50 protein-coding genes are annotated in these 48,034 nt (G+C 61.2%); 24 read left to right on the forward strand and 26 right to left on the reverse strand.

Annotation, left to right across the window (positions count from 1 at the left end):
- Positions 1 to 73 precede the first annotated feature (73 nt).
- The 3 genes from FP026_RS24195 (at position 74) to copM (ending at position 1,491) form a co-directional block, all read left to right on the forward strand.
- The gene (locus tag FP026_RS24195; protein ID WP_149637118.1) at positions 74 to 601 is read left to right on the forward strand and encodes a 2'-5' RNA ligase family protein; all 528 of its coding nucleotides are present in this window, start codon (positions 74 to 76) and stop codon (positions 599 to 601) included.
- A 69-nt stretch (positions 602 to 670) separates the two neighbouring features.
- Positions 671 to 1,048 carry a hypothetical protein gene (locus tag FP026_RS24200; protein WP_149637119.1) on the forward strand — a complete coding sequence of 126 codons (378 nt, stop codon included), beginning with the start codon at positions 671 to 673 and terminating at the stop codon, positions 1,046 to 1,048.
- A gap of 74 nt (positions 1,049 to 1,122) precedes the next feature.
- Positions 1,123 to 1,491: a CopM family metallochaperone gene (gene copM / locus FP026_RS24205; RefSeq protein WP_149637120.1), complete on the forward strand. Its 369-nt coding sequence runs from the start codon at positions 1,123 to 1,125 to the stop codon at positions 1,489 to 1,491.
- A 49-nt stretch (positions 1,492 to 1,540) separates the two neighbouring features.
- Here the strand turns inward: copM and FP026_RS24210 are convergent, their stop codons facing one another.
- On the reverse strand, positions 1,541 to 2,425 hold the full coding sequence (locus tag FP026_RS24210) for a LysR family transcriptional regulator (protein ID WP_246665420.1): 885 nt from the start codon (positions 2,423 to 2,425) through the stop codon (positions 1,541 to 1,543).
- 84 nt (positions 2,426 to 2,509) lie between these two features.
- Between FP026_RS24210 and FP026_RS24215 the strand changes: the two genes are divergently transcribed.
- On the forward strand, positions 2,510 to 2,806 hold the full coding sequence (locus tag FP026_RS24215; RefSeq protein ID WP_149637122.1) for a YciI family protein: 297 nt from the start codon (positions 2,510 to 2,512) through the stop codon (positions 2,804 to 2,806).
- Positions 2,807 to 2,826: 20 nt separating this feature from the next.
- Here FP026_RS24215 and FP026_RS24220 read toward each other — a convergent pair whose 3' ends face one another.
- Complete coding sequence (locus FP026_RS24220) at positions 2,827 to 3,729, reverse strand: LysR family transcriptional regulator (protein ID WP_149637123.1); 903 nt, start codon at positions 3,727 to 3,729, stop codon at positions 2,827 to 2,829.
- A gap of 111 nt (positions 3,730 to 3,840) precedes the next feature.
- Between FP026_RS24220 and FP026_RS24225 the strand changes: the two genes are divergently transcribed.
- A complete protein-coding gene (locus tag FP026_RS24225) occupies positions 3,841 to 4,866 on the forward strand; it encodes a zinc-dependent alcohol dehydrogenase family protein (protein ID WP_149637124.1) in 1,026 nt (341 codons plus the stop codon).
- A 48-nt stretch (positions 4,867 to 4,914) separates the two neighbouring features.
- Here the strand turns inward: FP026_RS24225 and FP026_RS24230 are convergent, their stop codons facing one another.
- Positions 4,915 to 5,967, reverse strand: coding sequence for an aldo/keto reductase (locus FP026_RS24230; RefSeq protein ID WP_149637125.1), 1,053 nt, complete (start codon positions 5,965 to 5,967; stop codon positions 4,915 to 4,917).
- A 304-nt stretch (positions 5,968 to 6,271) separates the two neighbouring features.
- On the opposite strand from FP026_RS24230, the gene FP026_RS24235 reads away from it, so the two are divergent.
- Positions 6,272 to 6,976: an HAD family hydrolase gene (locus FP026_RS24235; RefSeq protein ID WP_149637126.1), complete on the forward strand. Its 705-nt coding sequence runs from the start codon at positions 6,272 to 6,274 to the stop codon at positions 6,974 to 6,976.
- A gap of 63 nt (positions 6,977 to 7,039) precedes the next feature.
- On the opposite strand, the gene FP026_RS24240 is transcribed toward FP026_RS24235, so the two are convergent.
- Both FP026_RS24240 and FP026_RS24245 read right to left on the reverse strand, forming a co-directional pair.
- Positions 7,040 to 7,579 carry a hypothetical protein gene (locus FP026_RS24240; protein ID WP_246665421.1) on the reverse strand — a complete coding sequence of 180 codons (540 nt, stop codon included), beginning with the start codon at positions 7,577 to 7,579 and terminating at the stop codon, positions 7,040 to 7,042.
- On the reverse strand, positions 7,558 to 8,187 hold the full coding sequence (locus FP026_RS24245) for a DNA-3-methyladenine glycosylase I (protein ID WP_149637127.1): 630 nt from the start codon (positions 8,185 to 8,187) through the stop codon (positions 7,558 to 7,560). The genes FP026_RS24240 and FP026_RS24245 overlap by 22 nt, the downstream gene beginning before the upstream one ends.
- Positions 8,188 to 8,486: 299 nt before the next feature.
- Between FP026_RS24245 and FP026_RS24250 the strand changes: the two genes are divergently transcribed.
- The 4 genes from FP026_RS24250 to FP026_RS24265 all read left to right on the forward strand — a co-directional run bounded on the left by FP026_RS24250 (position 8,487) and on the right by FP026_RS24265 (position 11,602).
- Positions 8,487 to 9,269, forward strand: coding sequence for a L,D-transpeptidase (locus FP026_RS24250; protein WP_149637128.1), 783 nt, complete (start codon positions 8,487 to 8,489; stop codon positions 9,267 to 9,269).
- A gap of 218 nt (positions 9,270 to 9,487) precedes the next feature.
- A complete protein-coding gene (locus FP026_RS24255; RefSeq protein ID WP_149637129.1) occupies positions 9,488 to 10,189 on the forward strand; it encodes a L,D-transpeptidase in 702 nt (233 codons plus the stop codon).
- Positions 10,190 to 10,504: 315 nt separating this feature from the next.
- Positions 10,505 to 11,176: an outer membrane protein gene (locus tag FP026_RS24260; protein ID WP_149637130.1), complete on the forward strand. Its 672-nt coding sequence runs from the start codon at positions 10,505 to 10,507 to the stop codon at positions 11,174 to 11,176.
- 78 nt (positions 11,177 to 11,254) lie between these two features.
- Positions 11,255 to 11,602: a DUF6881 domain-containing protein gene (locus FP026_RS24265; RefSeq protein WP_149637131.1), complete on the forward strand. Its 348-nt coding sequence runs from the start codon at positions 11,255 to 11,257 to the stop codon at positions 11,600 to 11,602.
- On the opposite strand, the gene glcF is transcribed toward FP026_RS24265, so the two are convergent.
- From glcF to FP026_RS24280, 3 genes are all read right to left on the reverse strand, one after another.
- Complete coding sequence (gene glcF / locus FP026_RS24270; RefSeq protein WP_149637132.1) at positions 11,599 to 12,918, reverse strand: glycolate oxidase subunit GlcF; 1,320 nt, start codon at positions 12,916 to 12,918, stop codon at positions 11,599 to 11,601. The genes FP026_RS24265 and glcF overlap by 4 nt on opposite strands.
- Positions 12,919 to 13,133: 215 nt before the next feature.
- The gene (locus FP026_RS24275; protein ID WP_149637133.1) at positions 13,134 to 14,333 is read right to left on the reverse strand and encodes an FAD-binding protein; all 1,200 of its coding nucleotides are present in this window, start codon (positions 14,331 to 14,333) and stop codon (positions 13,134 to 13,136) included.
- The gene (locus tag FP026_RS24280; RefSeq protein ID WP_149637134.1) at positions 14,330 to 15,769 is read right to left on the reverse strand and encodes an FAD-binding oxidoreductase; all 1,440 of its coding nucleotides are present in this window, start codon (positions 15,767 to 15,769) and stop codon (positions 14,330 to 14,332) included. The genes FP026_RS24275 and FP026_RS24280 overlap by 4 nt, the downstream gene beginning before the upstream one ends.
- A gap of 235 nt (positions 15,770 to 16,004) precedes the next feature.
- On the opposite strand from FP026_RS24280, the gene FP026_RS24285 reads away from it, so the two are divergent.
- Together FP026_RS24285 and FP026_RS24290 are read left to right on the forward strand one after the other, a co-directional pair.
- The gene (locus FP026_RS24285; RefSeq protein WP_149637135.1) at positions 16,005 to 16,901 is read left to right on the forward strand and encodes a LysR family transcriptional regulator; all 897 of its coding nucleotides are present in this window, start codon (positions 16,005 to 16,007) and stop codon (positions 16,899 to 16,901) included.
- A 22-nt stretch (positions 16,902 to 16,923) separates the two neighbouring features.
- Positions 16,924 to 17,487: an O-acetyl-ADP-ribose deacetylase gene (locus tag FP026_RS24290; RefSeq protein ID WP_149637136.1), complete on the forward strand. Its 564-nt coding sequence runs from the start codon at positions 16,924 to 16,926 to the stop codon at positions 17,485 to 17,487.
- Between the two features lie 105 nt (positions 17,488 to 17,592).
- On the opposite strand, the gene FP026_RS24295 is transcribed toward FP026_RS24290, so the two are convergent.
- Together FP026_RS24295 and FP026_RS24300 are read right to left on the reverse strand one after the other, a co-directional pair.
- Entirely contained in the window at positions 17,593 to 18,756 is a 1,164-nt protein-coding gene (locus FP026_RS24295; RefSeq protein WP_149637137.1) for an adenosylhomocysteinase, read from the reverse strand.
- A gap of 126 nt (positions 18,757 to 18,882) precedes the next feature.
- The gene (locus tag FP026_RS24300; RefSeq protein ID WP_149637138.1) at positions 18,883 to 19,788 is read right to left on the reverse strand and encodes a LysR substrate-binding domain-containing protein; all 906 of its coding nucleotides are present in this window, start codon (positions 19,786 to 19,788) and stop codon (positions 18,883 to 18,885) included.
- Positions 19,789 to 20,091: 303 nt separating this feature from the next.
- Between FP026_RS24300 and FP026_RS24305 the strand changes: the two genes are divergently transcribed.
- The 3 genes from FP026_RS24305 (at position 20,092) to FP026_RS24315 (ending at position 22,991) form a co-directional block, all read left to right on the forward strand.
- Positions 20,092 to 20,550 carry an NUDIX hydrolase gene (locus tag FP026_RS24305; RefSeq protein WP_149637139.1) on the forward strand — a complete coding sequence of 153 codons (459 nt, stop codon included), beginning with the start codon at positions 20,092 to 20,094 and terminating at the stop codon, positions 20,548 to 20,550.
- Positions 20,551 to 20,646: 96 nt separating this feature from the next.
- Positions 20,647 to 22,182: an inorganic phosphate transporter gene (locus FP026_RS24310; RefSeq protein WP_149637140.1), complete on the forward strand. Its 1,536-nt coding sequence runs from the start codon at positions 20,647 to 20,649 to the stop codon at positions 22,180 to 22,182.
- Positions 22,183 to 22,253: 71 nt separating this feature from the next.
- A complete protein-coding gene (locus FP026_RS24315) occupies positions 22,254 to 22,991 on the forward strand; it encodes a 16S rRNA (uracil(1498)-N(3))-methyltransferase (protein ID WP_149637141.1) in 738 nt (245 codons plus the stop codon).
- Between the two features lie 106 nt (positions 22,992 to 23,097).
- Here the strand turns inward: FP026_RS24315 and FP026_RS24320 are convergent, their stop codons facing one another.
- Positions 23,098 to 23,712, reverse strand: a complete 615-nt coding sequence (locus tag FP026_RS24320) for a LysE family translocator (protein ID WP_149637142.1) — start codon at positions 23,710 to 23,712, stop codon at positions 23,098 to 23,100.
- A gap of 243 nt (positions 23,713 to 23,955) precedes the next feature.
- On the opposite strand from FP026_RS24320, the gene FP026_RS24325 reads away from it, so the two are divergent.
- From FP026_RS24325 to FP026_RS24335, 3 genes are all read left to right on the forward strand, one after another.
- Positions 23,956 to 25,329 carry a glutamate--cysteine ligase gene (locus tag FP026_RS24325; protein ID WP_149637143.1) on the forward strand — a complete coding sequence of 458 codons (1,374 nt, stop codon included), beginning with the start codon at positions 23,956 to 23,958 and terminating at the stop codon, positions 25,327 to 25,329.
- 136 nt (positions 25,330 to 25,465) lie between these two features.
- Complete coding sequence (locus FP026_RS24330; RefSeq protein WP_149637144.1) at positions 25,466 to 26,335, forward strand: DUF937 domain-containing protein; 870 nt, start codon at positions 25,466 to 25,468, stop codon at positions 26,333 to 26,335.
- Between the two features lie 124 nt (positions 26,336 to 26,459).
- Complete coding sequence (locus FP026_RS24335; RefSeq protein ID WP_149637145.1) at positions 26,460 to 27,338, forward strand: aldo/keto reductase family oxidoreductase; 879 nt, start codon at positions 26,460 to 26,462, stop codon at positions 27,336 to 27,338.
- Positions 27,339 to 27,347: 9 nt separating this feature from the next.
- Here FP026_RS24335 and FP026_RS24340 read toward each other — a convergent pair whose 3' ends face one another.
- From FP026_RS24340 to FP026_RS24350, 3 genes are all read right to left on the reverse strand, one after another.
- The gene (locus FP026_RS24340) at positions 27,348 to 28,946 is read right to left on the reverse strand and encodes an ABC-F family ATP-binding cassette domain-containing protein (RefSeq protein ID WP_149637146.1); all 1,599 of its coding nucleotides are present in this window, start codon (positions 28,944 to 28,946) and stop codon (positions 27,348 to 27,350) included.
- A 150-nt stretch (positions 28,947 to 29,096) separates the two neighbouring features.
- Positions 29,097 to 29,675: a dienelactone hydrolase family protein gene (locus tag FP026_RS24345; RefSeq protein WP_149637147.1), complete on the reverse strand. Its 579-nt coding sequence runs from the start codon at positions 29,673 to 29,675 to the stop codon at positions 29,097 to 29,099.
- A 190-nt stretch (positions 29,676 to 29,865) separates the two neighbouring features.
- Positions 29,866 to 30,165: a DUF1127 domain-containing protein gene (locus FP026_RS24350; protein WP_149637148.1), complete on the reverse strand. Its 300-nt coding sequence runs from the start codon at positions 30,163 to 30,165 to the stop codon at positions 29,866 to 29,868.
- A 200-nt stretch (positions 30,166 to 30,365) separates the two neighbouring features.
- Here FP026_RS24350 and FP026_RS24355 point away from each other — a divergent pair, with 200 nt between their 5' ends.
- The gene (locus FP026_RS24355; protein ID WP_112344372.1) at positions 30,366 to 31,319 is read left to right on the forward strand and encodes a LysR substrate-binding domain-containing protein; all 954 of its coding nucleotides are present in this window, start codon (positions 30,366 to 30,368) and stop codon (positions 31,317 to 31,319) included.
- A gap of 34 nt (positions 31,320 to 31,353) precedes the next feature.
- Here FP026_RS24355 and FP026_RS24360 read toward each other — a convergent pair whose 3' ends face one another.
- From FP026_RS24360 to guaB, 5 genes are all read right to left on the reverse strand, one after another.
- A complete protein-coding gene (locus FP026_RS24360; RefSeq protein WP_149637149.1) occupies positions 31,354 to 31,986 on the reverse strand; it encodes a TetR/AcrR family transcriptional regulator in 633 nt (210 codons plus the stop codon).
- 206 nt (positions 31,987 to 32,192) lie between these two features.
- On the reverse strand, positions 32,193 to 33,074 hold the full coding sequence (locus tag FP026_RS24365) for a dienelactone hydrolase family protein (protein WP_149637150.1): 882 nt from the start codon (positions 33,072 to 33,074) through the stop codon (positions 32,193 to 32,195).
- A 145-nt stretch (positions 33,075 to 33,219) separates the two neighbouring features.
- Positions 33,220 to 33,642, reverse strand: coding sequence for an MAPEG family protein (locus FP026_RS24370; protein ID WP_149637151.1), 423 nt, complete (start codon positions 33,640 to 33,642; stop codon positions 33,220 to 33,222).
- Positions 33,643 to 33,685: 43 nt separating this feature from the next.
- Positions 33,686 to 34,276, reverse strand: coding sequence for a hypothetical protein (locus FP026_RS24375; protein ID WP_149637152.1), 591 nt, complete (start codon positions 34,274 to 34,276; stop codon positions 33,686 to 33,688).
- Between the two features lie 3 nt (positions 34,277 to 34,279).
- Positions 34,280 to 35,764, reverse strand: coding sequence for an IMP dehydrogenase (guaB, locus tag FP026_RS24380; RefSeq protein ID WP_149637153.1), 1,485 nt, complete (start codon positions 35,762 to 35,764; stop codon positions 34,280 to 34,282).
- Positions 35,765 to 36,143: 379 nt separating this feature from the next.
- Between guaB and plsY the strand changes: the two genes are divergently transcribed.
- On the forward strand, positions 36,144 to 36,815 hold the full coding sequence (gene plsY, locus FP026_RS24385) for a glycerol-3-phosphate 1-O-acyltransferase PlsY (RefSeq protein WP_149637154.1): 672 nt from the start codon (positions 36,144 to 36,146) through the stop codon (positions 36,813 to 36,815).
- Positions 36,816 to 36,868: 53 nt separating this feature from the next.
- Here plsY and FP026_RS24390 read toward each other — a convergent pair whose 3' ends face one another.
- Positions 36,869 to 37,741 (reverse strand): MBL fold metallo-hydrolase, encoded by an 873-nt coding sequence (locus tag FP026_RS24390; protein WP_188112665.1) that lies wholly within the window; start codon positions 37,739 to 37,741, stop codon positions 36,869 to 36,871.
- 346 nt (positions 37,742 to 38,087) lie between these two features.
- Between FP026_RS24390 and FP026_RS24395 the strand changes: the two genes are divergently transcribed.
- The gene (locus tag FP026_RS24395; protein ID WP_149637156.1) at positions 38,088 to 39,518 is read left to right on the forward strand and encodes an MFS transporter; all 1,431 of its coding nucleotides are present in this window, start codon (positions 38,088 to 38,090) and stop codon (positions 39,516 to 39,518) included.
- A gap of 80 nt (positions 39,519 to 39,598) precedes the next feature.
- On the opposite strand, the gene FP026_RS24400 is transcribed toward FP026_RS24395, so the two are convergent.
- From FP026_RS24400 to FP026_RS24420, 5 genes are all read right to left on the reverse strand, one after another.
- Positions 39,599 to 40,336, reverse strand: coding sequence for an RlmE family RNA methyltransferase (locus FP026_RS24400; protein WP_149637157.1), 738 nt, complete (start codon positions 40,334 to 40,336; stop codon positions 39,599 to 39,601).
- On the reverse strand, positions 40,333 to 41,913 hold the full coding sequence (locus FP026_RS24405; RefSeq protein ID WP_149637158.1) for a Ppx/GppA phosphatase family protein: 1,581 nt from the start codon (positions 41,911 to 41,913) through the stop codon (positions 40,333 to 40,335). The genes FP026_RS24400 and FP026_RS24405 overlap by 4 nt, the downstream gene beginning before the upstream one ends.
- A gap of 146 nt (positions 41,914 to 42,059) precedes the next feature.
- Positions 42,060 to 42,863, reverse strand: a complete 804-nt coding sequence (locus FP026_RS24410; protein WP_188112666.1) for an anti-sigma factor family protein — start codon at positions 42,861 to 42,863, stop codon at positions 42,060 to 42,062.
- On the reverse strand, positions 42,856 to 43,500 hold the full coding sequence (locus FP026_RS24415; protein WP_149637187.1) for an RNA polymerase sigma factor: 645 nt from the start codon (positions 43,498 to 43,500) through the stop codon (positions 42,856 to 42,858). Before FP026_RS24415 ends, FP026_RS24410 begins: the two co-directional genes overlap by 8 nt.
- A gap of 61 nt (positions 43,501 to 43,561) precedes the next feature.
- A complete protein-coding gene (locus FP026_RS24420) occupies positions 43,562 to 44,104 on the reverse strand; it encodes a tetratricopeptide repeat protein (protein WP_149637159.1) in 543 nt (180 codons plus the stop codon).
- Positions 44,105 to 44,301: 197 nt separating this feature from the next.
- On the opposite strand from FP026_RS24420, the gene FP026_RS24425 reads away from it, so the two are divergent.
- The 3 genes from FP026_RS24425 (at position 44,302) to FP026_RS24435 (ending at position 47,228) form a co-directional block, all read left to right on the forward strand.
- The gene (locus tag FP026_RS24425) at positions 44,302 to 45,354 is read left to right on the forward strand and encodes a type III polyketide synthase (RefSeq protein WP_149637160.1); all 1,053 of its coding nucleotides are present in this window, start codon (positions 44,302 to 44,304) and stop codon (positions 45,352 to 45,354) included.
- The gene (locus FP026_RS24430) at positions 45,354 to 45,851 is read left to right on the forward strand and encodes an isoprenylcysteine carboxyl methyltransferase family protein (protein WP_149637161.1); all 498 of its coding nucleotides are present in this window, start codon (positions 45,354 to 45,356) and stop codon (positions 45,849 to 45,851) included. Before FP026_RS24425 ends, FP026_RS24430 begins: the two co-directional genes overlap by 1 nt.
- A gap of 129 nt (positions 45,852 to 45,980) precedes the next feature.
- Positions 45,981 to 47,228: an NAD(P)/FAD-dependent oxidoreductase gene (locus tag FP026_RS24435; RefSeq protein WP_149637162.1), complete on the forward strand. Its 1,248-nt coding sequence runs from the start codon at positions 45,981 to 45,983 to the stop codon at positions 47,226 to 47,228.
- A 171-nt stretch (positions 47,229 to 47,399) separates the two neighbouring features.
- Here FP026_RS24435 and FP026_RS24440 read toward each other — a convergent pair whose 3' ends face one another.
- Entirely contained in the window at positions 47,400 to 47,927 is a 528-nt protein-coding gene (locus FP026_RS24440; RefSeq protein ID WP_149637163.1) for a gluconokinase, read from the reverse strand.
- Between the last annotated feature and the right edge of the window lie 107 nt (positions 47,928 to 48,034).

A 48,034-nucleotide genomic window follows, 5' to 3' on the forward strand; every position in this document is an offset into this window, starting at 1 on the left:
GGATGCGGCAAGGATTGTTATATGTTAGCGGCGGACAAAACCGAGAAAAGCCAGAGAAGGCAGCATAGAGACCATGCCACACGCAATCGTTTTGAAATGTACCGATGATAGCGCCTCTCCAGTGCTGAATCTCTGGCGGGAGGCGAGCCGGTTCGAAAGTTCTCCATCGATGCAGGCACTGGACTATCCGCCGCATCTGACATTTGCTGTTTATGAGGACATTGCCCTTTCCTCGCTTGTCGCCGCCGCTCAAAAGGCCTTCGCAAACTTACCGCCGCTATCGGTCGAGTTTTCAGGGATTGGCCATTTTCCAAACGAGATGCTGGTGCTCTGGGCACGTCCGGCGGACGATCGGATTCTGAGGCGGATACACCGCGCTATTCACGACGAGATCGATCCTGCCCTTTGTCATGAGCATTCCCGCCCGGATCGCTGGCAGCCGCATTGCACCATCGCGATGAAGATCTCCGCAAGCGCGGCGGAACAGGCACTGACATGGGCGGCGGCAAAGGAAGCTCGGTTCACACTCAGCTTCGATGCTGTGGATTGTCTGAGCTTTCCTCCAATCGAAATCCTGGGAGAAGTCAAATTGCTGCCTTGATCGCCTTCCAGTGTTCCGGCAATGCAATTTGCGCTTGCCTTCGCGGGTAGCGCAGCTAGGTTCTTCTTCATGCGTTTCTTTGCCATCCTGACAATGGTGATTGCCTGGCTGTTCTACGGTGCTATGCCGGCGCTGGCGAATTGTCCTATCTGCGATTCCGGAACTGCAATGCCCGTTGCATCGGCCATGAGCATGCATGAAGGCATGGCCGATATGCCTGGCATGGCCGGCCACGGTGATATGGCGCAGCATCAGGAAAAGAAGCCGGAGAATCCTTGCGCCGGTGGCATGGCGCATGTCGCGTCCTGTGCCGCCTGTCTTGCCCTGACGCCGGCTCTCGCTTTCGAAAGTGGCAAGAACGCATTCTCGTATCCGGCTCCTTCATCCGGCCAACGTCTTGTCGATTCGCGTCCGCAGCCGACGCCGCCCCCTCCCCGTTTCGCCTGACGATCATCTGCATTCACTCCACGAGCGGCTTTCCGCTCAAATCCAGATACCGTCCAGAAACGGAGAGAATACCTATGTCTACTTCAAAATCGCTGATCCTCGCCGGCGTATTCGCCTTTGCCCTCGCTCTTCCTGCCTTTGCCGACGACATGAAGGGCATGGATATGAGCAAGCCCATGGGCGACCAGAGCGCCTCCAGCAAGGCGTTCAACGACGCGATGGGCAAGATGCACAAGAACATGATGATCAATTACAGCGGCGACGCCGACGCGGATTTCGTCCGCGGCATGATCCCGCATCATCAGGGTGCGATCGACATGGCAAAGATCGAGCTGAAATACGGAAAAGACCCGGAACTGCGCAAACTGGCGCAGGGCGTCATCACCGCGCAGGAAGCCGAGATCAAGGAAATGAAAGCCTGGCTGAAGAAGCACGGCAACTAATTCGCCCGATAGCGGGAGGCGGCATTCGTGCCGTCTCTCTCTCTCTCTCTCACCGCTCCGGATGCGGATTGCGAAAGACTCTATCCAGCCAACCAGAAACGGTGCGGATGCGAACGAGCTGGCGAAGCTCGGTATGGATGAGCAGCCACATCTCGCGCGCCGGCGGATTTCTATCGCCGCTATCTACGCGGCAAAGACCTCCCGCATTCTCAGTCAGGATTTTCGGCAGAAGCGCGCGCCCCAATCCTGCAGCCGCGGCCTGCAACAGAGCTTCGGCATCATTGACCGCAAGCTGGCTGACGCGCCCTGATTTCTCCGCCTGCGCCGCGATCCAACGAGCATGCGGCAGATGCATCATTGCGTCTTCGTAGACAATCCAGGGCAGATCCTCTGTATGATCTTCCCGCCCCGCAGCGACGTAGACGGCGTAATCCAGTGTCGCGATCCGCCTTGCGACGACCCTGCCATTTGCCATATCTGCCGGCCTTGCGAGGCGCAGTGCCATATCTGCCTCGCGCCGGGTGAGGTTGAAGTTCCTGGAATCGCCGATGAGCTCCAAGTGCAAGCCGGAATGCTGGGCCAACAGGCCAGCTAGGGAGGGGATGAGCAACCGGCTGATGAAGGATGGCGCTGCCGTGAGGCGCACCTTGCCGAACGCCATGGAATCGGCCGCATCCAATGCGCCAGATAGCGCCATGATCTCGGCCTCGATGGCCTCGGCCTTCGTCACTGCGATCTCGCCCGTCGGCGTCGGAGACAGAATACCGCCTGCATCGCGTGAAAACAGCGTCGTGCCGAGGTGTTTCTCCAGAACGCGCAGGCGGCGGCCGACCGTCGTCGCGTCCGTGCCAAGCGCCCGGCCAGCAGCGGCAAAGGATCCACCCCGCGCGAGCGCTAGAACGTGGCGCAGGTCATTCCAATCGATATCGTGCAATTTTGCAGCTCCCGACGGCAAACTTACAGCGTGCGTCAGTATTATTGCAGCCATAGACTGGAAATATCCAGCAAGGAGATGACGATGACACTTTTCGCAGTTCTGTTCGAAGACGATCAAAAAAACGCCGCCGCGATCCGTAAGGAGTATCTGCCGCGCCACTTCGCCTTCCTGGAGGCGAATGCCGCTTCCATAAGGACGGCCGGACCGCTCAGCCGAGAGGGTGACGCTTTTGCCGGCGGCCTGTGGCTTGTCGAAGCGGAGACCGCCGATGCTGTCGACCATCTGGTGAAGGAAGATCCATTCTGGGCGGCGGGCCTGCGCAAATCCGTGCAGGTCTTCAGGTGGAACCAGGTATTTGCAGAAGGCGCCCTCCTCTAGTCGGAAGCACCGTCACGCGCTCAGCCCATGATTTCAGGCAGGCGTGCGGCCAGCAGATCGATGACCACACGCATCTTCAGGGACAGCTGCGGAACCTGCGGCCAGACCGCATAGACGTTGACGGCCCGGCTGGAAACATTCTTCAGCGCTTGAGCCAGCCTGCCGGCGTATACGTGATCGCGCACCAGCCAGCATGGCAGCCAAGCAATCCCCATTCCCGACACGGCTGCATCCGCCATGACCTCCAGATCATCGAGGCGCAGCCGCGTTTCCGGAAAATAATCGACGGCAGTTCCGTCATCCTGCAGGAAGGTCCATTTCTTCGTCTCGCCCGATCTTCCATAGACGATCAGGTCGTGGCCATCGAGGTCGGCAATAGTCTGCGGCGCGCCTCTTGCGGCAAGATAATCCGGCGCTGCACACAGCGTCATGCGATGGAGAGCGATCTTGCGCGCGGCCAGGCCGGCTTCGTCGCGCAGCGCGTTGTTACGAATGGCCAGATCGAACCCTTCATCGAAGAGATCGACTACCCTATCGCTGAAGGAAAGATCCAGCTCGAGCCTGGGATGCATGCGGGCCAGTTCCAGCAGCAGCGGTGCGGCACAACGGCGGCCGAAGAGCACGGGCATGGAGATGCGCAGGCGTCCCGTGACCTCGCGCTTGCCCGATTCCAGCATGGCCTCGCCTGATTGTATCTCGTCCAGTGCCCGCCGGCAGCGCTCGTAAAAGGCTTGGCCCTCGTCCGTCAGGCTTTGCATACGGGTGGTGCGGTGAAACAGGCGCACGTTCAGGCGCCGCTCCAATTTGGCGATGGTCTTGCCGATTGCCGAGCGCGACAGATTCATGCGGGCCGCCGCCGCTGAAAAGCCGCCTGCCTCGACCGCCTCTACAAATTCCGGAATGCCGTTGAGCATGTCATTCATAATGATTGCTTCCTGAAAGGAACCAGTTAGCGGAAATAATATCGCCACTGGCGACCAGAAAGCAACGATATGCTTCCGTCCATTGCTTCCAATTCCTCTCAGGAGATGATTATGACGAAAACCATGAAGCGCTGGACCCTCGAGACGATTGCCGTTGGCGCTCCCTTGAACCTCACGGAAGCGGCGGTTCCGACACCTGCGCGCGGCGAAGTGCTCGTGCGGGTGAAGGCCGTTTCACTGAACTATCGCGACAAGCTTGTTCGCGAGAGCGGCATGGGCCTGCCGATCCAGTTTCCCTTCGTGCCGGCTTCCGACATGGCTGGCATAATCGAAGCGGTGGGAGACGGCGTAACCAGATTTTCCGTCGGCGATCGGGTCATTTCGACCTTCCATCCCGGCTGGATCGACGATAAGCCGCTCGGCGATGCCCGCAACCTGCCCTACAAGACGCTGGGCGGCTTCTATCCCGGCGTGCTTTCCGAATATATTGCCATCCCGCAGGATTGGCTCGTATCGGCCCCGACGAGCCTCGATTATGCCGAGGCCAGCACTCTGCCCTGCGCCGGCCTGACGGCATGGTTTGCGCTGGTGGAGCGCGGCAAAATCAAGCCGGGCGACAGCGTGCTCGTGCAAGGAACGGGTGGCGTGGCGCTGTTCGGCCTGCAGATCGCCGCCGCACAGGGGGCCGAGGTCTTCGTGACCTCATCGGGCCCGGAGAAGCTCGCACGGGCAAAAGCGCTCGGAGCCCATCACGGCATCGACCGGAACAAAAGCGATTGGGTGGAAGAGGTCTATCGCCTCACCAATGATCGCGGCATCGACCACGTCATCGAAATCGCCGGCGGGCCGAATCTGGGCCAATCGCTGAAGGCGGTGGCGCTTCATGGCCGGATCTCTGTCATCGGCGTCCTCGAGGGCTTCGATATTGCCGGCCCTGCTGCGCCTTTGCTGCTGAAATCTCCCGTCATTCAAGGCATCAGCGTCGGCCACCGCCGCTCGCTCGAAGATTTCGTCCGCGCGGTCGACAGCATCGGTCTGAAGCCCGTCATCGACCATCGCTATGCCGTCGGCGAGGTGCCGGCCGCCTTCGATCATCTCGATCGCGGCCCGTTCGGCAAGATCGTCATCGAGCTGTGATAGCCGCCGGGCCACCGCGGATGGCGGCGGCCCGGCCTTCGCACGATATCAGGCCTTCGGCTCGAAGGGCTGCGGCACGCGCTGGGCGCCCTGCCGGGCCAGCATCCAGCCGGGATATTCGGGCGCAAGCGCGCTGACTTCATCGAGCTTCGCGATGTCGTCGGTATCGAGCTTCAGCTTGACGGCCGCCAAGTTCTGATCGAGCTGGTCGAGACGCTTGGCGCCGATGATGATGCTGGTGACGAAGGGCTTCGCCAATATCCAGGCAAGCGCCACCGTGGCGACGCTGGAGCCGTGCTTCTCCGCCACTTCGCGCATGGCGGCGACGCAAGCCCAGGCGCGATCCTTGTCGACGGGTGGGAAGTCGAAGCTCGCACGCCGTCCCTCGCCATTGCCGGGAGCGCCCGGACCATACTTGCCCGAGAGCAGACCGCCGGCCAGCGGCGACCAGACCATGAGCCCGATCTTTTCCTCAGCCATGACAGGCACGATTTCACGCTCCAGATCGCGCCCGGCGATGGAATAATAGGCCTGCACCGTTTCGAAGCGGGCGAAGCCGCGACGTTCGGAAATGCCGAGCGCCTTGGCGATGCGCCAGGCCTGCCAGTTGGAAACACCGACATAGCGTACGAGACCGCGCGAAATGAGGTCGTCCAGCGCCCGCAGCGTCTCCTCGATCGGCGTCACTGTGTCCGTCCCATGGATCTGGTAGAGATCGATGTGATCGGTCTGCAGGCGGTCGAGGCTTGCCTGCACCGAGTCCATGATATGGCCCCGCGAGGCACCGCGATCGTTCGGCTTGTCGCCCATGACGCCATAGACCTTGGTGGCGATGACGACATCCTTGCGGGGAACGCCGAGGTTCTTCAGAGCCTGGCCGAGCAGCTTTTCGGAATTGCCGGAGGAATAGACGTCGGCGGTGTCGATGAAGTTGACGCCGGCCGCAAGCGAGCCTTCGACGATCTTGTCCGCCAGCGCCTGATCGACATCTGCGATCGAGCCCCAGAGGCCGTTGCTGGGATTGGCTTCGCCGAAAGTCATCGTACCCAGGCAAAGTTCGGAAACGAACAGCCCGGTATTGCCGAGTTGATTGTAACGCATAGGAGAAATTCCCTTGTGGTCAGCCGGAAGATGCTTCCGGCCGGTGAATGCATATCTTTTGGCTATGAATTGGCCCCGGCATGGCAATCGCTATCGGCGCTGCCCTGGAGAGGTCACGAGATGGTCGTCAAGGCCCGGCTCTGGCTCCGCGGCAATCGAGACAACAAGCACATAATGCACCGGAAACCGATTTCAACGCGAGACCTCCCGTCGATCACGATGCGGTTACCGGCACCCGCTCTTGCTTCCGGACCGCTGCGAGATAGATTCATACCTTCATATCATGCGCAGGACGGACATACCGATGACGCAACGTCCCCTAACCACGATCGGCTTCGATGCCGACGACACGCTCTGGCAGAACGAACAGTTCTACCGGCTGACGGAGCTGCAATTTACCGATCTTCTCGCCGATCACGCCGCAAGCGACGTCATTTCCGCACGGCTGCTGGAGGCGGAAAAACGCAACCTCAGACATTACGGCTTCGGCATCAAAGGCTTCACCCTCTCGATGATCGAGACCGCGATCGAGATCACGGAAGGCGAAGTGCCCTCGACCGTCATCGCCCAAATCCTCGATATCGGCCGCGATCTTCTCGCCCATCCCGTCGAAACCCTGCCGCATGTGCGTCAGACGCTGGAAGCTTTGTCCGGAAAATACCTGCTGGTGCTGATCACCAAGGGCGATCTCTTCGACCAGGAGCGCAAGCTCGCCCAATCCGGCCTCGGCGACCTCTTCGATGCGATCGAGATCGTCTCGGATAAGAACGCCTCCACCTACCGCCGCATTTTTTCCAAGGTGGGCGACGGGCCCGAACGGGCGATGATGATCGGCAATTCGCTGAAATCGGATATCGTGCCGGCGCTCGCCGCCGGAAGCTATGGCGTCTTCGTGCCGCACGAGCTTACATGGTCCTTCGAACATGTGGAGGAGCCGACCGAAGCGCCGCGTTTCCGCAAGATCGGTCATCTCGGCGAGCTGCATGGCGTGCTCGACGCGCTGTCGTAGGCTCTTAGTCGCTTTTACGCAATTCCGGACGGAAAACCGCCGCGGGCTTTTCCTGGAGCTGCTCTACTGCCCCTGCTTGGAGCGCGGCGGGAAGAGCGTCGGACCCTGATCCTTCTGCTGGTCGGCGGGCGTCTGCTGCGCGGCCGGCGGATTGGGATCGATGCGGATCTCGTAAGGCGCGCCGAGGCCGCGACGACGGGTGACCCGCGAATAATAAGGCTTGATCAGCCAGGTCGTATCCTCGTTGACGGTGACGTCGGCCGTATTGCCGTCCTCGTCCGTGCCGAAGAAGGATTCGTCCTCGCTCGACGACAGGTCGAAGATCGCCATATAGGCGTATTTGCTCCTGGAGCTGAAGGTGATCCGCACATGCTGGCCCTTCTTCAGCGGCAGCATATAGACCTTGCCCTTACCGAACTTCGTCCAGCCCGTGAGCTTCTCTAGGACGGCGGGAAAACCGATTTTCTCGACCTTTTCGCCGCGGTCGAGCTGCGGCAGCTGCTGGGTGGCATCCTCTGCATGGACTGCTGCGGCACCGAACAACGCAAGCGCCACCATGGAAAGGCCGAGAAGCGCCGCCTTCATGGCCGCACCAATGCGCATCGCATCGCCTCCACTTTTTTCCGGCAGTAGCAGCCTTCGATGTGATCGTTGACGAGGCCCATGGCCTGCATGAAGGCATAAACCGTGGTCGGGCCGACGAAGGTCCAGCCGCGCTTCTTCAGATCCTTCGAAATCCGCACGGAAACCGGCGTCGTCGGATTGGCGCGAAGATGGGCAAGATCGAAGACCTCGGGGCGTTCGGCAGCGGTCGGTTCATGGCTCCAGAAATAGCGGGCGAGCGATCCGAATTCATTGCGCAGCTCGAGGGCGCGGTTGGCATTGTTGATGGTGGAGACGATCTTGCCGCGATGGCGGATGATGCCGGCGTCGGCGAGGCAGCGCTCGATATCGGTATCGTCGAACTTGGCGACCTTCTCGAAATCGAAACCGGCAAAAGCGGCGCGGAAATTTTCGCGCTTGCGCAGGATCGTCAGCCAGGAGAGGCCCGATTGAAAGCCCTCAAGGCAAATCTTCTCGAAGAGCCTGATGTCGTTGACAACAGGGCGACCCCATTCCTCGTCGTGATAGCGCTGATATTCCGGCAGATTGCCGTGCCAGAAGCAGCGGTCCTTGCCGTCTTCGCCGGTGATGATGCCCGTGTCGGCCATTTTCGCGATTCGTCCCTATTTCAGCGCGCACTACCGGAAACCGGTATGCAAATATCGGATAAAACCAGATCAATCAAACGCTTAAAATCGTAAGCACATTTCGACGATCGCGCATTCCGATTCCAGATTTACCACTTGCAAACCATCTTTCCAAACCAGGCGGTAACCCTGATACAGCTTTATCGGCTTCGCGGCATTTTGATGAATAGATGTTTACCATTCGCTCGCGCGCAAATGGCACCATGGTTTCGACCGGGTGCCTTCGCGCCCATCCTCGGCCCATGTAGAGAGTTTGTCCGATGATGAAACATGCCGTCCTGTGTGCCGCCGGCGCTCTGAGCCTGCTTGCCTCCACTGCCTTTGCAGATGACCGTTATCAGTCGCGCCCGCCCGTTATCGTCAGTCCCGATCTGACCGCCCCCTGGGTGATGCAGCTTGGCGGCGGCAATGTGCAGCCGGTCGTCTATCCCCGCCCGATGGCGCGCCGCGCGGCCGATCCCAGAATGGAACAGCACGCAAATCCACAGGTGCGCCAAGTCGTGCAGCCGCGCGGCCTGTTTGCCCGCCCGGTCGTGCAGCAAGTTGCCATGGTCCGTCCGCAATATCCGGCAATCCGTGGCCAGATCGACCCGCAATTCCTGCCGCAGATCGTCGACTACCAGACGAAGGAAAGACCCGGCAGCATCGTCATCGATACCAACAGCCGCTTCCTCTATCTGGTGATGGATGGCGGCAAGGCACGCCGCTACGGTGTCGGCGTCGGCAAGCCCGGCTTCGAATGGGCCGGCGCCCATACGGTGACCCGCAAACAGGAATGGCCGGACTGGACGCCGCCCGCCGAAATGATCTCGCGCGAAGCCGCCAAGGGCCACTATCTGCCGGTGCACATGGAAGGTGGCGAAGGCAACCCGCTCGGCGCCCGCGCCATGTATCTCGGCTCCACCCTCTATCGCATCCACGGCACCAATGCGCCCTGGACCATCGGCAGCGCCGTTTCCTCCGGCTGCATCCGCCTGCGCAACGAGGATGTCACCGATCTCTATAACCGCGTAAAGGTCGGCACCCGCGTCATCGTGATGTGATCGAGCATCGCGTGTAAACCCGCGCGGCGATCTTGCTCTTGTCGAAAGGTCGCCAGCCGCAGCGCCGGAATGGCCCGGACTATAAGTCAGACTATAGTCTGACTTGCCATAGAAGAGCGAGCCGTTCTTCCACTCCGTTCTTCGCATCGGGCATTTTGATCTTGATCCCTTCGTTGGTTCCGGTAGTTTCCTACCGGTTTCAACGAGGGGAATGCCATATGAGAGCAGCACTATCGGTCGTGGCGACAGGCGTCGTCGCGGCGTGTCTTCTTGCAGCATCGAACGCAGCGGCTTTTACCGCTTCCACGCCCTATACGGCAGCACCGGCCACACGCGGCGACGTGGTCCGAGTTGCGGTGGAACCGCAAGGCCAAGTCAAACCGCAGTTCCAGCGGCGCATGGTGCGGCTAGCAACGAACGAGGCGCCGGGCACCGTCATTATCGATACCAACAACAAGTATCTTTATCTCGTCGAGGGCAGCAATCGCGCAAGGCGCTACGGCATCGGTGTCGGGCGTGACGGTTTCGGCTGGTCGGGCGTCGTCAAGGTCGGCCGCAAGGCGGAGTGGCCGGGCTGGACGCCGCCGCCGGAGATGATCGTTCGCGAAGCCAAGAAGGGCCACAAGCTGCCTCCCTTCCAGGAGGGCGGCGAGGACAATCCGCTCGGTGCGCGCGCCATGTATCTCTATCGCAACGGCAACGACACCGCTTTCCGTATCCATGGCACCAACCAGCCCTGGAGCATCGGCCTCAATATGTCGTCCGGCTGCATCCGCATGATGAACAAGGACGTGATCGATCTTTACGAGCGCGTCCCCGTCGGCACCAAAGTCATCGTGGTCGGTCCCGGGAACAAGCAGGGCGAAGTCAGCTATCAGGATCGTGGCGTCGATGTGCTGCGGACCCTGTTCGGCGGCTAAGCGGAGCGGTATCTCCTCATCCTGATTCGAATATCAGCTCACGGGCGTTCCGGACCATGGCATGGCTTCGATCATGCAGGTCGAGGACGCCCGTTTCTCGCGTGATGCGCCATTCCGCGCCAGGCTGCGCTGATGTCAGTGTTGCATCAGTGTTACAGCCTGAAACTTATCGTCCCGATCCGCCGCAAAACGGCTTGTTCCCTTCAGTTTACCGTCAGTTTTCCCGCCTAAGCCGGGCTTGCGCACCTATGACTGCAATAGAAGTGTCACGGAAGCGCGCTTAGATAGCAGCACTTTGGCATTCGGGGATTTCATATGCATCGTGCATTTCGCATCACGCAGCCGGCGCTTGCCGCGCTTGCTATTTCAGCAGTCATATTTGCCGCCAATTCTGCCTCGGCAGAGATGCAGTTTTCCGCCTATGGCGGCGTGCAAGGTGCAACCGGCAGCAACGTGACCACGTCGGACGGCGCCGATTTCGACCCGAACTGGTCGGGCAAATCCTTCAAGATGCCTCCCTATTTCGGCTTCCGCGGCATCTGGTGGCTTGATGAGCTCAACAAGCCGAACTGGGGCGTGTCGCTGGATTACTCGCATGCCAAGGTCTATGGCGATCTCGGCAACACGCCCGGCTGGTCACACTTCGAGTTCACCGACGGCTTGAACATGCTGACGCTGAACGCTCTCTACCGCTTCCAGGATCCTGCCCGCAACTGGACGCCCTATGTCGGCCTCGGCGCTGGTATCAACGTGCCGCACGTCGAAGTCACGCGCGCGTCCGGCCGCACCTTCGACTACGAATTCGGCGGCGCTTCGCTGCAGGCACAGGCCGGCGTCAGCTACCAGATCTCCAAGCACTGGTCGACCTTCGTCGAATATAAGGGCAACTATAACTTCGTGAACGATGTTTCGATCGACAGCGGCGACACGCTGAAGACCAGGGTCTTCACTCACGCGCTCAACTTCGGTGTCTCGTTCAACTTCTGAAGCCGGTCTGGCTGAAGTTCGCGATCAATCCCCCTAAGCCGGTTCAGGCTTGGGGCATTATGTGCTATATTCCAGCACATGAGTTTTTCCTATTACAGATGCGACTGGATCCATCCGGAAAGTGAGGAGCCGGTCATCGTCTATTACGAGGTCGACATCACCGGCGATGTTCCTCGGCTTATCGACGTGTTTGCCGATGGTCGCCGGCAATGCATGTCGGTTGTCGATTTCACTACGGTAGGACGTGAAATGCTAGGGATCACCAGCCTGGTCGAAGGCTCGTTTTACGATGGCGTTGCCGGCCTGATGGATGGCATCTTCTTCGAGGAGGGGCAGGATCGTATCAGCATGACGCAGATCGCCGCCGATCGGTTCGAGACCGAATGGCAAGCCTACCGGCTGCCCGGGTCGGGCAGGCTGCATTAAGCGGCGGCCGGCTGCAGCCCCTTCAACTTGGCAGGCATCTCGCCGCCATAGGCCCAATCCAGCAATTCCACCGTATGCAGGATCGGGATATTGGTCCCCGTGGCGATCTGCGTGATGCAGCCGATATTGCCGGTCGCGATGATATCGGCCTTCGTCGCCTCGATATTCCTGACCTTGCGCGCCTTCAGTTCGGCCGAAATCTCCGGCTGCATGATGTTGTAGGTGCCGGCCGAACCACAGCAGAGATGCCCTTCCGCCGGATCGCGCACCGTGAAACCGGCAGCCTTCAAAAGCAGCTTCGGCGCCATGGTGATCTTCTGCCCATGCTGCATGGAGCAGGCGGAATGATAGGCGACCGTGATGCCACGCGGCATATGCGAGGGAAGGTCGAGGCCGGCGAGATATTCGGTGATGTCCTTGGCGAGCGCCGAGACCCTTGCCGCCTTTTCGGCATAGGCCGGATCGAGGCGCAGCATATGTCCGTAATCCTTGATCGTCGTGCCGCAGCCAGACGCGGTGATGATGATCGCATCGAGCCCGCTGGCCTCGATCTCACGCGTCCACAGATCGACATTGGCGCGGGCGGCGGTGAGCGCCTGTTCCTCACGCCCCATGTGGTGGACCAGCGAACCGCAGCAGACCTCACCTTCCGGGACGACGACTTCGACGCCAAGGCGCGTCAGCAGCCGGATGGCCGCCTCGTTGATCGCCGGATCGAGCACCGGCTGAGCACAGCCCGTCAGGATCGCGACGCGACCGCGCCACTCCGCCTGCGGCTCATGCCGGGCGGGCCTGGCAAAAGGAGACGGCGCCGGGATGCGACGCGGCGCAAGATCAAGCATAGCGGCGAAAGCCTTCAACGCCGGAACGCGCCTCAACAGGCCATTGAATGGCCGGCCAAGGTTTGCAAGTCGCAAGGCCAGCCGGAAACGGCCGGGATAGGGCAGCACGGCCGCCAGCACATTGCGGGTCAGCCGGTCCATCAGCGGGCGCCGATAGGTATTTTCGATATGGGCGCGGGCATGATCGACCAGATGCATGTAGTCGACGCCGGAAGGACATGTCGTCGTGCAGGCGAGGCAGGACAGGCAGCGATCGATGTGCGTTACCACCTCTGCGTCGGCGGCCCGGCCGTTTTCCAGCATGTCCTTGATGAGATAGATGCGGCCGCGCGGGCTGTCGAGCTCGTTGCCGAGCGTCACATAGGTGGGACAGGTGGCGGTGCAGAAGCCGCAATGCACGCATTTGCGCAGGATCGCCTCGGATTCGGCCACATGCGGATCGGCAAGCTGGGCAAGGGTGAAATTGGTTTGCATCTATGCACGTCCCCATTCGAGCAAGGTTCCGCCCCTCATCCGGCCTATCGGCCACCTTCTCCCCGTTTTGACGGGGAGAAGGGGATGGCCGCATCCTCCGTCGCCCCGCAGCTTTGGTACATCCGATGCTGCCAAGTAAAAGAGGTCGTCCCCTCTCCCCGCCCGCGGCGAGAGGGTTAGGGTGAGGGGCAATCGTGGACAAGCCTCCATCCCCTTCACCCCATCTTCCCCGGATTGAAAATCCTCGCCGGATCGAATTTTTCCTTCACGCGCGCCGAAAGCAACGCCACGGCCTCGGGCTGCGGCTGGAAGGCCGGTGTCGTCGCGCGGTGGCCTGGAGTAGCGCGCATCAAGGTCGCGTGTCCGCCGCCGAGCGCGTGAATGTAGCGCCTGAGCATATCGCCCTCCGGTTCGGCTTCCATGCGCATCCAGACCAGCCCGCCCTGCCAATCATAATAGGCATCGACGCCCTCCTCCAGGCGAAGGGCCGCAACGAGCTGCTGGCCGATGCTGGGGGCGACGGATACCCGCCAGATCGGGCGCATCGTGCCATCGGCATAAGGTTTCACATCGCGGATCTCTCGCCAGAGCCTGCGGCTGACATCCTCTTCGAGGCGCTTGGCAGGGCCGAGCCGACCCATCGCGGCGGCCAGCTTTTCGGCCCTCGCCGTGACGGAGCCGGGAAGGCCCTCGACGCGCAGCACTGTTGCCTCCCCTTGCGGCATCGTGCCGTCGACGAAGGACCACGCGACCGTCAAGGGCAAATGGGCTGCACCCGATACTTCGAGCGGCAGGGCCATGGCCGCGGCCATCGCGTTGGCGGCCTCCGCATCGTTGAGGCCGGAGACGACGATCGTTTCCTCCGTCTTCGGCTTCGGCGGCACGCGAAACGTCACCTCCGTCAACAGGCCGAGCGTACCGTGCGAGCCGGCCATCAGCTTGACCAGATCGAGACCAGTGACGTTCTTCATCACCCGCCCGCCGGCCTTGACGATCTCACCCTTGCCGTTGACGAAGCGGACGCCGAGCAGGCTGTCGCGGGCGGCGCCACTGACGAAACGGCGTGGGCCGGAGACATTGGCTGCGAAAATGCCGCCGATCGTCGGCTCGCCGTCCGTTCCCATCAGCGACCGGTGATCCATGGGCTCGAACGCCATCATCTGGCCGCCCTCGGCAAGAGCCGCCTCGATCTCTGCGACCGGCGTACCGGCACGGGCGGTCAACACCATTTCCCCCGGATTGTAGGCAACGATGCCGGCAAGATGGCGCGACGACAGAACCGCTTCCGAGACGACCGCGTTGCCGAAGCCGGACCGCGTGTTGCCGCCGACGATCGCAAGGGTCGCACCACGCGCCGTATGGTCGCTGATGATGGAGGCGGCTTCCTCCTCCGTCCTCGGATGAAACTCGGTCATGCAGTGTTGCGTCCGTCGAGCGGGAAGACCTTGGAAGGGTTGAGGATCCAGCCGGGATCGAAGGCCGCACGGACCGACATCATCTGGGCGAGATCGACATCGGCATATTGGTGCCGCATCAGGTCGCGCTTCTCGATGCCGACGCCATGCTCGCCGGTGAGACAGCCGCCGGCATCGACGCAGAGCCGCAGGATGTCGTTGCCGGCGGCTTCCGCCTTGGCGGCATCCTCGGGATCGTTGGCATTGAACAGGATCAGCGGATGCATGTTGCCATCGCCGGCGTGAAAGACATTGGCGACGCGCAGACCGTAGCCGTCGATGATCTCGGCCGTCTTCTTCAGCACATGGGAAAGCTGGCTGAGCGGCACGGTACCGTCCATGCAGATGTAATCGGCGATGCGGCCGGTGGCGCCAAAAGCGGATTTGCGGCCTTTCCAGATCAGGGCCGCCTCCGTGGCAGACTGGCATTCGCGCACGGTCTTGACCTTGTGGGTACGCGCGATGGCGACGATGCTCGCAAGCATATCGCCCATTTCCGCCTCAGACCCCTCCACCTCGACGATCAGCAGCGCGCCGACATCGAGCGGATAACCCGCATGCGCAAAGGCCTCGCAGATCTCGATCGCCGGCTTGTCCATGAATTCGATGGCAACGGGAATGATGCCGGCGGCGATCACATCGGCCACGCAGGCGCCCGCCTCTTCCGACGTATCGAAGCCGAAGAGCACCGGCCTGGCGCCCTCCGGCTTGGCGATGAGCCGCACCGTCGCCTCGGTGACGATGCCGAGCTGGCCTTCCGAGCCGCAGACGAGACCGAGCAGATCGTAGCCCGCCGCATCCAACGCCTTGCCGCCGAGATCGATGACGGTGCCATCGGTCAGAACCAGCTTGACGCCGAGGAGGTTGTTGGTCGTGACGCCATATTTCAGGCAGTGCGCGCCGCCGGAATTCATGCCGATATTGCCGCCGATGGTGCAGGCAAGCTGCGAACTCGGGTCGGGCGCATAGAAGAAACCATCGGCCGAGACGCTTTCGGAGACGTGCAGGTTCGTCACCCCCGCCTGCACGGTCGCGGTGCGATTGGCATAATCGATATCGAGGATGCGGTTCATCTTGGAGAGACCGAGAACGACGGCATCTTCCTGCGGGATGGCGCCGCCGGAAAGCGAGGTGCCAGCGCCGCGCGGAACGACGGGAATGCCATAGCGATGGCAATATTTCATCACGGCCGCCACTTCCGCCGTCGAGCGCGGCAAGGCTACGGCAAGCGGCAAGCGGCGGTAGGAAATGAAGGCATCGGTTTCGAAGGGTACGAGTTCGCGCGGCTCGTGGATGAGGCATTCCGGCGCCAGAAGATCGGCGAGATCGGCGACGATGGCGCTGCGGCGAGCCAGAACATCCGCACGCGGCTCCAGAAATGAAATGGCCTCGGCCATGCCGTCCTCCTTCTGCATCCTATGCCGGATACAGCCTCCTTTTAGAGCATGATGCCGAAAAGTGTGATCGGTTTTCGGACGACATCATGCTCTACTTCTTTGAGTCTGGAGCGGATTCAGATTTTAGGTCGAAGAGACCTAAAATCATCCGACTCTAGGTGCATTACAGGCTTAGCGCTTTCCCAGGTTTGGAGCAAATGATAAGCATTTATTCCAAAACAGGAAATAATCGTGCATGACCAATTTAGGCGATCTCGAAATCTTCGCCAGCGTCGTCGCAACGGGCAGCATGTCCCTGACCGGTCGCGCGCTCGGTTTTTCGCCGGCGGTGATTTCCAAGCGCATCAAGCGGCTCGAAGACCGGCTCGGCACGCGGCTCCTGCAGCGCACGACGCGGCAGATTTCACTAACGGAGGCAGGCCAGGGTTTCTACGACCGCGTGCTTGCAATTCTGGCCGGTCTGGAAGAGGCAGAAGCCTATATTGCCGGGCGCTCCTCCCAGATGCACGGCACGCTGAAGATCTCCGCCCCGACATCCTTCGGCCGGCTGCATATCGCGCCGCACCTGAAATCCTTCATGCAGGCCCATCCGGACCTCGCGATCAATCTGGTGCTGAGCGACGAATTCGTCGATATCGTCGGCGGTGGCTTCGACCTTGCCATCCGCATCGCCGAGCTCACCGATTCCAGCCTCGTCGCCCGCAGGCTTGCGCCGGTGCGCAGGGTGCTCTGCGCGTCACCGGCCTATATCGATGCGCACGGTATGCCCGGGGATATCGAGGATCTGCGCCGTCACACCTGCCTGCCCGCGCACAATCATGATCCCTGGCGGCTCGACGGTCCGCAAGGCAGCCTGACTTTCCGGCCGGAGGGCAGGCTGATCACCAATTCCAGCGAGGTCGTCCGCGAAGCGGTCATCGCCGGCCTCGGCATTGCCCTGCGCTCGACCTGGGATATCGGCCCGGAGCTGCGTGACGGCCGCCTCGTTCAGGTCCTGCCGGCCTATGAAGGCTCGCACAATGTCACGCTTTCGGCCGTTTACCCCAGTCGACAGTTCCTGCCGGCGAAAGTACGCGTCTTCATCGATTTTCTCGCGGAACTTTATGGCCCCCTTCCCTATTGGGAGCGATGAGAGCCCTTTCGAGGAAATCATCATGGCCGCGCCTGAGATCATTCGTTCCGATGTTGCCTCCATCCTGAAGACGCGCTTCACGGTGGCTCTCGGCGATATCACCAAACTTCCGGTCGATGCCATCGTCAATGCGGCCAACAGCAGCCTGCTCGGCGGTGGAGGCGTCGACGGTGCGATCCATCGCGCCGCCGGACCGGACCTCCTCGCCGAATGCCGGACGCTGAACGGCTGCAAAACCGGACAAGCGAAGATCACCATGGGATATCGCCTGCCGGCAAGACATGTGATCCACACCGTCGGCCCTGTCTGGAATGGTGGCGATCATGGCGAGGAAGAACTACTCGCCGGCTGTTATCGCAGCAGCCTCAGCCTTGCCCGGAAACACGGGCTCAAAAGCGTTGCCTTCCCCGCCATCTCCACGGGCGTCTATCGCTTTCCCGCCGAGCCGGCTGCTAGGATCGCAATCCGCACGGCTCTAGCCGAGAGCGAAGATGGCGCGTTCGAGGAGATCGTCTTCTGCTGCTTCGGCGACGACATGGCGGCGCTCTACGATCGATTGCTGCCGCAAGCGCTTGATGGAGCCTGACGTTTAGAGCGATTCAGTTTTTCACGGAATCTGTGAACCGCTCTATCTCTTTGTTTTCTCGCAATTCCGGGCGAAAAACCGCTGCGCACTTTTCCTGGAATTGCTCTAGCGCGCCAGGTCGAGATAAGCGGAAGCGACAAAGGCGTCGATATCGGCCGGAACGGGAATGACGCAGGCTTCGCCGCCAAGGCCGCCCTTGGCGACCCGCTCCAGGCAGCGGACCTGCAGCGTAAAGCCGAGATCCATGGATTCGATGGTATTGCCCAGCGGACGCGGGCCGGCCAGATTGGCCATGTGGCCGCCGCCGAGAATATGGAAGGTGCGGCCATCGTGCATGCGGACCGTCTCGATCTGCTCGGCTTCGTATCGGTCGACACCGGCAACGTCCGGACTGTTGCGGAAGCCTTCGACATCGATCTCATGCGGGAAATGGCCGCCATTCATCAGGATCGCGCCGTCCTTGATCAAAGGCAGATCGGCCACGGTGATGATGTCTGGATAACCGGTAACGGTGATCAGGATATCGGCGGAGCGTATCGCCGCCTCGCGCAGCGGTGTCGAGAAACCGTCGAGGTGTGCCTCAAGCGTCGTGACCGGATCGACATCGACGACGCTGACCGTGGAAAAGGCGTTGCGGAAACACGCCGCCGTGCCCTTGCCACAGGCGCCGTAGCCGAAGACGGCGACGCGCTTGCCATTGGTGGAGCGATTGGTGAAACGCAGATAGCTCTCGAACAGGCTCTGCCCGACGGCATGCCGGTTTTCGGCGAATTGCTTGATCGGGCTGTCGTTGATGACCAGGATCGGCATGTAGAGCTTGTCACGCATCGGTATGAGCCGGGTGCGGCCGGATGTCGTTTCCTCGGTGCCGCCGAGAAGGTTGGCATAGGGCTTGTCGGCCGCGCGGGCGAAGAGATCGCCGCCGTTGTCGAGCAGCAGGTGCGGCTTTTCTGCCAGGATCGCGTCGAGGCTTGCGCCGTGCTCCTCGGCATCGCGGGTCTGCGTCGCGAAGACCTTGATGCCCTGTGCGCGAAGATAGTCGACCGTTTCAGGCTGCGTGCTGTTGAGATTGCCAGTGCAGACGAGGCCCGCGCCGCCTGCCCGCAGCGTCATCAGCAGCGCAACCGTCTTCGGTTCCAGATGGATGCCGGTGCCGATGGTCAGGCCGGCAAAGGGCTTGGTGTCGCGAAATTCCGCCGCCGTGGCAGCCAGCAGCCGGCAGCTGCGCGCCACCCAGTCGATACGGGAAAGAGAAGAGGATTGATCCATGTTGCGCTCCTGCCGGCTGGTTCCATATGCGATCTGGCATGGCTGGAGGTTAGCTGTCGATGGACATTGCAATGCGTCGCATGGCAGAAAAACTGCCATATAGATCCCGATCGAGCAGATGCCTTGCTAAACCCCTTCGGCCCCTGCTCTGCTCAGCCAATCGGCCAGCCGGACGAGAGCCGGATCCTTCACATCGCTGCTGCGGATGCTGAGGCTGTAGCCGGCCGGTCTTCGAATGAAGCCGTAAGGTGCCACCAATGTGCCGCGATCGATATCGTCACCGACGGCCGTGCGCGGCGCGATGGCAATACCAAGTCCGGAACGAGCGGCTCCGATCGCAAGCAGCAGATCCTCGAATTCGCGATTGCCGGCAAAGCGGAGGGGAAGATGACCGCTTTCGGCAAACCAATCCTCCCACAAGCTCGGGGCGGAACGGCTTGCGAGCGCGACAGCACCGGCGAGCGTCGAGACATCGGCTGAAAGACCAAGGCGATCGGCGAGTGCCGGCGTCGCGACCGGCCCGAATTCATCCTCCATGAAGCGGATCGCGGTGATATCACGCGTCGGCCGGTACTCACCGCCCATGATCACGGCTTCGAGATCCGGGCGCTTGGCCAGAGGCTCCACCGCTGCCATCGGCGCGATGTCTATGTCGATATCCTGAAGAGCTGCCTGCAGGCTGGCGACGCGCGGCATCAACCACCAGACCGCGAAGGCCGAGGGGACGCCGAGCCGGATGGACCGCCTGCCTTCCATCGAAAGGTCTGCCGAAGCCCGTGCCAGGATGCCGAGGGCGACACCGACCGAATCAGCGAATGCCTTGCCCTTCGCCGTCAGCACCAGCCTGCCGTTCTCCCGATCGAACAAGGCCGTGCCGAAGTGGCTTTCCAGCAGATTCAACTGCTGCCTGACGGCGCCGCGCACGACCCCAAGCTCGTCGGCTGCCTTCAGAATGCTGCCGCGCCGCGCCACCGCGTCGAAAGCGCGCAATGCATTCAGGGGTGGCAGGCGTCGGGGCGGTCGTTCTGACATGACAAGAATTTATCTTTTTTCCCAGTATGATAGCAGCGACATTCAAGAAACTGCGCCATCTGCGGCATAAAAATGCTGTTCAATGTCGTTTTCAGCACAAGAGCTGGCGAATATCAGAAAACAAATCTGTTGTTTTTTATCTACGCAACACTGAATAAATTTGTGGGGAAATACCATATAGCGTCATATGAAGCGCAAATTTTTTCCACACGATGTTATTATGCAACCTAAGCTTCACTCCAACACCAAAAGGTGATCCGACAATTGGCCTTTCTCAACCGTATAGCTAATGATGTGCAACTTATGTTTCGGCGCCCGCCGCGACAACAATATGCTGCGCTCTGCTATCGATTGAAGAAGAAAACGGGTGATCTCGAAGTGTTGCTGCTGACCAGCCGCGATACCGGCCGCTGGGTCATTCCCAAGGGCTGGCCGATGCCGGGCAAGCTTTCCCATGAGGTCGCCGCCCGCGAAGCCTATGAAGAGGCCGGTGTGCGCGGCACGGTGGAGACGGAACCGCTCGGCTCGTTCGGTTACGACAAGGTGCTGCGGGACGGCATTCAGGTGCCGTGCCGCGTGCAGGTCTATGCACTCGCAGTCAACGAACTCGCCAAGAACTTCAAGGAAAAAGGCGAGCGTTCCCTGGAGTGGGTTTCCTGCGAGGTGGCGGCTGAACGCGTTCGCGAACCGGAACTGCGCGATCTCATTGTCGCCTTCGCACGGCGGGTGACGGCGGCTCCGGCCGCAATCCAGGCGAAATAAGCCACATTAGTCACAAAAAACTGTGCCAGTGTGCGTAGCGGATATTGCGCGCCTCATCGGTCAGCGCAATACGAGAGTTTTGATCCAGAGAATTGCATGCCCGACCGACCGGCCACACCAGTAAAAAGGACGCTCGACAAGGACCTCGACAAATTCACCTATGTCGAGGACGCGACCCATCACGTCGCAAGGCGCCTTGTGGCGCCGGGCATCGGCCTGATCTTTCTCGGCCTCGCCATGGTCTTCGCCGGCATTTACGTGCTCGACCAGCCGCGCGCAACGCTGATCTTTGCCGCCGTCGGCCTTGCCGGCTACATGGCCATGAACATCGGCGCGAAGGACGTCGCCAACAATGTCGGCGCGGCGGTCGGCGCGCGCGCGATCACCATGACACAGGCGCTCGTCATGGCGGCCATTTTCGAGATTCTCGGCGCGACGATTGCCGGCGGCCCGGTCATCAACACGATCTCGACGCATATCGTCGACACCAATCGCATCATCAGCATCGGCAAGCTTGCCTGGCTGATGATGGCGGCGCTGCTCGCCGCGGCACTCTGGATCAACTTCGCAACCTGGCTGAAAGCGCCCGTTTCGACCACGCATACGATCGTCGGCGCCGTCGTCGGCGCGGGAGCCGCGGCCGTCGGCCCGGAACTGGTGAACTGGAATCTTCTCGCGGCGATCTCCGCCGGCTGGGTCGTGACGCCCTTCCTTGGCGGCGCCATCGCGGCCAGCATCCTGCTCTTCATCGAGACCTTCATCGTCTATCGCGACGACAAGATCGCCGCCGCTAGGTACTGGATCCCCATCCTGATCGGCTTGATGGCAGGCTCGTTCTCGGCCTATCTCATCGTCCAGCTCGAGCCCAGGAATGCCATCCCGAACCTGCTGAATCTCGCGATCGGCATGATCGTCGGCATGATCGCCTGGCTGGCGGCGCGGCCGCTGGTGGCGGCGCAATCCGTCGGGCTCGAAAACAAGAACAGCTCGCTGCGCAAGCTTTTCCGCCTGCCGCTGATCTGCTCTGCGGCGCTGATGTCCTTTGCGCATGGCGCCAACGATGTCGCCAATGCCATCGGACCGCTGTCGGCGATCGTGCGCGATATCGGCCTCGGCGGCTCGCTCGGCGTGGTGGCCGAAACGACCACGCAGAAGGCGCCCTTCTGGGTGGTCATGATCGGCGGCTGCGGCATTTCCGTCGGCGTGCTGCTTTACGGCCCGCGACTCATTCGCCTGCTCGGCGAGCAGATCACCAAACTCAATCCAATGCGGGCCTATTGCGTTGCCGTATCCGCGGCGCTCACCGTCATCGTCGCGGCCTGGTTCGGTTTCCCGGTGAGCTCGACCCACATTACCGTCGGTGCGGTTTTCGGCGTCGGCTTCTTTCGCGAGTGGTATACCGTCCGTTCCAAGCGGCGATTTGACTATATGCGTAAAAAGGCCGAAGCCGCAGGCATTCCCTGGCTTGAGCCGGAAATCACGGATGAGCGCAATCCCGACGAGGTTCATCGCCGGCGCCTGGTGCGCCGTTCGCATTTCATGACCATCGTCGCCGCCTGGGCAATCACCGTGCCGGTCGCAGCCCTGCTTGCCGCCGCCGTATATTGGGTTATGGTCGCGCTCTTCATTTAGAGCGGTTCGGCTTCTCACCGGATCTGCGAACCGCTCCATCTCATTGTTCCAGGTAATTCCGGGGGTAATCCATGCGCGCCAATTTCCGCATGCAGCGGCTGTTCGTGACCGCAGACATCAAGGCAGGCATCGCCATCGAGGCTGATCAGGATCAGTTCAACTATCTCGCCAACGTGCTGCGCATGGAGGATGGTGCCGAGCTGCTCGTATTCAACGGCCGGGACGGTGAGTGGAAAGTAAGCATCTCCTTCCCCACCCGCAAACGCATCCTGCTGACGCCCGCCGAGCAAACAAGACCGCAACCTGCCCCTTCCGACCTGCATTATCTCTTCGCGCCGCTGAAAGTTGGGCGGCTCGATTATCTCGTGCAGAAGGCCGTGGAAATGGGTGCGGGCCTGCTGCAGCCGGTCATGACGCAGCACGTACAGGGCAAGATCACCAACCTCGACAAGGTCAAGGCCAATGTCATCGAGGCGGCGGAGCAATGCGGCATCCTGGGCATTCCCGATGTCGCCGAGCCGGTAAAGCTTGCCGAGTTGCTTGCCCGCTGGCCGCGCGAGCGTCGCATCATCTATTGCGACGAAGGCGATGCCGGCCAGAATCCGTTGCCGCTGCTGACGCAGGTGAAGGAGAGGCATCTGGCTCTGCTGGTCGGCCCCGAGGGCGGCTTCTCCGAAGAGGAGCGCACCCTGCTGCGCGGCCTCGATTTCGTCACCGCCATTCCGCTCGGCCCACGTATCCTGCGCGCCGATACGGCCGCCGTTGCCGCCATGGCGGTGATCCAGGCGGCGATCGGCGACTGGAACTGAGCCTTTAGAGTTTTTCCGCTTTTCTCCGAATCGCGAAAACGCTCTATCCTCTTGTTTTTACGCAATTCCGAACGGAAAACCGCCACGCACTTTTCCTGGAATTGCTCTACTCCAAGACAGCGACGATGGTCGTAACGACCAGCAGGATCGCCAGCGAGATATTGACGATCCGCGAGACCCTCGGATCTTGAAGGAAACGGGCCAACGAAGCACCGACAAGAAGCCACACCATGTGGATGGCGACGATCATTCCCGTAAGCAGCGCGATCTTGACGGCGGCGTCGAGCAGCCTCTGGTCCTGAAATAGGCTGACTCCGGCAAAGACGGCAGCAATCGCCAGATAGGCCTTGGGGTTGGCGACGGCCAGCAGGAAGCCGCCGGAAAAGGCCGGAGCCGCGGCCTGATCACCGCGCCGCGACAGCGGCGCCGCGGTGGCGATCTTGATGGCGAGATACAGGATATAAACGGCCGAGACCGCCGTCAGCAGGAAGGCGCCATGCGGCACCGACAGCAGGACCGCAACGACGCCCGCTGCCACGGCCAGCAATACCATGACCGTGCCCGCGATCAGGCCGGAGACATAACCAAGCGAGCGCCGGAAGCCATAGGCCGCGCCCATCGCGGTTGCGCTGATCGTCGAAGGGCCTGGGCTTCCCATGATGACCAGCGAGGCCAGAAGCAAAGTCAGTATAGGATAGTAAATGGCGTTCGGACCGTTCATCGATATGCTCCGCTTGATGTCAATCGAAGCAAAACTATCCGTGCTCACGGCGAGACGTCTTGAACGCTTGTGCAAATATGCCGACGGCTGGCACGGCTGTGATGCACTCGCGAGACACAAAATCCTATTTTTTTGAACGACCCTTGAAAGAAATTCACTTGCGCCGTACCTCAATCCGCGTCAATCACCCTCCTATTGACCTGCGGCTTGCGCGGGTTCTTCTCCGAGATCTAAGGTAATACCATGGCGCGCGATACCACCGACCAGACTCCGCTCTCCTCGGTCTCGGAAATGACGGCCTATCTGGCCGAGGGCAACAAGCCGAAGGAGAAATTCCGCATTGGCACGGAACACGAGAAATTCGTGTTCTTCCGCGCCGACAACAGCCCCGTGCCCTATTTCGGCGAGGCCAGCATTTCCGCGCTCCTCGAGGGGCTGCAGAAGAAATGCGGCTGGGATGCGATCATGGACGGCGACAACATCATCGGGCTCGGCGAGCCCACAGGCATGGGCGCGATCTCGATCGAGCCGGGCGGGCAGTTCGAACTCTCAGGCGCGCCGCTCGAAACCATCCACGAGACCTGCAAGGAATCGAACAATCATCTGGCGGCGGTGCGCGAGATCGCCGAGCCGATGGGCATTCGCTTCCTCGGCATCGGCGGCAGCCCGAAGTGGACGCTTGCGGAGACCCCGCGCATGCCGAAATCGCGTTACGAGATCATGACCCGCTACATGCCGAAGGTCGGCACCAAAGGCCTCGACATGATGTACCGCACCTGCACCATCCAGGTGAACCTCGACTTCTCATCGGAAGCCGACATGCGCCGCAAGATGCGCGTGTCGATGAAGCTGCAGTCGCTGGCGACGGCGCTCTTTGCCTCCTCACCCTTCACCGAGGGCAAGCCGAACGGGCTTTCGTCCTGGCGCGGCGAAATCTGGAAGGACACCGACAACCGTCGCGGCGGCCTGCTCGATTTCACTTTCCGCGACGATTTCGGCTTTGAAGATTATGTGAAGTGGGCGCTCGATGTTCCCATGTATTTCGTCGTCCGGGACGGCCGCTATCACGACTGTACGCATGTCACCTTCCGCCAGTTCATGAACGGCGCGCTGAAGGGCGAAATCGCCGATTGGGAACCGACGATGGGCGATTGGACGAACCATCTCTCGACGCTATTCCCCGACGTGCGCCTGAAGCGCTTCCTCGAAATGCGCGGCGCTGACGGCGGCCCCTGGCGCCGGATCTGTGCGCTGCCGGCCTTCTGGGTCGGCCTGCTCTATGACGACGAGGCACTGACGGCAGCCGACGAGCTAACCAAGGACTGGAGCTTCGATGAGGTCAACGCGCTGCGGGACGTCGTGCCGGTTGAGGGCCTGAAGGCCGCCATCAAGGGCCATGGTCTGCTCGACGTGGCGCGCGAAGTGGTTGGCATTTCCCGCCTTGGCCTGAAGAACCGCGGCCGCCTGAACGGCGACGGGCAGGATGAAACCGTCTTCCTTTCGCCGCTCGATGAAGTGCTTGCCAAGAAGGGCACGCTCGCCGACGATCTGCTGATGCTCTATAACGGCCGCTGGAACCAGTCCGTCGAGCCGATCTTCGAGGAATATCAATACTGATAGCGAACGGGCCTGCCGCTGAAACCTGATGGTGCGGCGGCAGAAACCGGTATGCGCTCCCTTTTTTCCCGCTATACTGCTGCAAGCAAGCGCCGCGTGATTCCGAAGCGGCCTCATAGCGGGGAAAGGGACTTCGATGCTGCCACTCTTCGACATGATGATGCAGGCTCAGAACGGCGCCGCCACGGAGGCCATGGCCAAGCAGTTCAACTTGGCGCAGGAGCAGGCGACCAAGGCCATGGCCGCGCTGATGCCGGCCTTTTCCTCCGGCTTCAAGCGTAGCGCGACCGATCCCTATAATTTCATGGGCGTGATGCAGGACATCAGCTCGGGCAATTATGCCAAATATTTCGAGGATATGACCAAGGCCTTCACGCCCGAAGGCATTGCCGACGGCAATGCGGTGCTCGGAAGGCTGTTCGGCTCCAAGGAGGTTTCCCGCGCGGTTGCGGCACAGGCCGCGCAGATGACCGGCATCGGTCAGGAAATCTACAAGCGCATGTTGCCGGCCATGGCTGATACCCTGATGGGCGGTCTCTTCAAGGAAACCAGCGGCCAGATCCCGCAGATGGCCAATCCCTTCCTCAATACCGATATGGGCGAGATGATGCAGGGCTGGCTGCAGAGCATCGGCTTTGCGCCGAAGCAGCAACCGACACCGCAGGCGAGCATCTTCGATAACCCCTTCACCCAAGCGATGGAGCTGATGTTCGGCGCCGATTCGATCAAGCGCGGGAAGCCGGCGCAGACCAATCCGTTCCTCGACAATCCGTTTGCCAAGGCTTTCCAGGACATGATGAAGAACTTCCCGATGCCGGCCGAGCCACCGAAGGAAGAGCCGAAGGCCAAGCCCGCCGCCGGCGTCGACATGGCCGCCTATACCGAGATGTTCAACGCCATGTTCGACAGCGGCCTGGAAGTGCAGAAGAGCTATCAGAAGAACATGGAGGCGATCTTCGACAGCTATTTGAAGACGCAGGGCAAGCCGGCATCCAAACAAGAGTGACGCGGATCGTCACTTTCGATCTTCATCGATTGTTCGCAATTCCGCACAGCCCGTGCGCATTGCGCCCGCTTATCATACACTGAGACTGAGCCTATTTCTGCTTTCATCTTGAAAGGAGATAGCCATGTCCAGCATCGATCAATCCGGCAGCTTTACCCTTGGGGACCGTAAGGTCAGACGGCTTGGCTACGGCGCCATGCAGCTTGCAGGTCCCGGCGTCTTCGGCCCGCCGAAGGACCATGACACCGCGCTCGCGGTTCTGCGCGAGGCCATCGCCTCCGGCGTCAACCATATCGATACCAGCGATTTCTATGGCCCACATGTGACCAACCGGCTGATCCGGGAAGCACTCCATCCCTATCGCGACGATCTCGTCATCGTCACCAAGATCGGCGCGCGGCGCGGTGCGGATGCCTCCTGGCTGCCGGCTTTTTCCCGGGAAGAGCTGACACAGGCAGTGCATGACAATTTGCGTAACCTGGGACTGGATGTGCTCGATGTCGTCAATATCCGCATCATGTTCGACGTGCATGGTCCGGCCGAAGGGTCGATCGAGGCGCCGCTAACCGCCCTTGCGGAGCTCAAGCGGCAGGGTCTGGTGCGTCACATCGGGCTCAGCAACGTCACGCGAAACCAGATCGCCGAAGGGCGAGGGATTACCGAGATCGTCTGCGTGCAGAACCTCTACAATCTGGCGCAGCGCACGGATGATGCATTGGTCGACGAACTGGAACGCGACGGCATCGCCTATGTGCCCTTCTTCCCGCTCGGTGGGTTCACACCGCTGCAATCTTCGGCGCTTTCCGATGTGGCCGCCCACCTGAACGCGACGCCGATGCAGGTGGCGCTCGCATGGCTCTTGCAGCGCGCACCGAACATGCTCCTTATTCCGGGCACATCGTCGCTTGCGCACCTCAAGCAGAATATCGCGGCCGCCGAGCTGAAGCTGCCGGAAGATGCGATCGCCGAACTCGATCGCATTGCCGGCGCCGGCCACGTCTGACGCGTCCACTCACCGATCCGAAACGGCTCGAGCAGGCAGCTCGAGCCGTCTCTCTATTCCGATGTTGTCGAGAAATACCTCATCGTGGCTGACGACGAGAAGCGCGCCGTCATAGGCGCGCAGCCCGGCCTCGACCGCCGCGATGGAATCGATATCCAGATGGTTGGTGGGTTCGTCGAGAACAAGCAGCGAGGGCGGCACCGAGCCGCCGAGCACGCAGGCAAGCCCGGCGCGCAGAAGCTGGCCGCCACTGAGACTGGAAACGACCTGCAGCGCGGCATCGGCCCTGAACATGAAACGCGCCAGGGCGGCACGGCAAGCATTTTCGTCCGCATCCGGATTGACCCTGCGGAAATTGTCGCGGATCGACAGCGATGGGTCGAGAAGGCTCACTCGCTGGTCCAGCAGGGCGGACTGGACGACGCGCACCGTTCCGCTCCAGGGTTCCAGCGCACCTGATATCAACGCCAGCAGCGTCGTCTTGCCCGAGCCGTTTGGCCCGGTGACGGCAACGCGTTCCGGCCCGGTAATCACAAAATCGAAATCGCGCAGGATCGGCCGTTCAGGCTCGTAACCGGCGGTGACGCCCTCTATTCTGAGGACGATCCTGTTTGCCGGCAGTCCCGATGTCGGCAGCTTCACAGTCAGCGGCTGGAGGACCTCGATCTTTTCGCGGGCCGCGGCAGCATCCTGCAGAGCCTGGCCACGGCGTCGTTCGGCAAGCCGCGTGTTCTCGCCGCCCGTCATCTCGCTTCGCTCCTTCATTCCGCCGAGCAGGATGCGCGGAATACCGCCCTTGGCCGCCATCTTCCGCCCCGCTTTGTCCCGTCGAGCCTGTCGCTCGACGGCCGCCTGTGCGCTTCGTTCCACCTCGGCAACACGCTTCTCCGCCTCGGCGAAATCACGCTCGGCGGCGGAAAGCTCCAGCGCTTTGCGCTCGCGATACTGGCTCCAGTTGCCGCCATAGCGCGAGGCGCCGAGCGATGTCAGCTCGACGATCGCATCCATGGTGTCGAGCAATTCGCGATCGTGACTGATGACGATCGCGCCGGCCTTCCAGCCTGAAAGCAGGTCGATCACCGCGGCGCGGCCGTCGCGATCCAGATTGTTGGTGGGTTCGTCGAGAATCAGGAAATCGGGATCGTCAACGATGAGAGCGGCAAGGCCGCAGCGCGTGCGCTGTCCACCAGATAGGGTCACCAGAGGCGTTTCCGGAGTGACGTCAAGCCCGACGCGGTCAAGTGCCGCGGCGATGCGCGCCTCGAGCGTCCAGTCAGCCGAGGTGAGCTCTTCATTCGTTGCTTCGCCGGCTTCCGCCCGCTTCAGGACGGCAAGGGCTTCGCTCGCATCGAAGAGATCGGCAACGGTTTCGTCCGCCTCCACCTGCACGCTCTGGCGCAGGATGCCCAATCGGCCATTGAAGGAGATGCTGCCGGATTGTGGCTGCAAGTCTCCGGCGACGAGCTTGATCAGCGTCGTCTTGCCGACGCCGTTGCGCCCGACAAGGCCGGTGCGTTCAGCACCGAAGCTGAGATCGAGATGGGAAAGGAGCGGCCGGCCGTCAGGCGTGGACCACGAAAGATTGGATAGAACGATGGATATGGGCATGAACAAGAATTTCCCCGGTGGCAAGGCTGAACGGCATTGCGGTCGAGGTGGAATCCATTGCTGCACACATCCTGTTGGTATTGCGGATGCCCATAAACTAGGCGACCCGTGGCTTCAGTTCAAGTCCGGCGCGCAAAGTCAGGAGCAAGTTCAACCCTTGGCGTCGATGGCATCGAGGAAATCGATGACCCGTTTCCAGGTGAGATCTGCTGCCTTGGCATCGTAATCGGGCAGGCTGGCATCGGTGTAGAGGTGGCCGCCGCCGGGATATCGGAAAATCTCCGCGGCGGTTCCGGACCGCTCGACGGCCTGCCGCCAGGCTGCGACTTCTTCCGCCGGTTCGAACGGGTCCGGATCGGCCAGATGCAACTGCAACGGCAGACCCTTGCGGGCACTGTCGGCGATGGAGGCAATGCCATGCAGGAAAAGGATGCCGGCGGTCTTCTCGCGCTTTGGCCAGAGGCTTGCCGCGACGGCAACGCCCATGGAGAAGCCTGCAAGCACGGTCGAGGCGGGCAGACCTGCCAGTGCCCATTCCGCGCGCTCGCAAATCGTCGGCCAGCCGATCTCGTCCTTGAATTCGAACCCTTCTTCGATGGATCGCGCGATCAGCCCGTCATAGAGATCCGGCGCGAAAGCCTTGTGCCCGGCTGCCTGTGCCCGTTCGACCGCTTCATGCTCGAGCGAGCGCAGGCCGTAGACGGAATGGAAGAAGATCACCGTTGCCATCATCGCTTTCCTGCTGTTCGGATCAGGTCGTTAGATAAGACAGTTGCTGCCGGAGGCAACTTGCCCGCGCATGATCTATGGCGAAAACCGGTCTCCAGAAAGAAAAAACCCGGTGTTGGCCCTTGGGCCGAACACCGGGAAAGAAGCAGGGCTTATTGGCTATCACCCTGCGGGGAAACTGTTGCCACCATCAGCCTCTAAAGCTGCTGAAGGCGGAGGGGCGCGTGCAACGACGCGCGGAATTGGTCAGATGGCCGGACGGGTCCCCGAAGAAGGTCGAGGTAGTCAGCGCGGCATTCAAATCTTGCCTGGTGAGGCCGATATCGCACAACTGACTGTCGTTCAGCTCATTCAGATATTCGATTTCCTTACGATTTCGGATTGCGCGCCAGATCGATGCGACGTTGCCCAAAGCAAGCATCATGCGCGCCGTCAGCGACAGCGATGGCGTTGCAGGGCCGAGGTCAAGGGTCCGATCTATCGTGCGCATTTCCGTATTCCTTTCCTTGAGGCACACGCGAGCCAGGCCCCTTTCCCATGAACCGGAAAAGGGGCGTAGGCCGGGAGGAGTTCGATAAGAATTCTGTTCGATTGGTATGCTGAATTGCATTAGGAAGATGCCAAAGCCCTATTGATCAGTCCAACGAATGTTTCTAATGATAACTATCAAACTCTTTTATAGGTGAACCCATGTCCGCGCCGCTTGATATCGATCAGTTGCAGACCTTCATCGCAATCGTGGATTCCGGCAGCTTCACCAAGGCGGCCGACCGGGTATTCAAGACGCAATCGGCCGTTTCCATGCAGATGCGCCGGCTGGAAGAGCGCGTCGGCAAACAGCTCTTCATCAAGGACGGTCGCGGCAACCGTCTGACGGCCGAGGGCGAAAAGCTGCTGAACTATGCCCGCCGCATCATCCGCCTGAACAACGAGGCGATGGCAGCTTTCGACGACAATCGGCTTGAAGGCACGCTGCGTATCGGCACGCCGGACGATTACGCCGACCGCTATATGCCGGAGATCATCGGCCGCTTCGCCAAGACGCATCCGAATGTCGAGCTCTATATCGTCTGCGAGCCTTCGGTCGATCTGGCCGAGCGCATGCATCGTGGTGAACTCGATATAGCGCTGGTCACCCATAATCCGCGTGAGCGCATGTCGGATGTGGTGCGGACGGAGCCGCTCTGCTGGGTCGGCTCGGCCAATCATCCGCTGCGTGACGACGCGCCCATTCCGCTTGCCGTCGGGCGGCGCGACTGCCAGTGGCGCCAGCTTGCCTGTTCGGCTCTCGATGCCGGCGGCCGCGACTATCAGATCCTGTTCACCAGCTGGTCCTGTACCGTCGTAGCCGCCGCCGTGCTTGCCGGCATGGCGGTTTCGGTCATGCCGGAATCGGCGCTCAGGACCGGCATGAAGGTGCTGACCCAGGCTGACGGCTTCCCGCCGTTACCGCCAGTGCAGATCGGCATCATGAAACGGCCTGGACTTTCCGTTTCATTGATGAACGCGATTACCGCCCATATCTCGGCCTGCCTGGACAATATCACCCCGGCTGCGGTCGACGATGACCTCGATGGCGAGGTGAAGACCTATACGCGCTTCTATCCACGGCTGCGCGCCGGGCACATTCTGCCGGGCTGGTGACCTCGGGGGTCACCAGCCAATCACTTCGGTCGAATTAGTTTTCCGGCTCCGCCAGCAAGGTTGTGCGGATCACCTGTTTCCATTCGTGCAGCATGCGCAGGGCCATCTCATCGTCGCTCATGATGGCAAAGCGGACGGATGCGCCGATCAGATGGCTGAAGAGCTGGGTGCGCGCCGCCAGGTCGATGCGGCTTTCGGCCGGCAGGAAAGGCCGGATACTCCCCAGGAAAATTTCGGCGACGCGATTGCTGTGCGCGATGTTGAGCTTCAGGATATCCCTGTCGATATCCGTGCCGAGCCAGACGCCGAGATAGGCAGGATCGCTGCGGAACTCGTGGTAGTACCAATCGATCATGCCGCAGACCAAGTCGATGGCATGATCCAGCGATGTTACGGTCGCAAAAGCTTCCCCAACCTTCTGCTGGATGAGACGGGAGTGCCGGTCAAGCAGGGCTCCGACGATTGCGGCCTTGTCCGGAAAATATTGATAGACGGAGCCGATTGGAATCCCCGCGACCGCGGCGAGTTCCGTCATCTTCATCGCACTGACGCCCTTTTCGGCGATCAGCCTGGCTGCGACCGACAGAATGACGTCGACGCGTTGAATGCTTCGCTCCTGCTGCGGCCTTTTGCGGAACGTGACGCGGTCAGGCCTATCCGGATTCATTCTTTCCCCGTTTCATTTTCATACTGAACGACGCTGGACACAGAAGACGCTATGACACCAGACGCGTTCAATGCGCGTAAACGGGAAAAGTCCAATTTTAATCATCACTTAGGCGCCATTGCCATTATGAAAATCGACGCCGGAACATGGTTTCGACCTCGGTAATCAGCGGATGGCTGGCAAGCCGCAATTAACGACTTGCGTCGTTACGATACATATTTCTTTAGAAACTCGACCGTCCTGCCCCAGGCGAGATCGGCGGCCTTCTTGTCGTAACGGGCAGCGGAAGTGTCATTGTTGAAAGCATGGTTGACGCCGTCATAGACGAAGATCTCGAAGGTCTTGCCGCCCGCCTGCAGCTCCTTGCGATAGGCGTCGATGCCGGCATTGATGCGATCGTCGAGGCCGGCATAATGTAAGAGCAGAGCGGCCTTGATATTGGGCACATCGCTCGCCTGCGGCTGTGCGCCGTAATAGGCGACGCCTGCCTTCAGCTCCGGCGAGATCGTCGCGAAGCGATTGACGAGACCACCGCCCCAGCAGAAGCCGACCGCGCCGACCTTGCCATTGGCGCCATCGGCCTTGGCAAGATAGGCCAGACTCGCTTCGGCATTGGCGGCCGTCAGCGTTAGGTCGAGATTAGTGAACATGTCGCGCGCCTTGTCTTCATCCTCCGGCGTGCCGCCAAGCGGAGAGAGGAAATCCGGCGCCAGTACCACAAAACCTTCGAGCGCCATGCGGCGGGCTACATCGCGGATATGCGGATTGAGGCCGCGGTTCTCATGGATGACGATGACGCCACCGAGCTTGCCGGCCGCATCTTTCGGCCGGGCGAGATAACCCTTCATCTCACCCTTGCTGCCGGCAAAAGTCACATCCTTTGCCTCCAGCCTGCCGTCATTGGCGGCAATGACCTCGGCGCTCGCCTTGTTGGAGGCAAGCAGCGGCACAATCGCAGCGGCCGCCCCGGCAGAGCCTGCAAGCTTGGTCAGCTTTTCCATGAAACCCCGACGGTCGAGCGTCAGATGCGTATATTCGTCATAGGCATTGATCATCGCCTGCGTCACAACGGGCTTTTCCGCGCTCATGGTCCTGTTCTCCCATTTTTCCCCGGCAGCCGGCACAAAGCGGCCGTCACCCGTTGACAAGATAGGTCAGCGGGTGGAGGCACGACGGAAAAGGTAAAACACAAATGCGTTACCGCAAGTTGTTATCGCGATAACATGCGCGGCGTCAGGAGAGGGCAAGCCAGATGCCGAGCCACACCCACATGCCGGCAAGCGCCACAAAGCCGAGAGCAAAGAGCGGGCTGCGATAGCGCATGTCGTTGCTGGTCACATGCACGAAAGCGTGCGCGTAGCGCGTGACGATGAAGATCCAGGCGAGGATCACGGCCGGTAGATTATCGGCCTGAGTGGTGTAAAGCACGATGCAGCAGGCGTGGAAGAGCAAGGGAAGCTCGAACTGATTGGCGAGGCTGTTTCGCACGACCAGGCTTTCGGCCGGCTCGTCGGTGGCGTGGTTCTCGCGAAATTGCGAAGACTGGATGCGGCCGGCCTTCACGAGTACGCGGCGGCGCCATCCCAGGAGCGCATAGAGAATGAAGACAAGCACCGCATGCGCCACCATGGGCCAAAACATTTCATAGCCGGTCACGCCGCCAACTCCTTTGGAATTTCCGAAAGCCGATAGGGGTCAATCAGGACGGCCGCGCGCCGTCGCGCGACAGGTAGCGAAAAATCGCGAAACGGGCCAGTAGAATAACCGTCACCACCAGCGTCAGGAATTTCAGCCTGACGATAACAGGCAGTACGCTTGCAAGAAGCGTCACGGTCGCATCCGATGGCATTGCCGGGGGATAAAGTAGGAGGCCGGCGATATTCTCGGCATAATCGACAACAGTATAAAAGACCGGCAGACAGAAAATGACAGTGGTCCCGCCTGGCGGGACCGGCCGGCCGAAGAAGAAACCGCCGGGGCCGATCAGCCGCAGCAGGCAGAACAAGAGGCCGCCCAGCACCAGTGGAAAGATAAGCTCCGGCCCGAGATACATGGAATGCAGGATGGCAGCCGGATCGGGATGATCCTTGAGGTAGCCCAGCATGGCGATGACGTCGTCGCGCTCATAGCCGCCGATGCGTGCATCGAGCATCTGCTGGCCGGCTGCGGCATCGCTGAATGCTCTGACGAAGCCGGCATAAATCCAGGCGAAGAGTGCCAGCGAAAGAGCCGCGAGGATCGCCGCCAGGCCCTGTAAGGACCTAGCGTTATCCTGAGCGTGATCCGCCATCAATCAGCCGCCTGCGCCTGGATAGTTCGGGCTTTCGCGGGTGATCGTGACGTCATGGGCATGGCTTTCGCGCAGGCCCGCGCCGGAGATGCGCACGAAGGTGGCGCGCTCCTGAAAATCCTTGAGATCGGCACCGCCGACATAACCCATGGCAGCCTTGAGGCCGCCCGCGAGTTGATGCAGAACGCCCGCTACAGGGCCCTTATAGGGAACCTGGCCTTCGATGCCTTCCGGAACGAGCTTCAGCGTGTCGCGAACCTCGGCCTGGAAGTAGCGGTCGGCGGAGCCGCGCGCCATTGCGCCGACGGAGCCCATGCCGCGATAGGCCTTGAAGGAGCGGCCCTGATACAGATAGACCTCACCCGGGCTTTCATCCGTGCCGGCAAGCAGCGAGCCGATCATGGCGGCGGAGGCGCCGGCGGCGATCGCCTTTGCCAGGTCGCCGGAGAACTTGATGCCGCCATCGGCGATCACAGGGATGTTCTGGTCCTGCGCCGCCTGCACCGCCGACATGATGGCGGCAAGCTGCGGTACGCCGACGCCGGCGACGATACGGGTCGTGCAGATGGAACCGGGACCGATACCAACCTTGACGGCGTCAGCGCCGGCATCGATCAGCGCCCGCGTACCGTCATAGGTGGCGACGTTGCCGGCCATGATGCGGACGGAGTTGGACAGCTTCTTGACGCGGGTAACGGCATCGAGAACGCGCTGCGAGTGACCATGGGCGGTGTCGACGACCAGGAGGTCGACGCCGGCCTCGATCAGGCGCTCGGCGCGCTCGAAACCGTCATCGCCGACGCTGATGGCCGCAGCGGCGCGCAGGCGGCCCTGCGCATCCTTCGAAGCGTTCGGGTTGAGCTGCGACTTTTCGATGTCCTTGACGGTGATCAAACCGACCAGACGGCTATCGCCGTCGACGACGAGCAGCTTTTCGATGCGATGCGTGTGCAGCAGGCGCTTGGCTTCCTGCTGCTGCACGCTGTCCGTGACCGTGACGAGATTTTCGCGGGTCATCAGCTCATAGATCTTCTGCTCGGGATCGGAGGCGAAGCGGACGTCGCGGTTGGTGAGGATGCCGACGAGGCGATGCGACTTTTCGACGACCGGGATGCCGGAAATGCCGTGCGCCTTCATCAGGCTGAGCGCTTCGGCAAGCGTAGCGTCCGGGCCGATGGTGACCGGATTGACGACCATGCCGCTTTCGAACTTCTTGACCTGGCGGACCTCTTCGGCCTGCTGCACAGGGGTCAGATTGCGGTGGATAACGCCCATGCCGCCCGCCTGAGCCATGGCGATCGCAAGGCGGCTTTCCGTCACCGTGTCCATGGCGGCGGAGAGGATCGGCAGGTTGAGCTCGATATCCTGGGCGATGCGGGTGGCGATATTCGTCTGGCCGGGCATGACCTCGGAGTGTCCCGGCTGCAGGAGCACGTCGTCGAATGTCAGAGCATCCAACCCGGTTGACGTTTCAATAATGCGTGCCATGGCCAATTCCTTCGTCTGTGAAAAACAGGAAAGCCCGGAACGAATCGTCTACCGGGCGATCTTGCAAGTGTTGCTTGGAAGTTGGCGAGGGCTGGTAACACGTCTATGACAGGAAGGGAATAGCAAAAAGCGCGGGGCAGATATGCTAAGCCTTGGCTTCAAAGCGGGATTCGGCTGCGGCGCTGAGAGATTTTCATGCAAGGCGCCGTCAAACGCGATTGCCCGGAAAGCCCAATTTCGCGATGGTGCGGAAATCGGAACAAGACCGTCGTTTTGGTTAAGCAGAGCGTCCGAGAACTCTTCTGGCGGCAGCCGGCAGAGAATTTTCGACGGAGAGAGCCCGCAATCCGTGGCGGCAAGGCGTAGACGAGGTGCATTTGTGACTTTCTGGATAGCGAGCATAATTGGATTGGCGATCGCTTATCTCTTCGGCTCCCTGCCCACAGGCTATCTGGCCGGGAAACTGCTCAAGGGCATCGATCTGAGAGAACACGGTTCCAAGTCCACGGGTGCAACAAATGTTTTGCGAACTCTTGGGAAATGGCCCGCCTTGGCGGTGCTCGTGATCGATATATTGAAAGGTACTGCGGCAATCGTCTTTGCCCTTTGGTTCTATCCCCAACTCGGCACGCTTTCTCCTGTCTGGCTACAGACGGAGTTCGATCGGCAAGCCTGGGTGTCTTGGCCAGTTTGCTTAGCGGGACTCGCCGTATTGCTGGGGCATAGCCGTCCGGTTTGGTTGAATTTTAAGGGCGGCAAGTCCGTCGCGACCGGACTTGGCCTGCTGCTGGCGATATCTTGGCCAACGGGTCTAGGTGCTCTGGCAGTTTTTGGCCTCGTGCTGGCTGCTTTTCGGATTGTCTCCCTTGGTTCGATCCTAGCGGCCTTGACTGCGATTGCGCTCATCTGCAGCTTAGAACAACCACTGCCCTATCGACTGCTAGTGATTGCAGGCGGCCTTTACGTGATCATTCGCCATCGGGCCAACATACGGCGGCTGCTGGCAGGAACGGAGCCTCGCCTCGGGCGAAGTGCTATTGCCCAGAACTGAAACGGGATCACACCTCTAGCACGTGCGATCCCATTCGCCTTGGCTAGTTTATCTCAAACATCGAGCTGATAAGTTTTCGGAATATAGCGGAAGCCTTCGGGCTGCTTCTCGACGAAGCCGACGGCGGGGAAAGGCATGTGGAAGCCGAGGAAGGGTATGCGGTCGGCGGCGATCATGTCGAAGATGCGACGGCGGGTCTTGGCGGCCTGCGCCTTATCCGCGTCGAAGCGGACTTCCCAATCGGGACGACCGAGCGAAAGGACATAATGGTTGGCGGTGTCGCCGGTCATGACAAGCTGCCTGCCGTCGGATTCCAGATGAAAGACGAGATGGCCGGGCGTATGGCCCGGCGCCAGCATGGCGGTCATGCCGCTGATAATCTGGTCGCCATCCCTAAGGAAGGTCATCTTTTCGGCGAAGGGCACGACGTTTGCCAGCACTGCCTTGTGGCCGCTTTCCGCCGGCGTTCCCTCGCGCGCCTTGTCGGTCCAGAACCCGTATTCGATCTCCCCGCTGACGTAGCGGGCATTCGGAAAGGCCGGGCCGCCCTCCTCCATCAGTCCGTTGATGTGATCGCCATGCAGATGCGTCAGGGCGACGACGGTGACCTGCTCCGGCGTGTAGCCGACGGCCTTCAGCCCCTCGCGAAAGCGGCCGAGGCCACGGGCGCGACCGGCCGCGCCAAAACCCGTATCGACGACGATGACGTCGGAACCGGTGTCGATGATGGCGGGTGCATAGCTGTTGACGAGCTTTTCAGTCGGCAGGAAATTCTGCTCCAGCAATTTGCGAACGGTGTCGGGCGCCTGGTTCGAGCCGAAGGTTTCCCAGGGATTGTCCAAGATGGTGGCGCCGTCCTTGACGACGGTGATGATGCAGGATCCCAATTTGAACTGATGCGTATCCGGGGGCAGGACGGCAGTCATGAACTCACTCCTTTGTTGATGCACAGCGTAAGCTGCGCCTATCGTCGTCGCCGGCGACAACGGCCCGGAAGGTCCTCGTCTCAACCGAAAATTTGGTCATGACAAGACAATCCGAATCCGCTAATAGACCGGACGACGTTTTATGCGTTTAGCATTTCCATGCCCTTAGCATATGTCAAATCCTGCGTTCCGCGCCATGGGACGGTGGCTATCACCAAGACGTGATCCCCAACCGTTGACGGAGCAAGATCCGGGATTGGCAGCTGCCTCGCATAGGACTACAGAGCGGCTGATCGCGCCCTAAGCGGCGGCCTTACCGAAGACAGACCTATCAAGGCAGATGCCTATGAATCGCATCGTTCCATTGATCCTCGCCGTAGCCCTCTTCATGGAACAGATGGATTCCACCGTCATCGCGACAGCGCTGCCGGCCATCGCCAACGATCTGCATGTCGGCCCGATCACACTCAAGCTAGCGCTGACCTCCTACATGGTGTCGCTCGCCGTATTCATCCCGATCAGTGGCTGGATGGCGGACCGCTTCGGCGCGAAGAACATCTTCCGCATCGCGATTTGCGTCTTCGTCATCGGCTCCATCATGTGCGCCTTTTCCGGTGGCCTGCTCGAATTCGTCTTCGCCCGCTTCCTGCAGGGCATCGGCGGGTCGATGATGACGCCGGTCGGGCGGCTCGTGCTGGTGCGCACCACGCAGAAGAGCGATCTGGTTTCCGCCATGGCGCTGCTGTCCATTCCCGCGCTCGTCGGCCCGCTTGCCGGCCCGCCGCTCGGCGGCTTCATCACCACCTACGCCTCCTGGCACTGGATCTTCCTGATCAACGTGCCCGTCGGCATCCTCGGCGTCATCCTGTCATCGATCTTCCTGCCCGATGTCGAGGCGACCATGCCGCCGAAGCTCGATTTCATCGGCTTCCTTTTGACGTCCTTCGCCGCATCCGGCGTCGTCTTCGGCATGTCCGTCATCAGCCTGCCGGCGCTGCCGCCCTATATCGGCATCTCCGCCATTGTCATCGGCTTTGTCTGCGGCGTTCTTTATGTCGGCCATGTGCGCCGTCACCCGGCCCCGATCCTCGACCTGTCGCTGCTGAAGAATGCCACCTTCCGCGCGTCCGTCACCGGCGGCACGCTGTTTCGCATCTGCATCGGCGCCATGCCCTTCCTGACGCCCTTGATGCTGCAGCTCGGCTTCGGCCTCAATCCATTCCAGTCAGGCCTCATCACCTTCGCCGGCGCGATCGGCGCGATTTCGACGAAATTCATCGCCCGCCGGGTCTTTACCGCCGTCGGCTTCAAGACCGCGCTGCTTTCGGCAGCGGCGATCACCACCATCACCACGATCTGCACCGGCTTTTTCCAGCCCTGGACGTCGCATCTCATCATCGTCGGCATCTTGCTGATCGGCGGCTTCTCGCGCTCCTTCTTCTTCACCGGCATCAATGCGCTTGCCTTTGCCGATATCAACGACAAGCAGGCGAGCCAGGCGACATCGATGAGCTCGGTCATGCAGCAGATCAGCCTGGCGCTCGGCGTCGCCGTCGCCGCCATGATCCTGGAAACCTCCACCTTCTTCAGCGGCACGGAGCTGCAGGTGCGCGATTTCCACATCGCCTTCTTCTGCATCTCGGTGCTGACCGTGCTTGCGACCATCCCCTTCATCCGGATGGATCGCAGTGCCGGCGCCATGGTTTCCGGCCACAAGGCCGGTCTCAAGCGCGTCGATACCCTGCAGCCGCAGGTGCAGCAGCCGGCCGCAAAGTGATGATCCAACCCTCGTTGCGCTTCAGCCAAGCCGCAGCGCAACGAGGGTTTCGTCAGTTTATCGATTGAGGATGGTCGGGTTTAGTGATCGGCGACGGATTGTTGTTCTTCCGTCTCGCCTTCCGGCTTCCGGCCCTTGAAGCCTTTCGCCAGCAGGAACATTTCCACCGACTCGGCTCTGGATGCGCCGGGCTTCACATGGACGACCTGACGGAAATTCTGCTTCAGGAAGGTCAGCAGATCGCGCTCCGTTCCACCCTGGAAGGTTTTGGCAAGGAAATGCCCACCTTCGGCCAGCACCTCGACGGCGAAATGCGCAGCCACTTCGCAGAGATGCATGGTCCGCAGGTGGTCGGTGCGGTGATGGCCCGTCGTCGGCGCCGCCATATCCGAAAGCACGAGATCCGGCGTGCCGCCGACGGCATCGATCAGCCGCTGCGGCGCATCCGGCTCCAGAAAGTCGAGCTGCAGGATACTGACGCCGGGAATCGGCGCCATTTCGAGGAAGTCGATCGCCGCGACGCGGATATCCTCTTCAGTCGAGTCGGTCACCTTGGCGGCGATTTGCGACCAGCTGCCCGGTGCCGCACCCAGATCGATGATGCGGCGCGCACCCTTCAGAATCTGATGTTTCTCGTCGATCTCCAGCAGCTTGAAAGCGGCGCGGGCCCGATAGCCTTCGAGCTGGGCGCGCTGCACATAGGGATCGTTGATATGACGCTGTAGCCACTGGCGCGACGAGGCCTTCAGCTTCTTTTTCTTGACGCGCTGGCCGAGCTTGCGGCCCGTGCGGTTGCCGGCGATGGTTGGCTTGGTCACGTCTGCGGCCCCTTCATATCCCTCGGTCGATGACCTCGGCGCGAGCGGCCCCGCCGCCAAACGCCATCGTCTGCCATCATGTCGGTCAGCAGTCCCTCGCGCAGGCCGCGGTCGGCAACGCGCATGCGCGGGCTTGGCCAGCGGCGGCGGATCGCCTCCAGAATGGCGCATCCCGCCAGCACCAGATCGGCACGATCCGGCCCGATGCAGGGATTGGCGGCGCGGCCGGCAAAATCCCAGGACAAGAGCTTGGCCTGCATCGCGCTCACTTCATCATCCGACAGCCAGACACCATCGACCCTGCGCCGGTCGTAGCGCGGAAGATCGAGGTGAACGCCGGCAAGCGTCGTCACCGTGCCCGAAGTCCCGATCAGGTGGAAGTCGCCGCTGTCGCGTGCTGCGCCATGGACCGGGGGGCAATCGAAACGCTCGAGCATGCGCTGGACTTCGGAGACCATCGTCTCGAACAGCTCCGGCGTCACGTCGCGACCGCCATGTCGCTCGGAGAGCGTGACGACACCGACGGGCAGCGAGGTCCAATGGGTGATGTGATTGGCCAGCCGGCTGGAGCGATTCTCGCCGATGCGGATGACGGCAATCTCGGAAGAGCCGCCGCCGATATCGAACAGAACGACAGAGCGCGCCTCCGGTCCCACCAACGACGAGCAGCCGGAAACGGCAAGCCGCGCCTCCGTCTCGCGATCAATGATTTCGAGCTGCAGTCCTGTTTCTTCGGTGACCCGTGAAAGGAAAGCTTCGCCGTTGTCCGCCGCGCGGCAGGCCTCGGTCGCGATCAGCCGCATGCGGCGGATTTCGCGCGTTTTCAGCTTGGCGGCGCAGATGCGCAATGCCTCCACGGCCCGATCCATGGCATCGCTCGACAGACGTCCGCTGGCTCCAAGTCCTTCGCCGAGGCGCACGATGCGCGAAAAGGCATCGACCACCCGGAACTGGCCGGGGCGGGTCGGCTGCGCGATCAGCAGGCGGCAATTGTTGGTGCCGAGGTCGAGGGCCGCATAGAGGTCGAGTGGCCGGGAATCGGCGTCGGCATAGGGGTGATGTTGGCCCTGCCCTTCGCGGCGCGGCGGCGACTGCCTGATCTGGCGATGATCGTCATGGGCCACTGGCGCATGCGCGTTCGAAGCAGCATTGGCAGGAGCGACGATCTGCGCCACTTTCTCATGCACCAGAGGCCGGCCCTGCAGGCCACGCTTGCTGCGATGCTTGCGCCGGTTCTTACCGCTTTTATGCGAAGACGGATGGCCATGATCCGGCGAGGCACGATGCTCCGCCGGAGCCGAAAGCTGCTGTGTCTGGGAAGCAGGCTGCGCACCACCTTGGGCTGCGCGTGCACGGCGCCGGCGCTTGCGCTTTTTGGCCGGTAAGCCGGCCTCATCCTCTGCTGGGCGTTGCGCCACCTGGCTGGACTTGCCTGCCTGGGTGGCCTCCGCAGAATGAGCGTTTGGACGGCCATGACCGCGCTTACGCTTCGCGCGCCGGGAGGATTTACCCTTCCTGCGCTCTGCTGCCGACGCCCCGTCTGCCTGCGGCGCTAGGCCGCTGTCGGGGTCACTCACGTATCTTTTCCACCGCGCCGCGCAAGGCCCCTGAGGGTATGCTGCTGGCGCTCGTTCGATTTTCGTTGGGCAAAGAATACCAGCAGGATGGGTTTTCGCCAAATTCTTTTTGAATCACGCCATTTTAGTCGCGCGCCAAACAGCCCTCAGGCGACCAGGTGCGCCCTGACATCAGCCGCAAGTTGCTCCATCCGGTCGATCGGCGCATGCCCGATCAGCATGAAGGCGTGGGTGGCGCTCGACCAATAGACGACATTCATGCCCTTGCGATTTTCCATGTCCGGCGCCGCCGCACCCTTGGCGGATCGGACGATGCAGAGCGCCATGGGACCGCTTTCCGGATCGAGATAGGCGATCTGAGCCAGCGGCTTGCTGTCGTAATTCAGGATCTGAGCACGCTTGAACTCGATGCCCAGCATGGCGACGGCTTCGGGCGCCAGCGACAGATTCAATTTGGCGCCGACTTCATTCAATTGCGCAACCTGTTGCGCATGATCACCGGCTGGAGCGCTCAGCGTATCCGCCGTATAGAGCGAGAGATATTCCGCCACTACGGCACGCCATTCCGTATCTTCATCCGGTTTCGAAAGCCGGTGGCCGATGCCGATCACGGTACGGTCGACGGCAATGGCAGCGACGAAACTTGCGGCGACGGCCGCAAGGAAACCGCGGCGGCCGATGCCGGCAGTGCGGACTTTGCTCTCCTCTCTCGAGGGAATGGCGGCAAGCATGGCATCCAGCTTCGCAGCCGGAGCCTCGGCAAGCATCGGCTGGAATGCCTCTGCGAAGGGCAAGGTGCTGCGCGACAGAAAATCGAATCGTTCCGCCACGCGCTCGTCGTCGGCGATCAATCGTTCGATCCGCTCGCGCTCGGCAGCATCCAACTCACCATCGATGAAGGCGGTGAGCTGCTCGTCCGAGGGCATCTGTCCTTTATGCAATTCACTCATTTCCATTCCCCAGTCGCTCACCTCCGGATGTTTTTCCGTCAGCCGCCATTCCCATGCCCTCGGCGAGCTTCGCCCGCGCCGCCGCCAGCCGGCTCATGACCGTCCCGATCGGCACATCAAGAACGTCGGCCACCTCGCGATAGGAAAGCCCTTCGACATAGGCCAGGAACACCGCGGTGCGCTGCGCCTCCGGCAGGGCCTGAACGCGCTGCAATACCTGCCCGGCCAAAATATGCGTTTCGGTTTCCCGTGCACCGTCGAAAACCAGCGTCTCGTCGGCATCGACGAAGCCCTGCCCCATGCGCACGCGGCGCGAGCGGACCTCGTTCAGCCAGATCGAATGCAGGATGGCAAAGAGCCAGCGATCGAGCCGTGTGCCCGATGTGAACTGGGCCGCTCGCTCCAGAGCCCTGACGCAGGTCGCCTGCACGAGATCGTCAGCCACGTCCCGCTGGTGCGACAGCACCACGCCATAGCGCCATAGCCGCGTCAGATGTTGGGACAGCCCCGTCCTGATATCCTCTTCGCTCGCTATGACATCCTCCGCCGCATTCGCATGTCCGGAAGCCGCCGACCTTTTCGGCGGCTTCGTTGCTGTCGGACTATAAGCAGAAATTGCGCTACGAGCGACCGGCATCACTCCCATATTTCTCGCAAAGCTCCCTGCTTACAGTCTTCATCGTTGACCCGGGCGGCCGTTACAGGCTGGACGGGTTCAGGATCGCGGCGTGAAGATCGCGATATTCCTCGCAGCTCGTATTGCCGCAGAGCGTCTTGATCGTGCCCAGCTGGTCCTTGGCGAGATCCATCTGGCCCTTGATGACGTAGGCTTCGCCGAGATACTCGCGGACCAGCGTGTATTTCGGGTCCATGGCGACGGATTTCTGGTAGTAGGAAATGCCTTCGTCCGTACGGCCGAGCTTGCGGGTGGCATAGCCGCGATAGTTCAGCGCCTCGGCAGTATTCGGGTTCTTCATCGTGTCCAGAACCGCGAGCGCTTCTTCGTAGCGATGATCCTTCTTGGCCAGCGAATAGGCGTAGTCGGCGCGGTTTTCATCGGTGACGTTGGCGCTTTGCTGCTTGACGCATTTCTTCGCCTTCTGATCGTAGATCTCGCCCTTCTTGCAGGTCGGCGTCGTGCTCGAATCGTCGCCGGCGGCAAAGACGGGAACGGCGAAAGCGCCGAGGGTCAGGCTGGCACCGAGAGCGATGGAAGCCAGGCGAAATGCTTTGGTCGTCATGAACTGTCTCCTTGGCAAAATGAACGTTGCGAGGAGAGAACACACCGTCCGGACATTTTATTCGGAGGGTCCAAGAATTTTTTTCTGAAGATCCCAGGCCCGGACGCCGTCACCCTTTCGTGACTGCTCCGACATCGAATAGACCGTCGCCATTGCGTGTTTCCACCATATGCCCCTCAAGGGCACAGGAGAAACCCGTGACCGATAGCATCAAACTTCTAAGCCTCGCCGTAGCAACGCCCGACAACATCATCCTCCAGACGGACGCCGCCGAGACGGCAAGCCGCCTGTTCTCGCACCGTTTTCAGGATTTCAAATATCTCGCCCGCGTGTTCGAGAGCACCGGCATTCGCAAGCGCCATTTGGCGCGGCCGCTTTCCTGGTTCGAACAGCCGCATGGCTGGCAGGACCGCATGGCCGCCTATGCGGAAGTGGCGTCCGAACTTTTCCGCCGGACGGCGACTGCGGCGCTGCAACGCGCCGGCCTCGAAGCCAGCCAGGTGGACTGCGTCGTCACGGCCTCATCCACTGGGCTCGCGACACCGAGCCTCGAGGCGCGGCTCGCCGGCGAGATGGGCTTCCGCGGCGATATCGAACGCGTGCCGACCTTCGGGCTCGGCTGCGCAGCCGGCGTATCCGGCCTTGCCGTCGCGACAAAGATGGCAAGAAGCCGGCCGGGCGCCGTTATCCTCTTCGTTGCGATCGAACTCTGTTCACTCGCCTTCCGTCTGGACGAACTGACACGGCCCAACATCATTGCCACGGCGCTGTTCGGCGATGGAGCGGCAGCTTGCGTGCTGCGGGCAGGCGAGAGTGGTATCGCGGAGATCGAATCGACAGGCGAGCACCTTTTTCCCGACAGCCTCGGCATCATGGGCTGGAGGATCGACGATACCGGCTTCGGCATCGTCCTCGATCAATCGCTGCCCGCCTTTGCCGAGACGCATTTGAGGGGCGCCGTTGCCGGCATTCTGGAGCGATCCGGGCTTTTGATCTCGGATGTCGACCGCTTCATCTGCCATCCCGGCGGCGCCAAGGTTCTGACAGCACTCGAGAGCGTACTTGGCCTTAAAGACGGCGCGCTCGACATCGAGCGCGAGGTGATCGGCGACTATGGCAATATGTCCTCTCCCACCGTGCTCTTCGTGCTGGAGCGCATGATTGCGGCCGGACTTCCCTCTCGCTCGGCATTGCTCGCCATGGGTCCGGGCTTCTCGGCAAGCTGCATCACCTTGAGGAGGGTCGTCTGATGCTATGGCCGTCGATCGCGCTTCTGACCTTCGTGACGCTGCAGCGGCTGGCTGAGCTCATCTATTCCAGGCACAACACCGCCGCCCTCCTTGCCCGCGGCGCCCGTGAATATGCCCCGGAGCACTATCCCTTCATGGTGGCGCTGCATGCGGCCTGGCTGATCGGGCTATGGCTGTTCGCCACGGGCCGGCCAATCGATCCCGGCTGGTTCCTGCTCTTCATGCTTTTGCAGGGACTGCGTCTCTGGGTACTGGCGACGCTGAAGGGGCGATGGACGACGCGCATCATCATATTGCCGGGCGCCGCTCTCGTGACCAGGGGACCCTATCGCTTCCTCAGCCATCCGAACTATGCGATCGTCATCGGCGAGATCGCCGTGTTGCCGCTCGCCTTCGGCTTGCCGCTCTATGCCGCGATCTTTTCGCTGCTGAACGGCATCATTCTCGCAATCCGCATCCGCGCCGAAAATGCCTGTTTGAAACAGAGTGCGGCCTAACCGCATTTTTCAATTGCGCCACTGAAATTTGGCAGGCATTTTCGATGCTTAGATCGCGCTCCAGGCACTGGCATTCACTGCCTTGAAGGTCGCGCGACAATGCAATGAGCATGCGGATAGCAGGATAAGATGACAAAGGACGCAATCGTTCTCGGTGCGGGCATCGTCGGTGTTTCGACGGCAATCCATCTGCAGCGGCGGGGACGACAAGTCGTCCTCGTCGATCGCCAGCCGCCGGGCAAGGGAACATCCTTCGGCAATGCAGGCCTCATCCAGCGCGAGGGCGTCGTGCCCTACGGTTTTCCGCAGCAATTCGGCCTGCTGCTGCGCTATGCCTTCAACAATCGCATCGACGCGCATTATCATCTGCGCGCCCTGCCCGCGCAGATCGCCTTCCTCGCCCGCTATTGGTGGAATTCCAATACGAAGCGCCACGAGATGATTTCGCGCGCCTACGCGCCGCTGATCGAACATTCGGTCAGCGAGCACAACGATCTCATCGAAGCCTCGCATGCCGAGGAACTCATTCGCAAGAACGGCTGGGTGGAGCTGTTCCGTTCGAACGAGAAGCGCGACGCAGAATATGCCGAGGCAGAACGTCTCAACCGCGAATTCGGGATCGGCTACGATGCTTTGAGCAGTGAGGAGATCGCCGCCATGGAGCCGCATCTCAGAGGCAATTTTTCCGGTGCCCTGCGCTGGCGCGATCCCTGGTCGGTGCTCGACCCGCACGGGCTGACAGCAGCCTATCGCCGCTATTTCGAAAGCATCGGCGGCCGCGTGACGACGGGGGATGCCGTCTCGCTCGGCATGGCGGGCTCAGCCTGGAGAATGGTGACGGCGGAAGGGTCGATAGAGGCGGAGGATGTCGTCGTCGCTCTCGGCCCCTGGGCCGATATCGTGACGAAACGCTTCGGCTATGCCTTCCCGCTCGGCGTCAAGCGCGGCTACCACATGCATTACGCTACCGAGGGCAACGCCATCCTCAACAACTGGACGCTCGATGCAGAGCGCGGCTATCTGCTGGCGCCGATGAGCCGCGGTATCAGGCTCACAACCGGCGCCGAATTCGCCCTGCGCGACGCACCGAAGACGCCGGTGCAGCTCGATCGCGCCGAGGCCGTCGCCCGCGCCACCTTCCCGCTCGGCGAACGGCTCGACCCGGAACCCTGGATGGGCGCTCGCCCCTGTACGCCCGACATGATGCCGATCATCGGCAAGGCCCCACGCCACAATGGTCTATGGTTCGCCTTCGGCCACGCCCATCACGGCCTGACGCTCGGTCCGGTGACGGGGCGCGTGCTCGCCGAGCTCATCACCGGCGAGAAGCCCTTCATCGATATTTCCGCTTATGCACCGGACCGATTTGCGCCCTGAGCTGCTTTATCTCATTGTTTTTACGCAATTCCGGACGGAAAACCGCTTCGCACTTTTCCTGGAATTGCGTTAGAGTCTTTCCGCTTTTCTCCGAATCGCGAAAGCGCTCTATCCTCTTGTTTTTACGCAATTCCGGACGGAAAACCGCTACGCACTTTTCCTGGAATTGCTCTAGAGAATTGCCTTGAGGCTTTTGACGGAGGCTTCGACAATGCCTTCGATCGTATCATCGATATCGACGGTCACGACGCCGGGCTCGCCGGTCGGCACTTCCAGCGTCTGCAGCTGGCTTTCGAGCAATGAGGCCGGCATGAAATGCCCCTTGCGCTCACCCATGCGCTTCGTCAGCAGCTCCTTCGAGCCTTCGAGATAGATGAAACAGAGATGGCCGCCGGCAGCGGCTCGCAGACGCTCGCGATAGACGCGCTTCAGCGCCGAGCAAGTGACGGCGACCCCTTCGCCTTTCGCAAGACTTGCCGCAATTTCCTGACCGATCTTTTCGAGCCAGGGCCAGCGATCCTCGTCCGTCAGCGGAATGCCCTTGCTCATCTTCTCGACATTGGCGGCCGGATGCAGCGCATCGCCTTCGATGAAATGGATGCCGAGCTTAGCCGCCACACCCTCGCCGATCGAGGATTTGCCGCTGCCGCTCACGCCCATGACGATGATGGCAAGGGGCGTTTCGGATTGTTCGTTCATGTTGTTTTCTGCCTTGGATCATGGCCGATAATGACTGTCGGGCAGGATCTGCTACTGACACATCTCAGTGCCTGGCCCCTCACCCTAACCCTCTCCCCGTAAACGGG

This window comes from Martinezella tropici (genome assembly GCF_008370325.1).
Lineage (GTDB): Bacteria > Pseudomonadota > Alphaproteobacteria > Rhizobiales > Rhizobiaceae > Rhizobium > Rhizobium tropici_B.

Bases quoted from the DNA above. Each gene is read 5' to 3' on its own strand.
- FP026_RS24195 (WP_149637118.1), top strand. From the start codon at position 74: ATGCCACACGCAATCGTTTTGAAATGTACCGATGATAGCGCCTCTCCA.
- FP026_RS24200 (WP_149637119.1), top strand. From the start codon at position 671: ATGCGTTTCTTTGCCATCCTGACAATGGTGATTGCCTGGCTGTTCTAC.
- copM (WP_149637120.1), top strand. From the start codon at position 1,123: ATGTCTACTTCAAAATCGCTGATCCTCGCCGGCGTATTCGCCTTTGCC.
- FP026_RS24215 (WP_149637122.1), top strand. From the start codon at position 2,510: ATGACACTTTTCGCAGTTCTGTTCGAAGACGATCAAAAAAACGCCGCC.
- FP026_RS24220 (WP_149637123.1), bottom strand. From the start codon at position 3,729: ATGAATGACATGCTCAACGGCATTCCGGAATTTGTAGAGGCGGTCGAG.
- FP026_RS24225 (WP_149637124.1), top strand. From the start codon at position 3,841: ATGACGAAAACCATGAAGCGCTGGACCCTCGAGACGATTGCCGTTGGC.
- FP026_RS24230 (WP_149637125.1), bottom strand. From the start codon at position 5,967: ATGCGTTACAATCAACTCGGCAATACCGGGCTGTTCGTTTCCGAACTT.
- FP026_RS24235 (WP_149637126.1), top strand. From the start codon at position 6,272: ATGACGCAACGTCCCCTAACCACGATCGGCTTCGATGCCGACGACACG.
- FP026_RS24240 (WP_246665421.1), bottom strand. From the start codon at position 7,579: ATGCGCATTGGTGCGGCCATGAAGGCGGCGCTTCTCGGCCTTTCCATG.
- FP026_RS24245 (WP_149637127.1), bottom strand. From the start codon at position 8,187: ATGGCCGACACGGGCATCATCACCGGCGAAGACGGCAAGGACCGCTGC.
- FP026_RS24250 (WP_149637128.1), top strand. From the start codon at position 8,487: ATGATGAAACATGCCGTCCTGTGTGCCGCCGGCGCTCTGAGCCTGCTT.
- FP026_RS24255 (WP_149637129.1), top strand. From the start codon at position 9,488: ATGAGAGCAGCACTATCGGTCGTGGCGACAGGCGTCGTCGCGGCGTGT.
- FP026_RS24260 (WP_149637130.1), top strand. From the start codon at position 10,505: ATGCATCGTGCATTTCGCATCACGCAGCCGGCGCTTGCCGCGCTTGCT.
- FP026_RS24265 (WP_149637131.1), top strand. From the start codon at position 11,255: ATGAGTTTTTCCTATTACAGATGCGACTGGATCCATCCGGAAAGTGAG.
- glcF (WP_149637132.1), bottom strand. From the start codon at position 12,918: ATGCAAACCAATTTCACCCTTGCCCAGCTTGCCGATCCGCATGTGGCC.
- FP026_RS24275 (WP_149637133.1), bottom strand. From the start codon at position 14,333: ATGACCGAGTTTCATCCGAGGACGGAGGAGGAAGCCGCCTCCATCATC.
- FP026_RS24280 (WP_149637134.1), bottom strand. From the start codon at position 15,769: ATGGCCGAGGCCATTTCATTTCTGGAGCCGCGTGCGGATGTTCTGGCT.
- FP026_RS24285 (WP_149637135.1), top strand. From the start codon at position 16,005: ATGACCAATTTAGGCGATCTCGAAATCTTCGCCAGCGTCGTCGCAACG.
- FP026_RS24290 (WP_149637136.1), top strand. From the start codon at position 16,924: ATGGCCGCGCCTGAGATCATTCGTTCCGATGTTGCCTCCATCCTGAAG.
- FP026_RS24295 (WP_149637137.1), bottom strand. From the start codon at position 18,756: ATGGATCAATCCTCTTCTCTTTCCCGTATCGACTGGGTGGCGCGCAGC.
- FP026_RS24300 (WP_149637138.1), bottom strand. From the start codon at position 19,788: ATGTCAGAACGACCGCCCCGACGCCTGCCACCCCTGAATGCATTGCGC.
- FP026_RS24305 (WP_149637139.1), top strand. From the start codon at position 20,092: ATGTTTCGGCGCCCGCCGCGACAACAATATGCTGCGCTCTGCTATCGA.
- FP026_RS24310 (WP_149637140.1), top strand. From the start codon at position 20,647: ATGCCCGACCGACCGGCCACACCAGTAAAAAGGACGCTCGACAAGGAC.
- FP026_RS24315 (WP_149637141.1), top strand. From the start codon at position 22,254: ATGCGCGCCAATTTCCGCATGCAGCGGCTGTTCGTGACCGCAGACATC.
- FP026_RS24320 (WP_149637142.1), bottom strand. From the start codon at position 23,712: ATGAACGGTCCGAACGCCATTTACTATCCTATACTGACTTTGCTTCTG.
- FP026_RS24325 (WP_149637143.1), top strand. From the start codon at position 23,956: ATGGCGCGCGATACCACCGACCAGACTCCGCTCTCCTCGGTCTCGGAA.
- FP026_RS24330 (WP_149637144.1), top strand. From the start codon at position 25,466: ATGCTGCCACTCTTCGACATGATGATGCAGGCTCAGAACGGCGCCGCC.
- FP026_RS24335 (WP_149637145.1), top strand. From the start codon at position 26,460: ATGTCCAGCATCGATCAATCCGGCAGCTTTACCCTTGGGGACCGTAAG.
- FP026_RS24340 (WP_149637146.1), bottom strand. From the start codon at position 28,946: ATGCCCATATCCATCGTTCTATCCAATCTTTCGTGGTCCACGCCTGAC.
- FP026_RS24345 (WP_149637147.1), bottom strand. From the start codon at position 29,675: ATGGCAACGGTGATCTTCTTCCATTCCGTCTACGGCCTGCGCTCGCTC.
- FP026_RS24350 (WP_149637148.1), bottom strand. From the start codon at position 30,165: ATGCGCACGATAGATCGGACCCTTGACCTCGGCCCTGCAACGCCATCG.
- FP026_RS24355 (WP_112344372.1), top strand. From the start codon at position 30,366: ATGTCCGCGCCGCTTGATATCGATCAGTTGCAGACCTTCATCGCAATC.
- FP026_RS24360 (WP_149637149.1), bottom strand. From the start codon at position 31,986: ATGAATCCGGATAGGCCTGACCGCGTCACGTTCCGCAAAAGGCCGCAG.
- FP026_RS24365 (WP_149637150.1), bottom strand. From the start codon at position 33,074: ATGAGCGCGGAAAAGCCCGTTGTGACGCAGGCGATGATCAATGCCTAT.
- FP026_RS24375 (WP_149637152.1), bottom strand. From the start codon at position 34,276: ATGGCGGATCACGCTCAGGATAACGCTAGGTCCTTACAGGGCCTGGCG.
- guaB (WP_149637153.1), bottom strand. From the start codon at position 35,764: ATGGCACGCATTATTGAAACGTCAACCGGGTTGGATGCTCTGACATTC.
- FP026_RS24390 (WP_188112665.1), bottom strand. From the start codon at position 37,741: ATGACTGCCGTCCTGCCCCCGGATACGCATCAGTTCAAATTGGGATCC.
- FP026_RS24395 (WP_149637156.1), top strand. From the start codon at position 38,088: ATGAATCGCATCGTTCCATTGATCCTCGCCGTAGCCCTCTTCATGGAA.
- FP026_RS24410 (WP_188112666.1), bottom strand. From the start codon at position 42,863: ATGAGTGAATTGCATAAAGGACAGATGCCCTCGGACGAGCAGCTCACC.
- FP026_RS24415 (WP_149637187.1), bottom strand. From the start codon at position 43,500: ATGCCGGTCGCTCGTAGCGCAATTTCTGCTTATAGTCCGACAGCAACG.
- FP026_RS24420 (WP_149637159.1), bottom strand. From the start codon at position 44,104: ATGACGACCAAAGCATTTCGCCTGGCTTCCATCGCTCTCGGTGCCAGC.
- FP026_RS24430 (WP_149637161.1), top strand. From the start codon at position 45,354: ATGCTATGGCCGTCGATCGCGCTTCTGACCTTCGTGACGCTGCAGCGG.
- FP026_RS24435 (WP_149637162.1), top strand. From the start codon at position 45,981: ATGACAAAGGACGCAATCGTTCTCGGTGCGGGCATCGTCGGTGTTTCG.
- FP026_RS24440 (WP_149637163.1), bottom strand. From the start codon at position 47,927: ATGAACGAACAATCCGAAACGCCCCTTGCCATCATCGTCATGGGCGTG.